We start from the raw sequence: 57,373 nt of genomic DNA, 5'->3' as shown, positions 1-57,373 counted from the left end.
GGGTGCCAGTCCTGTCATGATGGCGTGGCTCTGGGAGGACAGCAGTTCCGACGCTTCGGCGAGATGCAAGATTTCCGCAGCGTGGACAGCCGCATTCATGAGGACCCGGGCCTATATGCACTGAGCGGGAATCCTGGGGATCTGTTCAAGTTTAAGGTGCCTTCTCTACGAAATATCGCCGAAACCTATCCTTACTTCCATGATGGAAGTGTGCATGACCTAAAAGAAAGCGTTCAGATCATGGGAATTACCCAGCTGAACCGTAGCTTCAGCGAAGAAGAACTGGCGGATTTAAGTGCCTTCTTGAAAAGCCTGACAGGAGAACTCCCGCAGGTGCTGGCCGAAGCCCCCGTGCTACCCTGATCCTGAAGGCGAGCAGCCTGCTAAGCAGCCCCTGCTATTGTCAATAAAAAAATCCCCGGAAGCCAAAAGCTGGGGATTTTTTGTGCCCTGCACAAAAGTATGGAGCAAAAAAAAGCCGACCGAAGTCAGCTTTCTATTTTTAAGTGGAGGATAACGGATTCGAACCGATGACCTCTACACTGCCAGTGTAGCGCTCTAGCCAACTGAGCTAATCCCCCTAGAAATTTGGTGTTGCAAAGGTAAGCAATTTTTTCAATCTCCAAAAAATTACCCCCCAAAATCATATTTCACGCGCGCGAGAATACTTCTTCCCAGCGTCACTTCATCCGTATATTCGAGCTCTCCACCGATCGGGATGCCCCGCGCCACCGTGCTGATATTCACCCCGAAAGGCTTTAAAAGTTTCATCAGATAAAAGGAGGTCGTATCTCCATCCATGGTAGAAGGCAGCGCAAAAATAATTTCCATTTCCTCCCCCGCGCTCTTCACCCGCTCCAGTAAGCTCGCCACCTGCAGTTCCTCAGGTCCTATTCCATGCATCGGCGAGAGGATACCGCCCAGCACATGATACGTACCCCGATACTGCCCCGTGTTTTCGATCGCAATCAAATCCGGTACTTCTGCTACCACACAAATCACATTTTCCTGTCGCGAAGGCGAGGCACATACCGTGCACAGCGGCCCATCCGACAGGTTATGACAGCGCTCACAGTAACGTGTTTCCTTCTTGAGGCGACTCAGTGCACCAGTGAGGCCCTCCACGGTCTGCTCATTCTGTTTTAAAAGATGTAAAGCCAGACGCAAAGCCGTCTTCTTCCCGATTCCCGGTAGCTTACTGATTTCTAGAACGGCTTGCTCGATAAGCTTAGAAGGATAATTCACGTAAAAAACTTAAAGAATCGCGGCCTCTATTCCTGCATCTAAAATCGCCTGACACATCGGCTTCAGCTGTGTGCGCGTTCCCTTTTTCACCGCACACTTACCTTTATAGTGAATAATTAGGGTACACTGCTCGGCCTGCTCTCGGGTATGGCGACATACCTTTACGAGCACATTAATCACGTGATCGAAGGTATTCACGTCATCATTAAAAACGACGAGCTCACATTCCTCCGTATCGACCAGCTCCTCCACCAGCAATTCTGCCTCTTCGTACTCCGGAAATATTTGTGCTTCTATTTTCATTTTGCAAATTTAATTATAATCCTCAACTTCGCCATCGATATCCACCGGAAATTAACTCCATGAATACCACCCATGTACTCCTTATTATAACGGCTTACTTCCTGCTCTTGTTCCTCATCTCCCGATTAACCTCTCGTGGAGCTTCTGCGGACACTTTTTTTACAGGAGACCGTCAAAGCCCTGGTTTTTAGTGGCTTTCGGTATGATCGGGGCCTCCCTTTCTGGCGTCACCTTCATCTCTGTGCCCGGCGAGGTGGGCAGCTCGAACTTCCACTACTTCCAGGTGGTGCTCGGCTACACCCTGGGCTATCTGGTCATCGCCCGCGTCCTGCTTCCCCTCTACTATCGGCTAAATTTAGTCTCCATTTATAGCTATCTGGAGACGCGATTTGGCTTCTGGTCCTATAAAACTGGCGCCTTTTTCTTTATCCTCAGCCGCACCCTGGGCTCCTCCATCCGCGTTTTTCTCGTGGCCGGCGTCCTGCAGCTCATCCTTTTCGAACCCCTCGGCATCCCGTTTTGGGTGGCCGTCCTACTGACCGTGAGCCTGATCTGGATTTATACCCACCGTGGAGGCATAAAAACCGTGGTCTGGACAGACACCCTGCAGACCTTCTTTATGCTGGCCGCCGTAGTCTCCGCACTGGTTCTGCTGGCGCAAAGCCTCGGCATTCAAGGCCCCCTGGAACTCATCGACCGCGTAAGCAGCGACACCCGCTCCCAAATTTTCGACTGGAACTGGCAGTCGGCAAATAACTTCTGGAAACAGTTCGCCTCCGGTATGTTTATCACCATCGTCATGACCGGCCTGGATCAGGATATGATGCAGAAAAACCTGACCTGTAAGTCTTTGGGCGAAGCCCAAAAGAATATGTTCTGGTTTACGCTGATCCTGGTGTTCGTGAATCTCCTTTTCCTCTCACTCGGCATCTTACTCTATCAATATGCCGCCCAAGAGGAGATCTCTCTGCCCGCGCGGACTGACGACCTATACCCTTTCCTGGCGACGAACCACATGACGGCTTTCGCAGGAATCATCTTTATTTTAGGGATTACGGCTGCAGCTTACTCCAGCGCGGACTCCACGCTGACAGCGCTGACCACCTCGTTCTGCTATGATTTTCTGCAGATCGAAAGACGCTATCCTGCCGAAAAACGTACCCAAGTACGTAAACAGGTACACCTCGCCTTTACCCTGCTCATGTTTCTCTGCATCATGGCCTTTCGCTGGCTAAACGATCAAAGCGTCATCACCGCTGTATTTAAAATCGCGGGCTATACCTACGGACCACTGCTAGGACTTTACGCCTTCGGCTTGTTCACCCGCTGGCAGGTGCAGGATAAAAAGGTACCCTTGGCGGGCATCCTGGCACCTACGCTCACCTTTCTCATCACCCAAAATTCAGAAAGCTGGCTTTGGGGCTACCAGTTCGGATTCGAAGCACTTATTCTAAATGGAGCCCTGATGTTTTTACTCTTGTTCCTCTGGCGCGGTAAAGAAGTGGTTCCCCCTGCCGGCACGCCAGCTGCCAGCCTATAAAGCCAGCTCCTGCGCAGGATCCCAAAAGTAGCGCTGAAAATCCTGCACTTGATCCTCCTCCACGGGAATACCCTCAGCCAGCAGCCTCCTTGCCATCTCATCGGGAGCACCGAAGTGATGCTTGCCCGTCAGTAAACCCAAGCGATTTACAACCCGGTGCGCAGGCACATCCGGCTGACTATGTGCGGCATTCATGGCATAGCCCACCATCCGCGCACCGCTTTTCATGCCGAGGTAGTGCGCGATGGCCCCATAGGAAGTCACCCTCCCGCGAGGTATCAGCCGCACCACCTCATAGACCAAATCGAAATAATTTTCTTCTTTTCCCATCTTTTTATGTTAATTTTCGAATACTCTAATGCCAGAAGCCCGTATACAACGTGTATAACTGTTTTTTTGCTAACAGGGGTATGGCCACATCCAGAAAGAAACACCAAGAGCTAAATGCAAGAAGCTAACGGAATTTTATCTTGGTTTTCCCTCCATCTCAGGATCTACAGCACTTAAATATGCCGAAATCATGGGATGTACTCAAATATAATTTTAAATTAGTAGTTTAGATTTGTCATCAGTGTAATCATTTATATGGAGCGTAATATTATCGTCACCGGCGCGGCCGGAAATTTAGGTCAAGCAGTAGTCGAACAGTTTAAACGGGAAGGCTACTATGTCATCGCCATCACACAGCCTGGCGAGGAGCAAGAAATCGAAGAAGCAGACGACATCTACGAACTGGATGTGACAGACGAGGAGGCCGTGAAGGCTTCGCCCAAGAGTATAAGCTGCAGTATGGCCGCGTGGATGCTATCGCCCTACTTGTGGGCGGTTTCGCCATGGGCGCCATCGAAGATGTAAATGTAAAGGAAGTGGATCAGATGATGAAGCTCAACTTTTACTCCGCCTTTAACTTGGTTAAACACTTTTTACCGGGCTTAAAAGAAGCCAACCATGGACAGTTCCTTTTTATCGGCGCCCGCCCAGCAGTAGAAAACGAGGCCGGAAAGGACGTTGTGGCATACGCTTTGAGTAAAAAGCTTGTCATGACCCTAGCGGACTATGTAGCAGAAGAGTGCAAAGACACCAATGTACGCTCGCACATCTTCGTGCCGAGCATCATCGACACCCCGCAAAACCGCGAGGCCATGCCGGATGCAGACTTCAGCACCTGGGTAAGTCCAGGCGAAATCGCAGAGGCGATGCACTATGCTGTGAACAACAGTGCGCTACGGAACATGACCTTTAAGCTTTACGGAAGAGCCTAAGCAGCCCCCCTGCCCATAGGCTCCCACAGAATCTTTAATGAATTAAACCAATGAAAAAGTACCTTTTCACTACCCTAGTGGCTTGTCTAGCCCTCACGCACGTTCTCCTCGCGCAGACACGCACGGAGGAACGTTCTCTACGTAATTTCTCTAAGATTAAAGTGGCGAACAGCATCGAAGTGGAGCTGCGCAAAGGAGACAGCCCCTCCGCTTCCATCACCGCGAATGGCATCGACCTGGACAAAATCATCACCGAGGTTTCGAAGGAGACCTTAGATGTGAAGTTAGGGAGAGGAAATTTCCGCTCTAGCACCGTTAAAATGGTCATTACCTACACGGAGCTAGACGAAATAGCCGCCGCTACTAGCGCCTCTGTGGTCGTAAAAGATCTCTTAGATGCCAGCCAAGTGGTCCTCGCCGCAACCACTAGCGGCTACATCGAAGCCGAAGTCTCCACAGAAACACTGTTTTTAGACGCGACCAGCAGCTCGAAGATTTTCGTAGAGGGAAGTACCGATCTACTGAACCTAAAAGTATTTACCAGTGCGGAAGTAGATGCCGAAAAGCTGAAGGCGAACCGCGCCGAAGTACAGGGAAACACCGCTGGAAGAGCTACTTTCGAGGTGGCAAATGAGATCACCGGCTCAGCAGCTACGGGTGCTCGGATCCGTTACATCGGAAACCCTTCCCGCATCGAAGTCCGTACAGGAACAGGTGGAACCGTTGAGAAAAATGATTAAGGCCTGCGCATATAGCCTCCTTCTGCTTCTGTTCCTCGGCATTCCTGCGGTGCTTTTCGCCCAGCAGCAAGTCGATGCAGAGAAGGAGCGTGAGGAAAAAGCGGCCATCGAAGCACTACTCCAAGAGCTTTTCGCAGGCATGAAGGCCAAGGATGCGAAGCGTGTTGCCCCTCTCTTCCATGCCGAAGCGAGCATGCAGACGGTAGGACTGGACGAAATGGGCGCTCCTTACTTGGGCCCTGGAAATGTGGAAGCCTTCCTGAAGCGCATAGCGGAAACCCCTGAGGGTACTGTCTTGGACGAGCAGCTCACGGATGTGATGATCCGAATGGATGGCCCTTTGGCGCACGCCTGGACTCCCTATCGCTTCTACGTAAGCGGAAACTTTAGCCACTGCGGAGTTAATAGTTTTCAGCTCATAAAGGAAGCAGACCGCTGGCAGATCGTGCACGTACTCGACACCCGCAGAACAGAAAACTGTGAGGAAAAATAGATGGCATACGCCACTCTATACATACAAAATGGGTAGCCTCTTTAAGGAGCTACCCATTCTTTTTTCCAGGTATTGGAAGCCTGCTCGTAGCGAAAATTAGCCCGCAGATGCTCTAGGCCCTGAAGCTGCAGGAGCTCCATGGACTTTGGCCGGAAGGCCAAAAGGGTAAACCAATCGCGCTCCTCTTCCCAGCGATAGGCCTGCTCTGGCGTCTGAATCACGCGGCCGGGGGCCAAAGTGGGGCTATATGCCTTCATCGCCTCTCCCTGCACACGCCCACGATGCTCCTGCCAGAGGGACCCTTGGCGCAGTACCTCGAAGTGGCCGGGCATCCGCACCTGCACACGCTTACCCGGATGATACAGCAGCAGCGAGGCCAGGGGGTTTTGCTCCAGCTGGCGCACTTTCGGGGTGCGACCATCTGTATAGAAGAGGAAGCGCAACTCCTGCGTGACCTGACGCAGCACGATGTAGCGGGCCTCGGGCTGCCCTTCATCTACGGTGGCCAGCATCACGAAACGAAAAGGATGCCTCCGATCCAGCACTGCGCGGTGTAATTCATGTTTAAGGTCTTGAAAGACGGTTTCTAGGTCTGTACCAGGAGAGATGAGCATGTTACTGTTCGATATCGTTCGCTTCAAAATAGGTTAATTCGCCCTCCTCGAAGGCGACACGCAGCTCGATCGGGTTACAGCAGACTTCGCAGTCTTCGATGTAGACTTGTTCCTCCACAGAAGGGTCGAGCAGCATGGAAATCTCCGCCCAGCAGTAGGGGCACTGAAAGTAATGTTCCTCCATCATAAAGAAATTCCCCTTTAAATAGGTGCTCACTAAACTGCCGGTGGAAAGAAAAGTTCGTAAAAAAAGCGGCCCGAAGACCGCTTTTTACACCTTATATACACACTATTTTACAAAGCAGGCACATCCTGAATTTGCTTGAAGTAGACCTGCTGCTCTGCATCTAAATCCGCTAACACGGCGCTTTCCTCTCGAATATAGCCTGCTAAAAGCTGCTTCGAAAGCTCATTTAGCACCAGACGCTGGAAAGTGCGCTTCAGCGGACGGGCACCGAACTTCGGATCGAAGCCGACTTTACCGATATAGTTCAGTAGTTCCGGCGTGGCCTCGATCTCGATATGGCGCTCGGCTAGACGGCGCTGGATTTCTTTCCACTGAATGTCTACGATCTTGCGCGTTACCTGAGCGGACAAAGGCTCGAATAAGACCAGCTCGTCCACACGGTTCAGGAACTCCGGACGGAGGCTTTGTTTCATCAGCTCAAAGACGGCTTCTTTCGTGCCTTCCAACACCTCCTCTCGGTTCCACTCTTCTATTTCCGCGAAGCGCTCCTGAATCAAACTGGCCCCCATATTCGTGGTCATGATGATGATGGTGTTTTTAAAGTTGGCCACACGCCCCTTATTATCGGTTAGACGACCATCATCCAGTACCTGCAGCAGGATGTTAAACACATCCGGGTGGGCTTTTTCGATTTCGTCCAGCAAGATCACCGCATAGGCTTACGCCGAACGGCTTCTGTCAGCTGACCTCCCTCTTCATAGCCCACATATCCTGGAGGGGCTCCCACGAGGCGGGAAACCGCATGCCGCTCCTGATACTCGGACATATCGATGCGAACCATGGCCTGCTCATCGTTAAATAAATACTCCGCGAGTGCTTTCGCCAGTTCCGTTTTTCCGACACCCGTGCTACCCATAAAGATGAAGGAACCAATCGGCCGCTTGGGGTCTTGGAGCCCTGCTCGACTTCTGCGCACAGCGTCCGAAAGGGCTAAAATGGCTTCCTGCTGGCCCGCCACTCGCTTGGACAATTCCTTTTCGAGATGCAGAAGTTTTTCGCGTTCACCCTGCAGCATTTTGGCGAGCGGAATGCCCGTCCACTTGGCTACCACAGCGGCGATATCTTCGGCATCCACCTCTTCCTTCAGCAGCGCGCTGGACTCCTGCATGCTGCGTAATGTTTCCTTATGCCGCTCCAGCTCCTTCTCCGCTTCGGCGATTTTTCCGTAGCGAATCTCCGCCACTTTGCCGAAATCGCCGGCGCGCTCCGCCTGCTCGGCTTCCTGCTTGAGGCGATCGATACGCTCTTTCTGCTCACGGATACCGGTGATGACCCCCTTTTCTGACTCCCAGCGGCCTTTACCTCCTGGCGCTTTTCTTCCAGGGCGGCGATATCCTTCGAAAGCACTGCCTCTTTATCCTTATGCTGCTCACGCCGTATCGCCTCACGCTCGATTTCGAGCTGCATGATGCGCCGGTTCAGCTCATCGAGCTCCTGAGGGAGGGAGTCCATCTCCATACGCAGCTTGGCAGCGGCCTCGTCCATCAGGTCGATGGCCTTATCAGGTAGGAAACGGTCGGAAATGTAGCGCTGGGAAAGCTCCACAGCAGCGATCACCGCATCGTCTTTTACCCGCACCCCATGATGGAGCTCGTACTTGTCTTTTATCCCGCGCAAAATCGAGATCGCATCCGCCGCGTCAGGCTCATCGACCATAACGGCCTGAAAACGTCGCTCCAGTGCTTTATCTTTCTCGATGTATTTTTGATACTCTTTTAACGTGGTAGCGCCGATGGCATGGAGCTCACCGCGTGCCAAAGCAGGTTTTAGCAGGTTAGCCGCATCCATAGCACCTTCTCCGCCGCCACCTGCACCGATCAGGGTGTGAATTTCATCGATAAAGAGAATCAGCTCCCCATCCGAATCGGTCACCTCTTTGATGACAGCCTTCAGACGCTCCTCAAATTCCCCCTTATACTTAGCCCCAGCCACTAAGAGCCCCATGTCTAGGGACACCAGCGTCTTTGACTTTAAATTTTCCGGCACATCACCGCTCACGATGCGCTGCGCCAGCCCTTCCACGATCGCGGTCTTCCCGACACCGGGCTCTCCGAGAAGGATAGGATTGTTTTTCGTTCTCCTGGCTAAAATTTGGAGCACCCGACGGATCTCTTCATCCCTTCCGATGACTGGATCTATCTTGCCCTTCTTGGCCAGTTCATTCAGGTTTTTGGCATACTTCTCCAGCGACCTGTAATTTCCCTCTGCATGTTGATTCGTCACTTTATTTCCTTTTCTTAGTTGTTCTATTCCTTTTAACAGCCCCTCCGTTTTTAGTCCGAGCGCGCGAAGCTTTTGGCCTGTGGCCTCCTTACCCTGCACCAGGCCCAGAAACACGTGCTCCAGCGCCAGATACGCATCGCCGAGCTGCTGCTGAAAACGCTTGGCCTCCTGAAAAGCAGCCGACAGCGACTGTCCCATATACGGCTGATCCACGCCAGAAACCTTCGGGTAGCTCCTCATCAGCTGCTCCGCCTCCTTTTCTAATGCCCCTTTCTGCAGGCCAGCATGCTGTAGTAAAAAGCCCATGACGGCACTTTCATCCTGCAGCAGCGCACGGAGCATGTGCCCACTTTCGATTCCTTGATGTCCGGATTCCTGCGCGATGCCCGCGGCCCGCTGCAAGGCCTCCTGAACGCTAACGGTGAATTGTTTATAGTCCATGATTGTGCTGTTTATGCTGTTCGTTGAATTTCCCTAAGCAAAAGCTCTTCCAATCGCTTTCCCCATCATAATCAAGCCATTATGTCCGATTTATTTGGATTTATTTGGCTTTTTTCCGCAAATTCAAGCCGTTTTGGCAGCATTGGACTCCTGAACATTCGCCTGTAAAGCTAAAAGTAGCAGGAAGTCCCCCGGTTCCCCCTTTGGCCGGGGGCCAAAAAAAAGACCCCGAAGGGTCCTAATAGGTATGCTGAAGTGAAGGCTGCTTAGTAGCGCAGTTTTTCCACTGTCCTTCGCTGCTCCACGATATCGTTGTTTAAATTAACCAAGTCAAGCTCTAACTTTTTCAGGTCTACCTCCATTTTTAGCAGCTGTGCCTCGGAGGCTTTTCCACGGCGCTTGGCCTTATCGTATTTTGCCTGCTGACGGGCGCGTTTCGCATCCGTTTTAGAAGCCTTCTGCTCGAGCTTTGCCAGTTTCTTTTCGGCTTTTTCGAGGTTACGCGCCTGCTTTTCCATTTTCTTTACGTCGGCCAGCTCCTTTTTAGCAGCTTTCTTCTCCGCTTTGGCAGCTTTCTTTTCTGCCTTTATGGCCTCTTGTTCCTTTTTGACCTCTTCTTTTGTGCTTTGTGCAAAGGCCAAATCGGCACTTAAAAAGAAGAATCCTAAGGCGATGAAATAAATTAGCTTTTTCATAATTTTGTATTTTTCATGAGTAATGTAGTCAAATATAATGCCGCAGTCAAAAAATAGGCTTCCGAAAGTGAAAAACACTACTTTTTAATTAATCCTTAAGCAAGTGAAGGAAGGAATGAACGGTTACAGACCATTTATGAATGGTAGAAATTAACAATTTTTTTTCTACTTTAGTCGGTATATACCGAATATGAACCTCGAACTCAACATATTTTCGCTCATCATCTTTTTTTTAGCGGTGTTGAGTTTCGGCCTAGGGCTTACCATCTGGCGAAAACCCGCACAAGATAGCAAGCACTATTTTCTCGCCTTAGTGACACTTTGTTTCTTCTATGCCTTATTTTACGGCTTAGAGCTTATGGCCAAAGGGCTCGATAACACGGTATTCTTCTTCAAGCTAGAATATATTCCAGGGGCATTTTTGCCGATTTACCTCTTGGCTTTTGCGCTCAGCTACACGGAAAAGCCTGTTCCCAAAAGCCTTTTTTACGGCTACCATCTGGCGGCGCTTTTTTTTATCATTACTTTATTTACGAATGAGCAGCATCAGTGGTTTTATCTTAGCTTTAGCTTGAATACCCAGGCTGAAGTGCCCCTGATAGATTTTGAGCCCGGCCCCCTTTATTTTGTCTACGCCATCTTCGGTCTTGTGCCCGTACTGGTGGCGAATATCCTTTTTATACAGCACCTCCGCGAGGTGCTGCTAACTTTAAGCCTCAGCTCCGCATTTTACTTGCTGGCAGTTTTGTGCTTGGCTGGCACACCTCTCCGATCTACTCGAAATTACCCCCCAGGCATCGACCCCATTCCTTTTAGCCTGCTTTTTAGTGTGCTGCTGTTTTACTGGGGATTTAACCGCTTTCAAGTGTTGGAAGTCTTGCCGATCGCCTATAAGACCATTTTTGAGGCCACAGAAGAAGGGCTGATCCTGCTGGACGCAGACAAAAAGCTTATCGCTGCGAATCCCGCTGTCCGTAGGCTCCTCGGAATAGAAAGCACAGAGCTGAGGTCAGCGGAAAATGCGCTGAATTCCCTCTATCCCGAACTGCAGGAACAGCTAAAGCCAAAGGAAAACACATTCATCACCTTAGACCCTATCCGTGCGCGCCACCTGAAACTGACTATCGGCAATACACTCCGGCTGGATGGCAACATCGTCTATGTGGCTACGCTAAAAGATGTTACAAAGGAGCAGCTATCAGAAGCACTGGTGCAGGCGAATGGGCGTATGCTGGAAGAAGCCAATCAGACGCTTCGCAAAAATGAAAACATGTTGCAGGCCATCGCAAAGGCCACCAAGCAGCTCCTCTCCAACGTAGACTTTAAAGAAGCGGTACGGGAGGCAATCGTCACCGTGGGTAAGGCCTCCACAGCCGATCGTGCCTACCTCTTCCAAAACTCCACAGCTAAAGATGGTGAGGTCTTAAGCTCACAACTTTTCGAATGGACGCAGGCCGGAGTAGAGCCGGAGCTCAACAACCCAGACCTACAAAATATCCCCATGTCACTCTACGGGGAGGCTGTGGACTACTTAAATAGAAACGAACCCTTCTACTGTGTGGTGGAGGAACTCGAAAAAGGGGCCCCTTCAGGACCTGCTGCTGGCGCAAGACATTAAAAGTATCATCATCATTCCGATTTTCTTAGGACAAAAGTTCTGGGGCTATGCCGGCTTCGACGACTGTACGCGTGCCAGAAAATGGTCGGAAGCAGAAAAAGCCCTACTCATGAGCTTCGCTGACAGCATCGCGAATGCCTTAGCACGAAAAAACTTAGAAATCAGCCTCACCGAAAGCATGCACCGCGCGAAGGAGGCCAGCTTAGCTAAATCTGAGTTCCTGGCTAATATGAGCCATGAAATCCGAACCCCACTAAACGGCATCATCGGTTTTTCGGATTTACTCCTCCACACCCAGCTTGACTCCGAGCAAAAAACCTACACCGAAGCGATCATCCAATCCGGAGAGCTTCTGCTAGGCATTATAAACGATGTTTTGGATTTCTCTAAAATCGAAGCGGGCAAAGTGGAACTCGACCTAAAAGCCACACAGCCCGAAGCACTCCTACAAGAAACGCTGCGCATCGTCCAGCCGCTGGCACAAAAAAAAGGCCTTCGCATTCTTATAGATACCAGTCACTCCGGCTGCCCTCCCGAGGCGGAATATCGCTTAGACGAGACCCGCGTTCGACAGGTACTCTTGAATCTACTTAGTAATGCCATCAAATTCACGGAGCAGGGAGCGGTCACGTTACAGCTCCGCTGCAAACAGGTCGGGAAAAAAACCTCCCTCCAATTCGCTGTCATCGATACGGGAATCGGTATTCATCCCGACAACCAAAAACGCATTTTCGAGGCCTTCTCACAGGAAGATAACACCACCACCCGCAAGTTTGGTGGCACTGGACTGGGGCTAACAATCAGTAACAAATTACTGTTTCTTATGGGCAGTAAACTGAAACTGCACTCCTTACCCGGAGAGGGGAGCACCTTTTACTTCGATTTAGAAGTGGAAATGCTTCCCCATTCCGCCAAGCAAGCCGACTCGATTACTCACTTAGCACATACGCAAGCCATGGAAGAACCACAAGAAAAACTCACTATTTTGGTTGCGGACGATAATCCGATGAACATTCTACTCACCAAAACACTGCTGCGAAAAGACCTGCCACATGCGCAGGTCGTCGAGGTGGAAGACGGAATAGAGCTGGTTGAGAAATTCCCCTCCCTACAGCCCGACCTCGTGCTAATCGATGTCCACATGCCACGAATGAGCGGACTAGAGGCCGTAAAAATTCTCCGTAATTTTCCGGGCGGCCAGGTGCCTATGATCGCATTAACCGCCTCTGCCCTGGAAGGAGATCGGGAAAAATGCTTGGAAGCGGGCATGGATGACTACCTGAGCAAGCCATTTCGCATCGAAGAGTTACGCGCTATCTTAAAAAAACACCTGAAGGTATAATGCCTCCAGGTGCATGGTTAGCTACTTTTATCTGCTTAAATTTTCTTATCGCATCAGCCTGCCACAGCGGCGATGGCCTCCCACACGCGGAAGAAATTTCCTGAGCATATTTTTTCGATGTCCTCTTCGCTGTAGCCACGCTTTAACAGCTCCGCCAGAATATTCGGATACATGGAAGCGTCCTTAAGCCTTCGGGCAACGTATCTCCTACTCCATCGAAATCTGAGCCCAAGCCCACATAGTCGATGCCCACTAATTTCACTACGTGGTCGATGTGATCCACCACCTTGGTGACGGAAACCGAAGGCTTGTTTTCTGCCATGTACGTTTGGATATACGCTTGCGCAGCTTCATCGCGCATGGCGAGGTTATTTTCCTTCAGCCATTCCTGAATATGTGCACGGTTGGCGCTATTTTGTTTGGAATAGTTTTCGTCTAAGAAGCTACCGCCAAAGGTGATCATGACCATGCCCTCTTTTTCGGCGATTTTTTTAATGATTTCATCCGATACATTGCGCTCGAAGCCGGGCGTGAAATGCCGGGCACTGCTGTGCGTCGCCACGATGGGGGCCCGGCTGAGCTCTGCCACATCGAAAAATGTCTTGTCCGTGATGTGGGAAACATCGATGATCATGCCGAGGCGGTTCATCTCCCGAACTACTTCCTTCCCGAAATCACTCAGCCCTCCGTGCGTTTCGCTATCGTCATAAGAGGAGTCGCCCACGAGGTTATCCTTCCCATGCGTCAGCGTCATGTAGCGCACGCCCTTATCGAAAAAGTACTCCACCAGAGAAAGGTCATCCTCGATGGCTGCCGCATTTTCGATGCCTAAGGGCAAAGACAGCAGGCCTTTTTCATGATTTCTACGGATATCTGCTACCGAGGTGGCGCGGGCCAGTTTATCCGGCCAGGTGTCCACCAAGCGGTCCATCATCATGATCAGGGTATCGGCCAAGTCCTTCGCCCCTCCTCGCTCTTGATAACCCGCGGGGATGTAAATGGCCATAAACGGAGCATCCAGACCCCCTTCACGTGCGCGCACATAGTCGATATTCCCCGACTCCTGGCGCTCGATGAAGTTATACACCTCCCCTTCCATGGTATGCCCCAGGTTATACATGCGGAAAGGCAGGTCCATGTGCCCATCCACGATAATCAGACGCTGCGAGAGTGCACTGGCTGCCGCCAAAAGCTCTGCTTCATCTAGGGTACTATAGTCGATGGCTTCCTCCTGCGCGGGGCCTCCACCACAGGACCATAGCATGCCGCATAGCAGCAGCCCAGCAAGTATTTTCTTCCTCATAAGACTGTTTTTTTCTCCAAGATACGCGGCATGAGCACCACTCCACAGGAGCTATTGACAAGCGGCCAAATGCTTACATAAAATTTGGATAGTGGCGGTGGCCACCGCAAAAAAAGGCTTCTACCTTTCCTCACCGAAATCAGGGTGATAAAAAAAGCCTATCCCCGTCACATGTAAAGGTTTCCCGATTCATCCCTTTATTTTTTATCTTAGATCACCAGCAATAGCATTTTAACCTCGAGCACATGAAGACATTCACCACCTGGACTTTGGCCCTCGGCCTCCTCCTCTTTTACGGCTGCCAAGATAAGGCCACACAACTCCCTCCTCTCGACATTCTCATCGCGCCTGAACTTCAAGAGCAGGTTCGGGATGGCCGCCTCCTGCTACTTCTTCACCATCAGGAAGGTGTGGAACCGCGCTTTGCAGTTAGTGATGGCGTGGGCTCTGCGCAGGTGTTCGGCCAGGACTTTAGCGGGCACAGTGGCAGCAGCATGGCCTTTGACCTAAGCGTCTTCGGCTACCCCGTAGCAGACTGGCGCGAACTCCCCGATGGCGACTACTTTGCGCAAGCGTTTATCGTCCAGCACGAACGCTACGTCCGTGCCGATGGCCATGAGATCCTGCTCCCCGCGGATAAGGGCGAAGGACGGCAGTGGAACCGGACACCGGGCAATCTCTACAGCAGCGTGCAGCCCGTACAGGTGCGGAACGGGCAGCTGCATGGTGCCGACCTGCTTGTAGCCCATGCCATTCCTCCCGTGGAAAAGCCCGCAGACACGGAATTCGTCAAGCATATCGAGATAAAAAGTGAGTTGCTAAGTGCCTTTTGGGGTCGTGAGATGACCTTAGGCGCACACGTGCTGCTCCCGCGCGACTTCGAGCAGTCTCCCGAGGAGTACTATCCGCTCATGATCTTTCACGGGCACTTTCCATCCGACCTCAGCGGGTTTCGGACCGATCCTCCCGACAGTGACCTGCCTGACACCTATAATGCGCGCTTCGGCATCTATGGCTATGAGCGCATCGTGCAGGAAGAAGCCTACAACTTCTATCAGCAGTGGATTTCCGAGGATTTTCCGAAGTACATCGTCATCGAAATTCAGCATCCGAATCCTTTTTACGACGACAGCTATGCGGTAAACTCGGCGAACCTCGGCCCCTATGGAGATGCCATCACCTATGAGCTCATCCCCCACATCGAAAAAACTTTTCGGGGTATCGGAGAAGGCTGGGCCCGCTTTCTGTATGGGGGCTCCACGGGAGGCTGGGAAGCGCTGGCCGCGCAAGTTTTTTACCCGGATGCCTACAATGGCTGCTTCGCTGCCTGTCCCGACCCCATCGATTTTCGCGCCTACACGGTCGTGAACATCTACGAAGATGAAAACGCCTACTACGAGGAAGGCCCCTTTCGCCGCACGCAGCGGGTCGGGAGGCGTAATTACCTCGGGCATGTCTCTTCCATGCTAGTGGACATGAACCATAAAGAGCTGGCGCTGGGCGGGGATAAAAGCCGCTCGGGTGATCAGTGGGACATCTGGCAGGCCGTGTACTCGCCCGTAGGTGCTGATGGCTACCCGAAACCCATTTGGGATAAGTATAGCGGCGTGATCGACAAGGAGGTGGCTGCCCACTGGCAGGAAAACTATGATCTGCGCTACATCATGGAGCGGGACTGGGATAAGATAGGGTCCGCCCTGGCGGGCAAAATCCACATTTACTGCGGTGATATGGACAATTATTACCTGAATAATGCCGTTTATTTAACAGAGGAGTTCCTCGAAAGTACCGAAAATCCGTATTATGCGGGAGAGGTGGCCTACGGTGATCGCTTTGAACACTGCTGGAATGGGGATCCCGATAATCCGAATTACTTGACCCGCTTGCGGTATAATACTCTTTATTTGGAGAAAATTGCAGGACGTTTTCGCGAGACTGCACCGGCGGGATTTGACCAAAAACTTTGGGTTTTACGTCGCTGATTTAAAAAAGCCATAGCCGCACACGGTTCTTAAAAGCCGCTTTTCCTTAGGAAAGAAACTCAAATCACAAATCGAGTTTTTGCTCGGGTTATGCAAAAAATCCTGCTTACATTTGATAGAGAATTAGAATGTTAGGCGAATTTACCACTTGGTAAAAGGCTGGCATTCACAGTATGAAAGAGTAGCTATGGCTGAGAAGACAAAGATTAATAATGAATTAGAGAAAACCTGGAAGTAGTCAGTCAGTTGGACAGCTTCGTGGGTCAGGCGGTGGATAACGTGTTGGAGAACCCGGATGAGTGCTGGCAGCCCACAGACTTTCTTCCGGACATGAGTAAAGAAAATGCTTTGGACGAAGTCCGTCTTCTGCGCGAGCGTGCTTCGGGCATTCCGGATACGGTGATCACCTCTTTAGTGGGGAATATGATCACGGAGGAGGCGCTTCCATCTTACCAGACGTATTTCAACCTGTTAGAGGGCATAAACGTAGAGGGCTCTCTCCTGAGTAATCGGGGCTGGGTGCGCTGGTCGAGAGCCTGGACGGCGGAAGAAAATCGGCATGGAGATCTGCTGAATAAGTATTTATACTTAAGTGGTCGTGCGGATATGAAAAAGGTGGAGCAGACGATCCATCGCTTAATTTATAATGGTTTCGATCCTAAGTCGGAGAATGATCCGTACCAGGCGATGATATACACTTCTTTCCAGGAGCGTGCCACGAAGATTTCCCATGTGAACACGGGTAAGTTGGCCGATGCTGCAGGGGATAATGTCCTTTCGCGTATTTGTAAGACGATCGCCGGAGATGAGGCGCGTCATGAAAAGGCGTACAAGTCTTTTATGGCGGAGATTTTCAAGTTAGATCCTGCGGGAGCTGTTTTGGCTTTTGAGAAGATGATGCGGAAGCAGATCGTGATGCCGGCGGTGCTGATGGGCGAGGGCGGCAGTAACCCTACCCTTTTCGACCAGTTTTCAGCGATTACACAGAAGATCGGCATTTATACGAGTTGGGATTATGCGCGCATCATCGATCACTTGGTGAAGCTTTGGAAGGTAGAGTCCATCGGAGGCTTGACGGATGTAGCTGCGAAGGCGCAGGACTACCTGTCCACTTTAGCGGGCCGCTACATGCGTATCGCGGATCGGGCTAAGGTGCCGGATGAGGTTTCTTTGGTATGGTTAAAATAAGCTTGCTTAGAGAAGACATGGGAAAGCGCTCTATTTCGGTAGGGCGCTTTCTTTTTGTTTCGATTTTATGTTCGTTTGCTTTCGTTTTCTTTCTTTTTTGATCGTTTTGCTTTCGTTTGCTTTCTTTTTGGGTTTCTTTTACTTTCGTTTCGACTTTCGATTTGGAGACTAGAATTTTTTAACGTCCCCCACACATGAACTATCCCCGAAACTGTTCATTCAAAATCGGTTTCAGCTAATCTTATAGTCTGACTCTATTCAGATGACCAAACTGTATCAAACAGATTACCTGCAGGGCTGATTAATTGACCTCGTTCTCAAGCATCTGCCTGTGGGGATAAGAACAAATTTATTTTTTGAAGTTAAATCCAAGATCCAATTCAGTAAACTTGCTTAAGAGTTCAGGAAGGTTCAGTACCTTGATATCTAAAATTTGACAGATCGCCGGGATTTTCTTAAACAGCTTTAGATCGTTTTCTGAGATGCTTTCCTCTGTTACAATAAAAATATCTTTATTAGGAAAATCTTTTATCATGTACTGGCAGTGCATGATCATTTTTGCGTCGGCCGATTCCATAAATTCCTTTTTTTTTACCTCAAACTCTGCCGAATTCAATTTTCGAAATTGAAAATGATTTGATATGAATTGATTTTGAAGCATGCCTAAAAACTTTTTCGGTGCTAAAGGAATTAGCTCTTCCGTCTTCACAGGTAATTGAAAAGATTTCTGAAACTCTTTGTCAACCAAATAGGTGAGCTTATTGACCACAAGCTTTTTGGAAACAAATTTACACTCTTGTAGAACTGCATCGAGGATTACGATTTCGCCTGATTCAATTTTACTCTTAATCAAATTAAAAAGTACGCCATGATTATCAAAAGGCAGGTAATACCGAACCAAACTCAAAAGGGAACTGGTATCGATTATTGCCTTCATCTCAGGTATTTTTCAAGTTGGTTGGGCTTGAGATTTAGCGTTTTGCACAGTTCAAACTCGTTAATTACCCCGTCAAAAAACGCAGACTGAATAGTAGAAACAAACAAAGGGGATTGAATGGGTTTAGCTAGGCTTGCTGTGGAAGCTTTACCCATTTCTTTTTCTAGTTCCCGCTTCTTTTTTTCTTCTTCTTTCCTATTCTGAATTTCTTCCTCCTGATTTCTTCGCATTTTGGCATAAATCGCTCCACTGACTTTGTCCTTTTTAACCAAATAGGTTAGTATTGCTGAAAAGCTCAAATGGGTATGATCCGAAATGGTCTTGATTTCATTAAAGTTATAATCATTACGAGCAGTTAGGTTGGGTAGCTTATCCAAATTAAGAAGCTCGTTTCCTGCTAAAAAAGCGAAAGCAAAATGGTTACACCATGCCTCAACCTTACTAATCTTCCCAAAAGCCATTTGATCGTAATCCATGGATTCTATCTCTTCTTGATTCAGAAGATAATGACCAAGCTCATGCGCAAGGGTGAAAATTTCTCTTTTGAAATAATCCTGATTTCTCCTCAACACAATGACATTAGGCTGTAAAAAGAATCCATCAATATTGGTTTTTTCTTTTAAAGAGGGATGCTCTACATATTCAAAGACCAAAATGTTGTATTCAGCAAATGTATCAATTAAGGCATTCAGAAATTTCTTTGGATCTTTTTTGAAGCGAGGCATTAATAGTTCACGGACCGTATTCGCTACTGAAACTGGATTATCATGACTGTGGAACACAGGAAGTTTTCTTTCCAGATTGATGTCAGATAGTTTGGCCAATCCTGAAAGAGAAATCTTGAGATCTTCAAACTGACTGACGATTTTCTTTGAAGCAAGATTTAAGTTAGTTCCGAATTTTTCTTTCCGAAAAAAAATACTTGACTCCTTACTTGTTACAGGTGCAGTTGGATCTAGGTAATAAGAGAGCCCTTTTTTGAAAATCTTATCTATCCGCTTAAGATGATTGATCTGTATTTCTTCCTTGAAAACAGCCTCCCAAGTCAAAGGATGTTTTAACCCCTCACTTAATAATGTCAAAAACTCTTCCTTACCCAACTGGTATTGTTGGATCAAGTGATTGATTCTGTCGATATTATAGGTTGTTGTTTTCAAGAGTAGAACAATATTATGGCTTGTATTCTTTAACGTAAAATAATACAATATGCCTCAACAAGCCATGAAATTTCTTACTTTCTTTTTGCCAAGCCCGACCAGGTAAAAACACACCGCCCTGTTCCTAAGACTTCTGTTATCACTGCCGAGACGTATTTCCTTCTAGCCGCTTTTAGAAAACGAAGCGCCAAGTTAAATGCACAGGATTAAGAACCGGTAGAGACATCTGCTCGCGGAATAAAGGAGTGGCCTGTACATTTATCCCTAACACAGAGGAACTTAAAAGAGCTAGAACACTCGGAAATTCTCCCGTAAAACCTACGGCCAACTCGAACTGCAAGACCTGTGGGTTGATAAATTCCTGAATAGAATTGGCGCTGCGGGTGCTGCCCAACACAAAGCTATTTCGCGCAAACAAGGCTTGCGCCACGCGCGCACCCCCCTGAATGAAGACGCCTCGCCCGAAATCACAGGCATCCCGTGGCTCCCGCTGAAAAACATAGTAGCGACCGTAGAGTCCTAAAGCGGCATTGCCCTTTTGGATACGTGGGAAGGCTTCTCCCGCCAAGGGAGTTTGCAGCACTGCGCCCTCGTCCCCACCTACAGGCTGCACGAGCGCATTAATCGAGTAAGAAATCCCCTCATACTCTAGCATACTGACCAGCGAAAAGCGCTTGCTCAAGCGACGCTCCAGCTGCACGCCCAACTGGAAGTTTACACCGCCGTCTTGGTAGATGCCTTCAGGCAAATTACTTAGCTCGAGGAGCCAAAACCCACTACAGGACTCCAGCGCCAGTAAGGCAGCTCTTCTGCACCTGCCTCTTGCTGCGCAAAAAGAGCGGTGGACGTAAAAAAAAGTAAGAAAAGGGAGATGTATACCGGGAACAAAGTAGAATTTCGCATATTTTTCCTGCGGATAACGCTATGTTCCAGCGGGAAGTTCCGGCAGGCTTCCGTAATTATTTACTTCACTCTTTGCTCTCTTCACAGGAGCGAAAAAGCGGCTAGCAGCCAAGACCTTTGGCCGAAGGCCTGACAGCAGCAGGTATTCAGCCAAGGCTACTCCTTTTCCTCCCCACGTAAAAACGGCAACAAGGCCTCTACCGGAAGGGCCTCCACGCGACGCTGCTGCCGACCCTCCATCGGGGCCGCCATAAATAGGGAGTTGATGATGGCCTCCTCCGTGGCCTCTATGACTGCCAGAAATAGGGGGCTCATGCCATCATTCGGGAGGTCCTTTGGCGCAGCCGCACGGAAGGGCTCCGGCTGATGAGGAACCCGATTTTCAGGAGCAGTGCTGAAAGCGATCACATAGTCACCCGAGCCATTCGAGGCAATACCTCCCGTGCGCGCCAGCCCCAGCATCGCCCGCTTGGCAAGTCGCTCCAAATTGCGGGCACTTAGCGGGGCATCCGTAGCCACCACGATCATGCAGGAGCCATCAGCGGACTCCAGCTGCCGCCGAAAACTGTATTGGGACAGTTCGACCGACCTGCTTGCCATCGATGGCCAGGACACCACCAAAGTTGCTTTGGACCAGCACCCCGACGGTATAGCCACCCAAGCTCGCCGGCAGCTTCCGGGAAGAGGTACCGATGCCCCCTTTAAAGCCGAAGGCCATCGTACCTGTTCCTGCCCCTACATTGCCCTCTGCCACTGCTGTTCCCGCATTTTCGAGTGCTGCACGGAAATCAGCCACCGTTAAGGGCATCTGCTGAATGGCATTGAGGTAGCCGTCATTGGTCTCCCCGACCACCGCGTTTACGGACTGCACTGCTTCATTTCCCGGCTGGGCCAGGGTATAGCGCACCGCTGCCTCTATGCCCGCTCCTACTGCCAGCGTATTGGTAAGTAAAATCGGCGTCTCGATATTGCCCAGCTCCTGCACCTGACTAAGTCCGGCTAACTTTCCGAAACCATTCCCCACGTAAATCGCTGCGGGGACTTTTTCGCGGAAGATATTGCCCCCATGGGGCAAAATGGCCGTAATGCCAGTGCGAATACTGTCGCCTTCTATGCGGGTTAGGTGCCCGACGCGGACGCCTGCCACGTCTGTGATCCGATTCGCCGGACCGGGGGCCATCACCCCCATCGTTAAACCATAATCTCGATAGCGCTGCTGGCCCATAAGTAATGTCGGTAAGGAGAAGAAAACAAGGAGAAAAAGAATGCGGGATTTTAAGCAGAGGGAGCGTCGTAACATGGTAGTGGGCATTTTTCAGGAGGAAAATACTAGGAGCAGCTAGAAATTACAAGCTAATTGAGGTCTTTTATAAAATTTTTATGAAGAGAGGCCAACTTTCTCTTGTGAACGAACGTTATTTAAGCTCACCCTTAACTTAATAATCTATATGCAGTGGAGTATGGAACATTTGGCTTCCTCCACGACGCTGAAGGGAAGCCAGCGAATGAAACTTTTAATGGCTTATGTTAAAAGACTGAAAAAAGAACATTCGAAAAATAATGCAAAAGGAGCCTGAGGCTCCTTTTTTTATGAAATATCCTTAGATTAGCTTGAGTAAGTGCTCTGCGCCTGCCCTATTCCCGGGAGGCTAAGGTCGTTTCCCCTGCACTTGAGTCCGGCCCCAGCTGTATGGCTGCCATTTTCTCGAAGACTTCATTTTTCATCGCTTCGAAAGCCGCTCTATTTTCAGGCAAAATCGGGGTGGAAGGTGGAATTTTTTCTTTCAACCAGTCCACCTGCTTGCCATTTTTCCAAAAGCGAAAGCACAAGTGCGGACCGGTGGCTAAACCTGTAGCACCTACATAGCCGATGACCTGCCCCTGACGTACGCGGGCGCGGGTTTCATGCCGGCAGCAAATTTAGACATGTGCAAGTACTGGGTGGTGTAGGTGGCGTTATGCTTGATCTTGACATAATTTCCATTCGCAGAGGTAAAGCGGGCTTCTACTACGGTGCCATCTCCCACGGATCGAATTTCTGTGCCAGTAGGTGCTGCGTAATCCGTGCCTAAGTGCGGCTTGTACCGTTTTTGGACAGGGTGGTAGCGGTTGAGGTTATAGCGTGAACTGATCCGTGTATATTTCAGTGGATCGCGCAGAAAGGCCTTTTTTAGGCTATTGCCCTCGGCATCGAAAAAGTTGAGCTCCCCTTCCTGCTCGAAGGGGATGGCATGATACGGCTCGCCCATGTGTTCGAAATAAGCTGCCTGAATTTCACCGATGCCGACTGGCTGCCCGTCCACTACCTTTTCAGAATAGACGACTTTAAAGGCATCGCCCTTTTGTAGGCGCTGAAAGTCCACTACCCAGCCGTATAAGTCAGCGAACTGATCCACTAAATCCGGACCACCACCGAGGGCGGTCATGTTTACATAGAGGTTAGAAGAAATGCTGCCTCCGATTTCGCGGGTTTCATAGGCCACTGGCTTCTCTTCTTTGTACACGATCGCTTCTTCCAGGTCGAAAACCACATACTCTAAGGCATTCGGCTCGTAGATAAAGTAGCGTGGCTTAGCTGTATCGCGTGCAGAGAGCACGGTAAACTTTTTATTGTAAGCGATTTTACGTACATCGAAGGCCTCATTTTTCGCGAGTCGGTCGATCACTTCATAGGGAACCGCTAGGGGAGAAAGTAGCGCGCCGAGGGTCTGATTTTTGGCGACTGTTCCTTCCAGCACTTCGAATTCATCTGCGAGGAAGCCAAAAACCGTTTCGATAATTTCTTCTGTCTCTTCTTCGATTTCGTCTATAAGCGCCTCAGAATTTGGGCCGCAGGCCCTGTAAGCAAGATAAAAATAAAGAGCCCTGCCCACTGAGCAGGCGTTCGCAGGTAAACGTTCATAAGATTTGTTTGGTGGGTGGTTCTGAAACAAGCATGACTTACAAATCTAACGGTTAAAAAGGAAAATAGTACCTATTCGATTAAAATTTATCCCGAGTGGTGCAGGAGAAGCCGTGCATTTCCAGCATCTTAGCAGGTGGAAGCACGATAGAAAGTGTAAAGTTTACGTATATTTGCTGCCTCTATTGAAATAAAATTGACGCTACTATGTATAGAACGCATACTTGTGGAGCCCTTCGGCTCGAACATGTAGGACAGGAGGTTACGCTGGCCGGCTGGGTGCAGCGGGTACGGAATAAAGGGGGCTTGGTCTGGATCGACCTGCGAGACCGATATGGCCTGACGCAGCTGATCTTAGAGGAGACCAGCAGCAGTGAGGAGCTGCTCCGTCAAGCGACCAGCCTGGGGCGCGAGTTCGTGGTGCAGGCCCGCGGCCAAGTGATAGAAAGAGCGTCAAAAAACGATAAACTGCCGACAGGGGACATCGAAATCAGGGTGCAGGCTTTAGAGGTGTTAAATCCTGCCAAGCTTCCTCCATTTTTAATCGAAGACGAAACAGACGGCGGAGAGGATTTACGCATGAAATACCGCTACCTTGACTTGCGCCGGAATGTAGTACGCGAAAAGCTGCAGCTTCGGCATCGTATGATGCAGCAGGTACGCCGCTATTTAGATGAGAAAGCCTTTATAGAAGTGGAGACGCCCGTGCTCATCAAGTCCACGCCTGAGGGGGCGCGGGATTTCGTGGTACCGAGTCGTACGAATCCGGGCGAATTCTATGCCCTCCCACAGTCGCCTCAGACCTTTAAGCAGCTGCTGATGGTGAGTGGTTTCGACCGCTACTTTCAGATCGTCAAGTGTTTCCGGGATGAGGACTTACGCGCTGATCGGCAGCCAGAGTTTACGCAGATCGACTGCGAAATGGCCTTTGTGGAGCAGGAAGACATCCTGAACACCTTCGAAGGACTGGTGCGCCACCTGTTTCGCACGGTGAAAGGGGTGGAACTGGAAGAGGTGCAGCGCATGTCCTATGCTGAAGCCATGGAGCTGTATGGAAATGATAAACCGGACCTGCGCTTCGACATGAAAATTCACCGCCTCACCGCTCTGGCGCAGGGGAAAGGCTTTCCGATTTTCGACCAGGCAGAAGTCATCTTAGGGATTTGTGTCCCGGGAGCTGCCGGCTACACGCGGAAGCAGCTCGATGCCCTCACAGACTGGGTCAAGCGTCCTCAGATCGGGGCGAAGGGCATGGTCTATGTGAAGGTGAACAGCGAAAACGACCTAAAATCATCTGTAGATAAGTTCTACAGCAAAGAGGATTTGGCCCAGTGGGCCCAGCACCTTCAAGCGGGGCCGGGTGACCTTTTACTCCTCCTCAGCGGGGAAGAAGCGGCTACGCGCAAGCAGATGTCTGAGCTTCGTCTGAAGATGGGCGAGGAGTTAGGGCTTCGCGATCGCAATGTCTTTAAACCGCTTTGGGTACTGGACTTCCCGCTGCTAGAATGGGACGAGGAGAGCGGGCGCTACCACGCCATGCACCATCCTTTTACCTCTCCTAAGCAGGAGGATATTCCGCTGCTGGACACTGCGCCGGGCCAGGTGCGCGCGAATGCCTATGATCTGGTGATTAATGGGGTAGAAATCGGTGGTGGCTCTATCCGTATTCACGATCGCACGACGCAGCAGTTGATGTTTAAGCATCTAGGCTTCAGTGAAGAAGAGGCCCGTCAGCAGTTCGGGTTCTTGTTGGAGGCCTTCGAGTTTGGGGCGCCGCCACACGGAGGAATCGCCTTTGGTTTCGACCGGCTTTGTGCGATTTTCGGAGGTTCGGATTCGATCCGCGACTACATCGCCTTCCCGAAAAATAATGCTGGCCGTGATGTTATGATCGACTCGCCGAGCAAATTGGCAGCTGCACAGCTGGAGGAGCTCCACATCGCGCTGGCGCTGAAAAAATAAAGCTACTTTTACAGGATAAACTAAGCCCGGGCAGTGCGTTACGCTTGCCCGGGCTTTTTTCGCTTTAGCGGGCGGGGTTTCAGACCTATTGGAGGTTTCTTAAAAGGTCTTGGCCTTTGGCGCTCCCGCGCCAAAAATAAAATCCTGGACCGATTCCTTCTCCACTGAGCCTCTCTTAGAGTTCTCCGAGCCTTTTTCCTTTTCGGTCTTGGAGCGCTTATGTTTGGGGCTGCCGACACCTGTGCGTTATAGATGCCAGCATGTCCACTAAAGAGGTAGGCGACCACGCAGACGATGCCGATGGCGATACCGGCCTCCATTCCGAAAAGTTCGAGACCCATAAAGGTGCAGGCTAGCGGCGTATTCGTGGCGCCGGAGAAAACGCCGACGAAGCCCAGTCCGGCCAGAAGGCCCATGGGTAGGGGGATGAGCCCTGGCTGAGGGCATTTCCGAGGGTAGCGCCTGTGTAAAATAGGGGGGTCACCTCTCCCCTTTAAAGCCTGCACCGAGGGTAAGGGAGGTCATCCCGATTTTAGCGAGGAAGTCATACCAAGGGAGTGGCGTCTCGAAGGCTTCGACGATGGTCGGCACGCCCAGGCCGATGTATTTCGTGGTGCCGCTGACAAAAACGATGATGGCGACGAGGAGCCCTCCGATAACGGGGCGAAGTGGGGGGTAGCTGATGCGCTTAAAAAGGGCAGACCAAAAGTGCGTCGCCTTCGCAAAGAGCCGGCCTGCCAGTCCGAAGGCGATGCCTGCGGGAAGTAGCCAGAGCAGGACAGTCAGGTTCATGTCTGGAATTTCTCCCATGCTATAAGGTGTATGGTGGACGTGCCAAAATTCCGCACAGGTGTAATCTGCCACATAAGCGGCGACAAATGCGGGGAGGATAGCCTCATAGCGGATTCTACCGATAATCAGCCATTCTAAGGCGAAAACTGCGCCTGCCAGGGGAGTTCCGAATACAGAGGCGAAGCCTGCAGCCACCCCGATGGTGATCAGGATGCGTCGGTCTTCCGCCACCCAGGGAAACCATTTGGAGAACTGGTCGGAGAGCGCGCCACCCATTTGCACGGCAGTGCCTTCCCTACCTGCGGAGCCACCGAAAAGATGTGTGGCTAAGGTGCCGGCCAGCACCAGAGGCGCCATGCGGAGGGGAATGGTCTGGGCGGGGCGATAAAATTCATCGAGGAGCTGATTATTCCCTTTGACGACTTCCTGACCGTAACGGTGGTAGCTGTAGCCGATAAGCAGGCCGGCGAGGGGCAGGGCCCAAATGATCTGGGGATTGGCTTCGCGCACTTCACCTACCCAGTCGAGGGCAACCAGGAAGAATGCGGAGGCGGAGCCGGCCATAAAGGCGATGATAGAGGCTAAGAGACCCCATTTCAGGGTGAAGGCAAGCTGAGGAAACATTTCCTCTTTCAAAAATCGGAGCAAGGCATCGCGAGCCCCTGCGGTATTTTCCCACATAGGTATGGCAGTTAAGAAAGGGCATACTGTGTAGGAGTCATCAGCCGATACGGCGGTTTTTTTTAGGTGGAACCCCATCACCTGAAACAAAAGTAAGTCTTTTTGCATTAAATTGGTACTGCCCGGGGGGCAATTTACATCTTGCACCATGAAAAACATTTTGATAACAGGGGGCTCTGGTTTAGTGGGCCGTGTTTTAACGAAGCAGCTGGAAGCGAAAGGTTACACCGTGGCTTGGCTGGGGAGAAGTCCTGAAAAGCAGCGCCAGAAGACTTATTTTTGGGATCCTATGCAGGGGGAGCTGGATGTGGCGGCTTTACGCTGGGCGGATGGTCTTATTCATTTAGCGGGTGCCGGAGTGGCGGACTCCCGCTGGACTGCTGCGCGCAAGCGGCTGATTTTAGAGAGCCGGACGAAGAGCACGGCGCTTTTGGTAGAAAAAATGCGTGATTTACCAGAGCGGCCGACCGTTTTTATCGGCGCGAGTGCGATCGGATACTATGGCATGGATACAGGGGATCGGCTGTTGACGGAGACCGATAGCCCCGGACAGGATTTTTTAGCGGAAGTGGTGATCGCCTGGGAGCAGGCTTCGCTGGAAATGCGTGCCTTAGGCCTGCGCTGTGCGCTTTTACGTATCGGTATCGTACTGGAGAAAAATGGAGGCGCCCTTAAGGCGATGCTGCAACCTCCTGTAGCCGCACCGCTGGGTTCAGGGCAGCAGTGGATGAGTTGGATTCATGTAGAGGACTTGGCCGCCCTATTTGTCTATGCGCTGGAGCAAAATCTGGAAGGCATTTATAATGCTGTGGCTCCTACGGCCAGCACGAATGCGGAGCTTACGCAGCTGGCCGCCAAGGCAAAGGGCAAGCCGTACATAGGCATCGGTGTACCGGGTTTCGCGCTGCGCCTGGTTTTAGGCGAAATGGCCCAGATGGTAGTGGGAGGTAACAAAGTCTCCGCTGAGAAGACATTGGCCACGGGCTTCCAATTTCAGCATGCCGACCTCCAAAAAGCGCTGGTGGATTTATTTAAAGGAGGAGGATCTGCCCACTAAAAACCAAAGTATCGTTCCGAGCAGCGGCAAGAAGATCACGACCAGGAGCCAGATGATTTTGTCTGTTCCGTTTCTAAAATCGCGCGTAAGCACGTCGTAAAGCGTGTACACGTAAATAGCGAGACCGATTATTCCAAGTCCAAACATAGTTTGCTAGGTTTTTTTAGGTAAGATACGCAAGCTATGCCAAAAAACAAGCCAGAACGGGTGGGATGGGTGTAAAAAGTTCTGTTGGAGAGGGCCCTTAGGGCTAGTTCTCTTTGGTAATGTTTTAGCTCCAACTATTTGGGGGATACCCACTCGACTGCGCTTTTTAGAGCAAGGGCTTTCAAAGCTGGGAAATTCATCGTAATATTGCGATATAACAGATTAGTCACTTGCATCAGCTCACCTATGGGAATAAGTAAAACCATTCTTTTTACCGCAGAACAAAACACACTGGCACGCCTAGCCAAAGGTCTGGCGCATCCAGCCCGCATCGCTATTCTGGAATATCTTCTGGACAGTAACACCTGCTGTAACAGTAACCTGGTAGCCGAACTGGGGCTTGCGCAAGCGACCGTCAGCCAGCATTTACGTGAACTAAAAGACTTAGGCCTCATTCAAGGTACGATCAGCGGTAACACGATGAATTACTGCATTCACCCCGAGGGGTGGCGCGAAGCCAGTGACTTACTGATACATTTTCTCGGGCGAAGCCCTTTTCCTTCTACCTGTTCCACTACTTGTTAATCGTATGAACACCCAGCCTCTTTTTCCCGCTTTGCGCACACAGATCGAAGCGCTCCCCGCTTTGGAGATCTCGCATGAACGCCGAGAAGCCCTGCAGCCCTTTATCGCCTTTATGGTCGATAAAGTGCGAAAGGGAGCCGCTATTCACCTCAACTTTATCTGCACCCATAATTCCCGAAGAAGTCATTTGTCCCAAATTTGGGCACAGACCATGGCCGCCTACTGGGGCATTCCACAGGTGTACTGCTATTCTGGAGGCACCGAAGCCACCGCCTTATTTCCGATGGTGGCGAGCACCTTGCAGCAACAGGGATTTCATATTCATCCGCTTTCGGAGGGAGATAATCCCGTTTATGCAGTGAAGTATGGGGAAAACGCCCCCCCGCTCGTGGCATTCTCGAAGGCCTATGATGCTCCTTTTAATCCTAGCAGTAGCTTTGCAGCCATCATGACTTGCTCGCAAGCGGATGAAGGCTGCCCCTTTATCCCCGGCGCGGAGCAGCGCATTCCGGTTCGCTATGAAGACCCCAAGCTTTTCGATGGTACTGCCGAACAAGCGGCTAAATACCTCGAGCGCAGCCAGCAGATCGCTAATGAAATGGCCTATAGTTTCCAACAAGTCGCGGCAACATGGAAACAGTAAAAAAAGAAAATGCCCTTTTTCGAACGCTACCTTAGCCTTTGGGTAGCGCTCTGCATCGTGGCGGGCATCGGACTCGGGCAGCTGGCAGGAGAAAGTATGCAGACATGGGCAGAATTCTCCCTTTACGGAGTAAATATCCCCATTGCCATTCTGATCTGGTTGATGATTTATCCGATGATGGTACAGATTGATTTTAGAAGCATCCGACAGGTGGGGCGTAGCCCCAAAGGGCTGCTCCTAACCCTTACTATCAACTGGCTCATCAAACCTTTTACGATGGCTTTTTTTGCTTGGGTATTCTTTGAGCACCTTTACAGCGCAGTTATAGCGCCTGAAATGGCAGGAGAATATATCGCCGGAGCGATTTTACTAGGCGTCGCGCCCTGCACAGCGATGGTTTTTGTCTGGTCCTATCTGACGGATGGCGATCCTGCTTATACCTTAGTGCAGGTCTCCATTAATGACCTGATCATTCTCGTTGCATTCGTTCCGCTCGTCGGGCTCTTACTCGGCATAACGGATATCACGATACCTTATGAGACTTTAGCTGTTTCCGTCTTTGTATTTGTGGTGATACCTCTTTTGGCTGGACTTCTTACCCATCGCTTCTTCATGCAAAGAAAGGGGGAAGCATGGTTTAAATCGGTATTTCTTCCCCGCTTAAAACCTTTCAGCATTTTAGCCCTTTTAGCCACTCTCCTACTGCTTTTCGCCTTTCAAGGTGCCGCCTTAATCGAACAGCCTCTTATCATTCTATTAATTGCACTTCCTTTAACCTTACAGTCTTACTTTATCTTCTTTGTCACTTGGTTCGCTGGTCGCAAACTGCGTTTACCGCACGCGATATGTGCTCCAGCTTCAATGATCGGCACGAGTAATTTCTTCGAACTCGCCGTAGCCGTAGCTATCGCCTTGTTTGGGCTGCAGAGCCCCGCTGCTTTGGTAACCGTAGTTGGCGTGCTCGTAGAGGTTCCCGTAATGCTGAGCCTAGTTGCATTAGCCAACAAGTGGCGGTACTAACTAAATTAAAACACGATGTCATTAAAAACACAAGAATTCTTACAGGTCTTACGTGATAATCCGGATAAGACCCTCTATTTTGAATATCGTCCCGGTGCTTTTGTTCGGAGCGATGTCCACTTAACTGAAGTGAAAAATGTACATTTCGATACCGTAGACTGTGGTGGCCTGCGTAACGAGTGGCAGGAAGTGCACGTGCAACTTTGGGAAAATGAGGATCCTGAGCCAGACCATGCGGTAAATACTTCGAAGGCACTGGAAATACTCGAGGCGGTTCATCGGGTTCGACCTATCCTGCAAGATGCTGTGATCAAGTTTGAATACGGCAACTCGGGTTTTCCTACAGCCGTTTTGCCTATCCATACACTTCAGGTAGAAAACAATCACCTGCTCCTGCGTTTAATTCCTGATCAGACCACCTGCAAGGCGAAAGACCGCGCGACAAGCCCAGAGGAAAAAGCGGCGGCATGCTGTGGACCTGCCGGTCCAAAACCTAAGATTCGCCTTTCACTTCAAAACCTTGCCTCCTCTCCCACTTGCGAACCCAATTCCGGTTGCTGTTAATCCACTGTGAATAAAAGGCATCCAACTTCAATACGTCCATTTAAAAAAGCCCCCGCCAACGAAAATCTTGGCGGGGGCTTCTTTATACTACGCTTATTCAACACGGGTAAAAGTTAACTCACTTATTTCTTTCGGGAAAATATTTAGATCTGCTTCATTTCTAGGATCAGGAATAGACTTCATTATAATGGTAGAGTCATTCAAACTATTTAAACTTACAGAAAAAGCATATTTTCTATCCAGGAGCGAAAATGATCCAGCTATCATATCTGTTATAGAACTGTAGCTCACTACAAATTGTGGAATTTTATCCTTTGGGGTATTTATAAAACTTTGAAAATTAATATATTGATTTGATTCATACTTATCTATTTCATTTAAATAATTTAATACGGTAGTAGAAGCATCTTCGTACAAAATAAAACCATATAATGCGTTTCTTACTTCAGCATCTTCACTTGGTCCCATTTGCATTTGAACAGGGACAAATTTTACCGTCATTCTTCCATCTGGACTTGTATGTTGCCAGGTTCCTTCCAATGCTCCAACTAAATTCGCAGGATTCATGTCTTTGGACTGATCTTGTCCAAATAAGGGTGCTCTCATAATTAAAACGATAGCGCAAAACACTAATATATTTTTCATTTTATTTACAGTTTAAGTTTATAATTTGAGTACGATTACGGTTAGTCCCGATTCTATTCCAAGAATTAAACCCATTAACATCTCCTTTATATAAGGTGAGTCCCATATTCACGGTTTGTAAAAATGTTAAAAGCCCTAATTCATTTTGAAAATAACTATACCCGCTATCAACATAATTTTTATAAACAACTTCAATAATTGCTAAATTATCTTGATTCGCTGCATAATAAGCCAATAATGCATTTAGATCCGTTATACCTAAAAGATAGGTACCTCCACTAGTTACGACACCAAAAACAAAGTTGTCAATAGTACTAATCATCCCGGTAGATGCAAGCTGACCGATCACAAAAAGATCTGACAAAGAAGCATTTAAAAAGTGCCTCAGCTACCTTAGGTTTCAAATACCCACACCATGCAGCCTTCGGCTTACATGCGTATCGCGGGGGGGGGGGTAAAAATAATGTTTTCATATAGTTTAAAATGTTTCTACCAATATAGCACTATATTCAAAACAAACAAAAATATTCTGATGAATTTTGAATAAAATAATTTTATGAAATGTAGAAATAGCGGAATAAGCCTCAAAAAAGCAGAAAATAAGGTTTAGCAAAAAGCCACCGCTAGACGCGAAAGCGTCAAGCAGCGGCTATCCCAAAAATTTAATCGCTCGAAAAAAATAGTATTAATTGTCCTCTACCTCCAAAAAAATCGGGTCCAGCGTTTTGCGCTCTCCCTGCTCTAAACGAACATCCTCCAACTGGAAGGGGGAAAATGGCGCGTTAGGGATAACCTCTAATCGATACGTTCCCGAAGCTAAACCTCCGATAGTAAAAAAACCTTCTGTATTCGTGAATGTCCCGAGGGTATCTTGCTGCTGAATCAAGCGTACGGGTATAGGGCTCGCCTCCACTGGCAATACACGACCCTCTAACTGGGCCAATGCGTCCACAACCACACGTAGGACCGGACGCAGTAAAAACATCCCACTATTTCCTGCACGTACTATAGACCGGTCCACATCGAAATCCAAGACCAAATCGTAAGTACCTCCCGGTGAAAGAGGCATATCCAAATTCAACTTTAAACCGCTCTGCTGTGCGCTTGGCGTGGTAAGTGGTATCCGCTGTCCATCGCGCACAAGAAAGTTGTTGTCACCCAAAATCAGACGTATCTGTGCTAAATCCCCTGCGGGAACTTCCAGGCTGGCCAGCTGTTCAGCGCGTCCCCCTGTCAGCGTAAGCAAATTAAGCATCCCTGCTGCCTCATTTTCATAAGGGAAGCGAATCCAGCACGTTCATCATGCTCCGGCCCATTTTGGCGTGGCCGAAGCTCTACGGCCACAACCTCCACCCATACCTCATCGAACGCAGCTGGCGCATCCACCAAAAAAACATTTACTCGAGCTGCCCCCTGCGGATCTAGCTCCTGCTCACGCTCTTCTGAGCACCCTGTCCATAACCATAGGCCCAGCAGCAGGGCCGATACATGCCGAAAGCTTTTCATGTTTACATTGATTTTTTCAGCCTTGAACAAAGCCTATGCCAAAAAAAAAACTATTTTTTTCTGTTTAAAGCCAAAAATAAAGCGTCCCCCTCTCCGCAGATGCAGAGATAGGGACGCTTATTCCCTTTTGCCCAGCGGGCAAAACAGTTAAAAACGTGCTTTAACGCCTATCTGGGTACCCATAATAAAAACACGGAACGGCGTACGTTTAGGGCTAAATCACCCTCAGGACTATAAATTGCATCACGGCGCGTGAGGAAATCTAACTCTCCCAAAGTATTAAAATAGGTCATCGAAAGCTCTACCTTTACCGTGGACTGAGGGATGGCGTAATTAAGGCCGGCTCCTACCTCATAAAAGGCGGCCCAGTCGAACTGCTCTGTCCCGGAAGAAATGGGCTCTGCCAACCTATTTTCACGAATTCTGGAGCGGGTGTAAGTGTGTAGCGCCCCGAAGCGACCTTCTATGAAAGGGCTCAGTCCATACCCTACATCATGCATGAGACGGCCTATGATGGCACCTGTAATCATGTTGTTATTTCTTCGAATCCGGAACGATTGGGCCACGCCCCCGAGTACATCCTGCCTTCTGGTCATTTCGGTGCCAAAACGTGCGTATGTGAAGCCACCGCCAACATAAAATGGAGTTTTATTCACTTGGTACAGGTAGTCCAAGCCGATGCCAGGGACCACGAGCTCGCCCACCTCGTCGAAAAGCCCGCCACTCGAAAAGCCTGTAAAGAGTCGAATCCCTGCTAAGTGGGGCTCGTCTTGTGTGGTCTGCGCCTGTAGGCTTAGGATCCCCATAAAAAACAGTCCAAGAAAAATAAATTTTTTCATCCTTCGCATTTTTTAAAATTTTCTACATCTTTTTTACGGAGAGAGACTGGATTAGTTTGGGTTTATTTTTGAAAAATTAGAAAAAAAAAGTGTCCAGCGAGCGGTGGAGCTGATGCCAAGCCCTCCGGCCCGGCCGGTCTTTTTATGAATGGTTTTTCATTATGGCGATGAAGCCTTATTTTCACTTTTTCACCTATTTCGCATTTACATCTGAGCATCATGCGCTTTACGATCATTGGTTTTGGTTTTCTCCTGCTGGGGCTGAGTTTTTTCGGCTCTGGCGCCCTTTTGGCCCAGTTCGGGCCTGCGGAAACTGCAGACATTCCGCTAGACTATTATTTGCCGGAAGGCTACCGCTATGACCCGAATGTTCCCCGCCCAGAGGAAATTTTAGGCTTTCAGGTGGGAGAATGGCATGCAGACTATGGGCAAGCGCTGCGGTACCTGGAGGCCTTAGCCGCTTCCAGCGAGCGGGCGGAGTTACGGGTCATCGGACAGACCCATGAAAAGCGGCCACAAGTGGTTCTTTTTATAAGCAGTCCGGAGAATATTCGCAAGCTAGACTCGCTACAGAGCAGCCGTAAGGAGTTCCGTAACCCCAATGCCTCCATCCCCTATGCCGATACGCCTCTGGTGCTAGCTGCTGGCTACAGCGTGCATGGCAATGAAGCTTCCGCCCTAAATGCTTCCTTACTCAGTGCTTACTTTTTCACAGCTGCTGAAGAGGTTTTGCCCGACTTAGCGGGTACTATCTGGATGATAGATCCATCTATGAATCCGGATGGTAGTAATCGGTTTGCGACATGGGTCAACAGTCATCGGAGCTACACCCTAAACGGAGACCCTCAGCAGCGGGAGCTTAGCGAGGCCTGGCCAGGAGGGCGTGGCAATCATTACTGGTTTGACCTTAACCGGGACTGGATGCTCGTACAGCAGCCGGAGTCGCAGCATCGCGTGCGGCACTTTCAGGCTTGGCTTCCCACGGTTTTCTTAGACTACCACGAGATGGGGAAGAACAGCACCTATTTCTTTCAGCCCGGGATTCCCTCTCGGGACCACCCGCTGATCCCAAAAGAGAATATGGTACTGACCGAAAAAATCGCCCGATATCATGCCGAGGAACTGGATGCCATCGGCAGTTTGTATTATTCGCGCGAGAGTTTCGACGAGTATTTTTTCGGCTATGGTTCCACCTATCCCGACATTCAGGGCAGCATCGGCATTTTATTCGAACAGGCCAGCTCACGGGGCCACCTGCAGGAAAGCAGCTATGGGCCCTTGTCCTTTGCCTTTACGATTCGTAATCAATTCAGGACCTCGCTCAGTACCTTTCGGGCGGTAGTGGACATGCGCGAAGAGCTCCACCGCTACCAGCATCGTTTCTACCGAGAGGCCCTTCAGGAGGCGGAAGCGGACACGGATAAAGCCTATATTTTCGGCCAAAAAGAGGATCCCGCGCGTGCGCATGCCTTAGCCAAAATGATCCAGCAGCATGCCATCGACGTGTATCAGTTAAATGAAGACATCACCGTAAACAGTGTGTCCTTCGAGCAGGAGAAAGCTTATATCGTACCCTTAAACCAGCCCCAGTACCGGCTGATCAAAGCCTTTTTCGAGGTCCGAAATACGTTTACAGACAGCTTATTTTATGATGTTTCCGCCTGGACCATGCCGATGTCCTTTCACGTCGACCATATGGCGCTGAGTAGTCGGATCGTCAACTTGGCGAATGTGAGCTTACTCGAAGACAGTCCACTTTGCGCCTCGGGCGCTTCCATGAGGCCGAGGATCCAGTCGCATACGGTTTCGAATGGCATGCCTACTATGCGCCACGGCTGACCCATCGCCTGATGGAGGCCGGCTATCTGGTGCGCCTCAGCCATCAGCCTTTGCTCCTGGAGGAGGACCGTGCCCTTAAAGCAGGCGCTGTGGTGGTGAGCATTCCTCGGGGTGGCGCTGACGCGCAAAAAGAAACGCTGGAGAGGCTGCTGCGCGAGGAGGCGCTTCCACTGGGCATCGATGTGCATGCGATCAAAACGGGCTACACGATGGGGGTTAATTTAGGTTCTCCTCAGATCGATGTGCTCCAAAAACCCGAGGTGGCGTTACTGGTAGGGCCGGGTGTAAACAGCATCGAGGCGGGAGAAATTTGGCACCTTTTCGATCAGCGGATGCACATGCCGATCACCCTACTTTCCACTGAGCGACTAGGAAGTACAGACCTGAGCCGATACACCGTGATCGCACTTCCGAATGGCAGTTACGATGCCGTCTGGGGGGAGCGAGAAGCGGAAAAGTTGAAGGCCTGGACGGCCAAAGGCAACACCCTTATCGCACGGGCGCAGGCACTGACGTGGATCGATAAAATGGGCTGGCGAAGATTTCCTTTCGGGAGTTGGAGCAGCAAGATAAGCAAGGCGGCAAGGCGCGCGCTTATAAGGATTACGAAAAAAATCGCGGGGCGCGGCTGACGAGTGGGACCATCTTCCATGCGCAGCTGGACCTGAGCCACCCGCTCGGATATGGCTACACGCAGGAGGACATGTTCACCTTTCGCAATACCAATTTGATACTAGAGCTGCCTGAAAATCCCTATGCGAGCCCGCTCCGCTATCGGGCTAATCCGCTGGCGAGTGGTTATGTACATCCGGAAATCGAAAAAACACTCGCGGGGAGCGCGGCACTAGTGGTAAAGCGGCTTGGGTCGGGCCGCGTGGTAGGCTTCGCGGATAACCCTAACTTTAGAGCCGTCTGGTACGGCACCAATAAACTGTTTTTAAATGCCGTATTTTTCGGCCAAGTCATACAATCAGGAACAAGTGATGCAAATTAACATGTGGAAAAAGTATGCCCTCGGGGCTTTTACTGGCCTTTGTGCTACCCTTTTCGGGGCTTCGTCTTTCGCTCAGACGCTCGTCATGCGCGATGCAGAAGTCGCTAAAATGGTGCAGGCAGTGGACGCGGAGCGTCTGGAAGAATATGTGTACACCTTAGCGGGTTTTGGGACACGCCATAGCCTAAGTGAGCGGGCTGAAGGTCGCGGAATCGACGCTTCACAGGAATATGTGAAGGCATTTTTCGATGCCTTGCCTGCGGCAAAAGCAGGCCGTCTGGAGGTGGTCCTGGACCGGTTTACCGTTCCAGCAGATGGACGCAGAATCCCTGAGGATGTGGAGCTGGCCAATATCATGGCAACGCTGAAGGGCAGTGACCCGCAGGATGATCGGGTGTTTATCGTCAGTGCACACATCGACAGCAGGGCGCTTAATGTAATGGACCGCAGCGGAGAAGCGCCTGGCGCTAATGATGACGGCTCCGGAGTAGCGGGGGTTATGGAGATGGCCCGTATTTTAAGTGAGCACCGCTTTCCTGCTACTTTGGTATTTCTGATCGTAACCGGTGAGGAGCAGGGGCTCAAAGGGGCCGAGCATATGGCGAAACGCGCAAAAGCCGAAGAGTGGAACTTGGTCGCGATGCTGAATAATGACATGATCGGAAATAGCCGTTCTTCTGGTACGGAGCTGGCCGATAATACCCGCGTCCGTATCTTTTCAGAAGGTATTCCCGTGGCTGAGACAGAGCGTGGCGCCGCGATTCGACGCTACACAAACGCTGAAAACGATAGCCCCTCCCGACAGTTAGCGCGCTACATGAAAGAAGTGGTGAGCGCTATGTGGATCAGCTGGAGGTCAAACTGATCTACCGGTCGGATCGATTTTTACGCGGTGGTGATCAGACACCTTTTGCCCGAGAGGGCTTCACGGCCATACGGGTATGTGAGATGAATGAAAACTACTACTACCAGCATGAGGACGTGCGGGTAGAGGATGGCATTCAATACGGGGATCTGCCCGAGTTCGTGGATTATGCCTACATGCAGAAGGTGACGGCCTTAAATGTGGCCAGCTTAGCTGCTTTAGCCTCGGCTCCCTCGGCTCCTCGTCAGGTGGGCATCGACGTGCGTCGTCTGAGTAACTCGACCACGCTACAGTGGGAGGCGCCGGAAACGGGTCGGGCCGTTGGCTATTATGTCTTGATGCGCGAAACAGATCAGTCGATGTGGGAAAAGAAATATTTTACCACAGAGACACGCATGGAACTGCCTTATTCGAAGGACAACTACTTCTTCGCGGTGCAGGCGGTAGGTGAGAAGGGATTCGAAAGCCTGCCTGTTTTCCCGCAGCCGATCATGCGTTAGGGATGCTTTAGGTTAGTGCTTCTGAACGCCTTCATTCGTCTACTACCGAGCGAATGAAGGCGATCAAAGTGCCTATTTCCGGCCAAGATAGGCCGAGGTGTGCCTGAGAATGGGCCAGTGCGTCCCGCAGCTTTCCGATGGCATTCATCTGCTGCACCCAGCGGTCGCGGCTCAGGTTCTGATCGAAGGCACGGAAGCGCTGCTGTTTCGAGTAGATACTTCCGATGTCTCCGAACTGCAAGCACTGTACAAGGTCGATTTCTTCTTCCCGGGCCCGCTTGATGGCGTAAAGCTGCTGGGCCGCCGCTAAGCGCTCGGCAGAAATGGAGCCTTGCCAGTCGGCGATTTCTTGGCGGATTTTTTCTTTTAAATAGGTCTCGAATATGCTGATCATACCGAAAATCCCAAGACGCATGGGCATTTTATCCAAGTCGGTTCGGGTGACGATATACGCGGGGAGGCCTTCTTCATCACGAATAAAGTAGCGCCTTTTTTCCTGCAGCAGCCGAAAAACACTTAGCAGAGGGGTTTCTGGTGCCAGCCAGTCGGTCGACTCCACTAGGCGCGGTGCCGTGTCGCCGGCTTCGAAACACCAGAATATGCCCGCTTCATCTTGCATGAAGGCACTATGGAAGCCCTGCTGCGCCATTTTCTCTTTATAATCCGCTAAAGAAAAAATGAGGAGCGGTTCGGCTAAGGTTAGGACGCTGAGCTGTTCTTCGAAAATCAAGCGTAGACGGTCGAAGGGTCTCAGTCTTTTCGGTCGCTGCCCTGAAGTCGCTGGCGCTTTATCCATGAGGCTGTTTTTTTTCGATCATTTCAGAAACGATTCTTGCGGAAAGCAGGGCCAGCGGAATGCCGCCACCCGGATGCACAGAGCCTCCACAGAAGTACAGGTTCTTTATAGATGGGCTGTAGTTAGCATGCCGCAAGAACGCCGCGTAACGGTTATTCGAGCTATTTCCGTATAGGGCTCCCTGAGCGCTACTGGTTTTGCTTTCGATGGTTCTTGGGTCTAGAATTTCTTCCACCTCGATCAGCGGGCTGATAGCTGTTCCGAGGACGCGCTCCACTTTATCGAGAATATAGCGTCTCGCCTTTTGGATGTACACATCCCAATTTTGCCCCTGGTTATTCGGGACATTGATCATGGTAAACCAGTTCATCCCTCCCTCAGGCGCATCGTCCGGCTTATGGACAGAGGTAATATTAATGTAAACCGTAGGGTCCTTATAGATTTCTTTACGGTTAAAAATATAGTCGAATTCTTTCTGATAATCCTCAGAGAAGAGGATGTTATGGCAGTCTCCAGTTCAGGAAAATGCTTCCGGATGCCCCAGTAAAAATGAGTGCTGAGCTGGATTTCGGTTGGTTTAGCAGGCGTTTGGGTTGTTTTTGCTTGCGCAAAAGGGTTTTATAGGCATTGACCATGTCCATATTGTTCACCACGAGGTCGGCGAAGATCCTTTGGTCGGAGACCACCACACCGAGGGCCTTTCCCTTCTCCACGATGATTTCCTCCACCGGGCTATTCAGGTGAAACTGAACGCCGATGGCCTTCGCCAGCTTGTAAAGGGACTGGGTGATGTCATGCATGCCTTTTTTCGGGAAGAAGGCCCCCTTATTAAATTCCAGGTGGGGAATAATATTCAGGGTAGCTGGCGTTTCGTAGGGATTCGAGCCGTTATAGGTGGCGTAGCGGTTAAAGAGCTGCACCAGTTTCGGGTGCGTGAGGGCGCTGGCATTTGCCTCGTGCATGGTCGAAAAGAGTCCCAGTTTATGCAGCTGTCCATAGGCCTTTAGCGCGGCGCTATTCGTCCATGTTTTCAGGCTATGGAGGGAGCGGTACATGAATAGGGGCGCCAGGCGCTGGTACATAAAGGCGCTTTGGTTCAGGTGGGCGAGGATATTTTCGGTAGGCTCACCGAATTTATGGCCTGCTTCTGTGGCGAATAGATGCGGGTCGGCATAGGCCTTCAGGGTCTTGCCCCCTTCCCAAAAATAGTGGCAGGTGATGTCGAGTTTTTCGTAGGTAAAGAAGTCTTCGGGATTTCTTCCTGTGATGCGAAAGAGGTCTTCTACCTCCTCGGGCAGGGTAAAGAGGGAGGGGCCAGCATCGAAGCGATAGCCGCCGAGACGAATTTCAGATAGTTTACCACCGGGATAAGGATTGGCCTCGAAAACGTCCACTGCGTAACCCTGCTGACGCAGTCGAATGGAAGCTGCTAGGCCTGCTACTCCTGAGCCGATGACGAGCGCTCTTTTTTCTTTCATACCCCTAATTAACACATTTTTTTTGGGCCTGTTTTCGATCTAGCTCGGAATTCTTACGAACCTTTACGGTGGAAAGTACTGTCGGCGTCTAAGCGGCGGCATGCGCTCGAATTACTCGGAATACGAACGCCGCACTTCTTGTTTTGCCGGCTGCGGCTTTCTGAGCATACGGAAGGAGAGGAAGCCAGTAGCAGCCAGTAGCAGCGAAAGCTTGACATACCAGAGGGAGGTGTCCATAAAATTAATGGAATAGGCCCAGCCGGTAAAAGGGTTTAAAAGAAGATAAATAGTTGCACCCATAGCATTCGCTGAAATATTCAAGGTGGAAACGAGAAGCAGTGTCATTAAAAATAAGTTGGGAACATCCTTTCGGCCATGGGTCGCGATAAGGGCAAGAATAGCTAAAAAGCTGAGGTATTGGATGAAAATAGTTCCTGCGTCGAAGGCAAGGTATACGATGTCGAGTGAGGCTTCAGAGAGTGAAAAAATATGGATCAAGACATAAACGAGAAGGAATAAGGCAGGCATCGCTTGGTTAGAAAGCCGCTTGAAGTGATAGCGGAAGCCCTTCGACTGGGTGCCTGCATCGACTGCTTCTAATTCGGGTAAACGTTTTTGTTCTCGCTTATATAAACCGTAGAAATATAAACCTACGATGCAGAAGAAATAATTTCGGAAATACAGGATATCGTAATGATTAAAGGAGAAGGATGTCAGCAGGAAGAGCTTCACATAATACAGACAAACGATGGTGAAGAAGATGGCCCACGATAATTGGAAATGGCTTTTCATAAGGGTACTTGTTAATTGGTAAGATAATTCCGATAGGTCTTCGGAGGTGCTAGTAAATGGCAGGGCTGTGTGAGAAATTTAACTGCCTGTGGGCGGGAAAATCGATCGAGACAACCAATTAGTCTGTGGGTAAAGAAATGGGATAGCACCAATTAATACTTAAACGTGACTATAGGCACAAAAGGATACAACTTAAACTTCTTTAGATGCCAGCTATACAGCTGCTTTTGGGCTGTCTGTCCATGCCACATTTCGCCTGAAAACCACATAATATATGCTATAATGCTAAAAAACCTTATTAAAATCGGAAATGAGAAATTCTTCAAGCTGTAAACCAAAGACGCAAAAAGTCAGCTAAACGTATTTTTCTGACGTGTTCTCTTATTTCATTGATTAAAATTGTAAATCAAAAGCCTAAAAAAGTAAATATATTTTCTATTCAAACTATTAAAATAAGTAAAATATATTTTCCTATATAAAATTGTATTATGGGTTTCTATATATGCCTTATAGGGATATAATTTCCTGGGGGTTTTAGGGTAATACTTGGAAATGGTAGCCTTCTATGCCCTTACACTATTTCAGAATCTAAGCTGTAAAAAGCAAAAAAAGATCCCCGAAGGGATCTCTTATTTTTTAATCCAAAGCTAGCTAGAGCTGCTTGCATATCCGATTAAAGCGGATTAACACAGCTCGAAAATTCTGCGGAAACTGCAGGCGTTACTTAAACGCTCATGTAGAGAGGCGATCGGCACACGCTCCTGCTCGGTCGTGTCTCGGTGACGAATGGTCACCGTATCATCTTCTAAGGTCTGATGGTCCACGGCGATGCAGAATGGCGTTCCGATCAAGTCCTGACGCGTGTATCGCTTGCCGATGGAAGCCGCTTCTTCGTAAATGATATTAAAATCATATTTCAACGCTTGCACGATTTCATTTGCCTTCTCTGGAAGTCCATCTTTTTTTGTCAGCGGAAGAATCGCCGCTTTCACCGGAGCGATAGCTGGATGAAACTTCAGGTAGGTTCTGCTTTTCCCTTCTACTTCTTCCTGCACATACGCATTACATAGCGTCATCAAAAACAGACGATCTGCTCCGATAGAGGTCTCGATCACATACGGAATGTAGTTTTGATTGATTTCCGGGTCGAAGTACTGCTGCTTCTTTTTCGAAAAGGTCTGGTGACTCTTCAAGTCAAAATCTGTTCTCGAGTGGATACCCTCCACCTCTTTAAAGCCAAATGGAAACTTGTATTCGATATCCAATGCAGCATTCGCATAATGAGCCAGTTTCTCATGATCATGACGGCGCAGTTTTTCCTCTGGAATACCTAATGCGAGGTGCCATTTCATCCGCGTGCTGGCCCACTGCTGGTACCAATCTAATTCTGAACCGGGACGTACGAAAAACTGCATTTCCATCTGCTCAAACTCCCGCATACGGAAAATAAACTGTCGGGCTACGATCTCATTACGGAACGCCTTCCCTATCTGCGCGATACCGAATGGTACCTTCATACGCGCGGTTTTTTGCACATTTAAAAAATTGACGAAAATGCCTTGCGCTGTTTCCGGACGCAGGTAAATCGTGGAGGCATCTTCCGCCACCGAACCCACTTGAGTAGAAAACATCAGGTTGAACTGCCGCACTTCTGTCCAGTTCGTCGTTCCGCTCAGCGGGCAGGAAATCCCCTCACGGATAATAAGGTCACGCACTCCCGCCAGATCTTCCGCCTCTAGTAGGCGGCCCATCTCTGCCACCAGCGCCTGCGCCCGCGCCACCTCTCCTGCTTCCTCGAAACGGGCGGCATGCTCCTCGATCAAAACATCCGCGCGGTAACGCTTTTTAGAGTCCTTATTATCGATCATGGGATCGTTAAAGCTATCCACGTGCCTGAAGCCTTCCAGGTGGTCGGATGCATAAAAATGGCAGCATCGATGCCCACGATGTTTTCGTTCAGGCGCGTCATGGTTTCCCACCAGAGACGCTTTAAATTGTTTTTAAGCTCGACACCATAAGCGCCATAATCGTAAACAGCCTGTAAGCCATCGTAAATTTCTGAAGACGGGTAAACGAATCCATACTCCTTCGCGTGAGCGATTATATCTTTTAACTGTGCGTTTTCCGCTGTTTGTTCTTGTTTTGCCATAGCTGCAAAATTAAATAAAATGGTCGGATTGGTGGGCGACTGAGGATAAAGTTTTGCGCCGGGGCGCAAAAAAGCTTCGCTGCAGCGCACAGCAAAGGCTCAAGTTCGGTTTTCGGACTCCTCGGTACCCCTTACAAGAGGCCAAGGCTATCTTCCTGCACAGCAGAGCGCACCAGCCATCTACGGGCTTCTACATCGAAATACACCCGCTGATCGGGAAACTCGATGTACTCTTCATCACCGGAATACTGCGGCAGATAAGGGTCAAATCTTCACCACGAACCATTCGGTCGAAGAGAAAGAGACCTTTTTCGAGGAGCTCCTCTTCTTCAAACTTCCAAGTACGGAATACTTCCTCGTAGTGGAGAAGCTGGCCATCTGCATTTCGCTGAATTTTCACTCCTGTGGCGACTTTTTTTTACTTTTAGAGAGGGAGCAATGCGGCTGGCCAAGAAATACTCATAAGTATCGTCCTGAAAATAGGCTTCCACTGTGTAATCCAGTGCCAACTGGCTATAATAGGTGTCGTAAACAGGTTGAAATTTGGTGTCATGGTTGGCTTTTTTAGGCAAATGGCCCAAATAGCGGATGCTACTCAGCAGTAGGCTATGCTGCTCACGGGAACTAAGCTGCTCCGGGCTGTAGGGGCTGGATGGCTTACACTGGCTGAAAAGGCCTACAAGGCTTAAAAAAAGAACTAAGGTACGTACGTTCAACATATACAGCGGGGATATTAAAGGAAGGAAGGGGCTGCTGCCTACGCGCGCAGCCCTGATGATTAAAGCGTGTTCGGGGTTGAGAACAACTTACATCTTAGTGTAATCGATCTCAAGTGGGCTGAATTCTGCCCAGCCATCCGTCCAGTCTGTGCTACCGAAAGCACCGATGAATGGCACGTTTTTATCGAAGAAGTTGGTTCTTCCCGGCTCGTTAAACTTGGCGTTATCGAAAGATGCACCAGTAGCAAGGGTTCCGTTAGGAAGTAATGCGAAGTTTGGATTTGAAGGATAGGTACTTACGGTATAGCGCGCGAAGAAGTTTTCCGGTCGTAGACCTAATTCACGATAGAAATCTTCCCAAGGCCCATCGGCTGCAGGTAAAGAGAAGGTCTCATTCGAAGCGGTCCAGATTTCTTCTACGTCTTTCACATCAGCACCACCACCGGCAGCAAAGTGTGCATTTGGATTTACAATGATGTTATTGGCTAGAACTCCGGTGCCTGCGCGGTATTGTGTAGTTACGGAAGCTGTGTTAAAACGAACACCTGTAGGGAAACCTGTTAAGACGGTGTTGAAGATAGAAACTGCTGTTCTTCTTCTTAAATCGATCGCGTGGAAGTTATTTCCGGAGATAGAGCGACCTACGCGGTCACGTGGTCCGTACACGGTAACGTTAGAGAATGTACCTGTAGTGTAAGGCTGCACATCGTTATCGTTAGGTCCGTTATCACACTCGAAAGCATTTGACTGCGACTGATCGGCATAGAAAGGGTTTCTTACTACTAGTGCAAACTGTACGTTTCCGCTGTAACCGAAATCTACGTCTAAATCATCATCCCAGGTAGAATGTGAAATGAAGTAACGACCGTCCACGTTTCCGCCGAACCACTCGAAACCGTCATCACCACCGAAAGAAACCATCAGGTGCTCCATAAAGGTAGCTTTGCCCACACCAGCCATGGTGATGGAGTTGGTTTCGTTATTTGGTGTCAGCTCGATACCTGCATATTCCACGCGGATGTACTCGTATTCACCTGAGTTATCGTTATCGTTTTCTCCACCGAAGATCAAAATCGGGTCGATACCTTCCACGGCAGGGTCGATCTGGTTCGTTTTCGCACGACCGGCGATCACCAAACCACCCCAGTCGGAACGGTCACGCTCACCTGGACGCTGAGCGGAAGTCATGATAATCGGCTTCTCTTTAGTACCTCTCGCGATTAACTTACCCCCTCTGTCAACGATAAGTGTTCCTTTAGAGCGTTTTTCGCCGTAGATAACCGTTCCTGGCTCGATCGTTACCGTCTGCCCATCGCGAACGAATACTTGGCCTTTTAATAGGTACTGCTTGTCAGCAGTCAATGTCTGGGTAGCTAAATTGCCCTCTAGATCTACTAGTAGCTCCTGATCCGGCTCTCCCGGTTCATCTACGATCGGCGCTGGAGCATCATCGCTACACGCTGCTGTCACCGCGGTAAAGGCCGCTAATGCAAGGATTTTGAATAGATTTTTCATGGTACTAATCAATTGGTAGTAAAAATTTATTTGATTCTATAAGTAAGTGATGCGGAATACAGGGTTCCTCTTCTCCAGAGATACATCGGGTCGTCGATAGCCGTGTCGATGCGTCGATCGAAGTTAGAATCTTGGAAAAAGCGGTACTGGTAGTTGAGCAGGTCTTGGATACCTACCTTTAGCGTGGTGCGGTCGCGGAAAACCTTGCTTACTGTAAGGTCTACCTGATGACGGGGAAGCTCATAAATTTCAGGATTATTTGCATTTCCTGCCACGAAAATACGTGGGCCTGTTACGTTATAGGCTACACCTACATTCAGGTCACTAGCCAGGTTATTATAAAATAGGCCTGCGTTTAAGACATAAGGAGACTGACCTTGAAGGGCACGTCGCGCATCTTGGAAGCGGACATCATCGCCCAAGAAAACTTCTGACCAGATCAAGCTGGCATTCACATTAAAGGAGAGGTCCTTAATCACGGGTATGTCCGTGAGCGTGGAAAGGGCTTTTCTTCCCTCAAACTCGATTCCGTACACCGTGGCATCTACTGCATTCGCATAGGTGAACTGCAGCTGCTCCGTTACATTCTGCTGAACAGTTTCGATGGGGTTCTGGAAAAACTTATAGAAAGCGCCGATGCTGAACATCTCCCCTTCATTCGGATAAAATTCATAGCGCAGGTCGAAATTATCGATGGTCGCGATCTCTAAATCAGGATTCCCGAAGAAACCGGCTAAGAATTCAAAGCTGTAATAGAGGAAAGGTGCGAACTCACGAAACTCAGGACGGTTTAAGGTACGGCCGTATCCTGCGCGAATAAGCGATTTCTGAGTAAAGTTGTAATCCACGTTAAGGGAAGGAAGCGCAGCGAGTTTTCGGGTATCCACACGTACCGGGCCTAACTGATTTCGGCTATCTAACTGCTGCACACTGTATTCTGTACGTAAACCTCCACTTAAGTTAAACGCCCCGATAGGATATACCCCACCTACATAGCCAGCACCGATAAATGTCTGCGCCTCGTAGGCATCCGTAGCTCGAGTACCTTCTAATATGCTCCAGCCATCACCTGCACGGAAATTTTCTGGTGCGAAAATCTCTTCTAAAGGCAAACGAATCAGGCGCTCCCGGTTAGCGAAATCGTGTGTCCCCGGAAATACCGTACTGATGTAGCGGGCGTTAAAATCTCGTGCCTTATAGTCCGCTAAGTAGCCCGCACGGAAGATACGTGGCCGGTCTTTTTCTACGCCAGCGAATTTCTTTTCGAAATTAAGCCCCTGGCTTAAACCCCAGTCACTTAAATATCCAAAGTAACGGCCCATATCCTGGGGACTAGAAGCAGGCGGGTCAATGAATACAAACTGTCCCTCTGTACCTTCTGCATTAAACGTAGAGCGAAGTCTTCGGAAATCAGGCTCTTGATGCTGCACCCAGTTGCCTCCTAACACCCAGTTGACTTTCGTCATCTCATCGCGAGAAAGGTGGATTCCTTCGAGCTGCCCCGCATAAAGTGCACGGCTTTCATAGCGAAAAGCATAATCGCGCGCACCTTCTGTCCGCTGCACGAAATCGAATCCATTACGAATAATCGTCTCGTTCGTGCCCGTTACATTCAGCATGTTGCGGAAAGAGAACTTCGTGTAAGGACTCAGTCGAAGTTGCCAGTTGGAGAGCAGGGAGACCTCATGGCTTTTCGCATGATAGTCGTCGAGGTAGCTGTCCCGCTTTTCGGTAATTTCTCCAGGCACTGGAAAAAAGTATCGGTTACGTTCGGCTTGGAAAAACTGATAGTCTTGCGCCCAGCCAAGGCTATTTACTGTGGAAAGGGTGGCATTTCCACTGCGTAGGCGCCAGGTTTTTCCGTAGCCCAGTCCGAAGCTGGCATTTGGGGTGGCTGTTCTTTCTTGAATGGTATAATTATTATCCAGTAGGCGAGCCGCTTCGAATCGAGCTGGGCTCGTAGTAGAAGTACTGGTAAGCGTTTCTGTAGTCGGAAAGCCTGCTGGAAGCCTCGGGAACTATCAAAACCTAAAAAATCTGTTGGCGATGTCTCTGTGGTCTTATGTGTATTTAAGGTGGTTCCAGCACGATAGCCGAAGCCCATGCCGAAAGTTAAAAAATCCTCGTCAACCGTATTTTTGGTAAAAACTTTTACCATGCCTCCGGCAAAATCGCCCGGAACCTCTGGAGAGGGAGACTTGTAGATCATCATCCGATCGAGATAATCACTTGGAATCAGATCGAAAGAAAAAGTGCGCTTATCTACCTGTGTGCTCGGTGCCAGGGCATTGTTAATCATCACAACGTTATAGCGGTCATCCACACCGCGAACGCGCACAAATTTATTATCGACGATACTCACACCTGAAACACGCTTCATCACCTGCGCCGCATTACCGTCCTGGGACAGCTTAATCTGGTCAGAAGAGATGCCACTCACAACCTGGAGAGAATTTCGAATCTCCGAAACCACCGCGATGGCGGACCCTGTTTCTCTACTGGCCATCACCAGCACCTCGCCCAGGTCGCCTAAGTCTTCTTGCAGCTCTACCTGTACGGTCGTGGCTTTTTCTGAAAATACTTCGATGTTTTCGAAGCGCATCGTCTTATAGGAAATAAAAGATACGACCAGATTATAGCGACCGGGCTCGATTTTAGCCAACTCAAAATCACCGTCTAAGCCAGTAGCCACACCGATACCCGTGCCCTCGAGGAAGACATTCGCACCGATAATCGTTTCGCCAGTAGCAAAGTCCTTAACGACTCCACGTACACTGCCCGACTGCGCATAGAGCCAGCCGAGGCTTAAGAAATAAAAGGATAAAACTAGGGGTATAATTCGTACCATCGCACAGCATGTTAGATCGATGCAAAGGTGCGGAGGATTTCAACTGAAAGATGAAAAAGGGTTTTACGGATTCGTTACATTTTATCGTTCAAATAACCGAATAAAAGCAAAAAAATTAACATGAAACCGAAGATTATTAGGATTACTGCTAAATCCTAGCGAAAATACAGGTTTCTGTGTGAACAAAAAGTTACCAAATGAAAAAAAGGACTTAAAACCAAAGGCGTCTTAAGTCCTTTCAGCTAAGGGTACCAACAACAGATACCCCGGAAAGCGTACATTTTTAGTTCGCAAGCCGAAATAGGCATTAGTTATACGCCACGGATTTATTGATTGGAATTTTATCTAAAAGTGTTTTCACCAGATCACGACTATTAACATGATCTGCTTCCGCCTCATAATTCAAGATGATCCGATGGTTTAAGACATCTTCTGCGATTTCCTTAATGTCCTCCGGAAGCACATAATCCCTGCCGTCTAGAAGGGCCACTGCACGAGCGGCTAGATTTAAGTTGATACTAGCACGCGGAGAAACCCCAAACTGTATGTATTTCGCTTCTTCTTTTAAGCCGTACTGGCTCGGATAACGCGTAGCAAAAACCAGCTCGATTATGTATTTCTCTAAGGGCTCTGCTACCTTCACTTGGTTAATTTTATCCCGAATAGCGAAAATTTCTTCCTTGCCTAAGATCGGATTTATCTGTGCCGAAAACTGTAAGTTCGCCATACGACGCATCACTTCAAGTTCATCTTCTTTCGTCGGGTAGTCGATATGCACTTTCATCATAAAACGATCGACCTGTGCCTCTGGCAGTGGGTAAGTACCTTCCTGATCCACTGGGTTTTGGGTAGCTAAAACTAGGAAGGGTCTGTCTAAAAGAAACGTGGTCTCCCCTATCGTGACCTGCTTTTCCTGCATGGCTTCTAACAGCGCCGACTGCACCTTAGCGGGAGAACGGTTCACCTCATCGGCTAATATGATATTAGCGAAAATAGGTCCCTTTTTTACCTCAAAGTTGGACTCCTGCTGATTATAAATCATCGTTCCGATTAAGTCGGAAGGAAGAAGATCCGGGGTAAACTGTATCCGTTGGAAATCCAGCTTCAGCACTTTTGCCAGCGTATTTACCGTCAGGGTTTTCGCTAGACCCGGCACCCCTTCTAATAAAATATGTCCGTTCGTGAAGAGGCCGATTAACAGACGGTTTACCATTCTGTCTTGACCGACTACGACTTTTTTAACCTCCTGTAATACCTCTTGGATTTGCTCCTGATGCATGTTTAAGCGAATTATGAAATGCGATAGACTTCGGTCCGAAAGCCCATTAGACTCCGAAACGTAAGAAACGTCTAAAATTAGTATAAATTATGCCTTACGGCAAAAATCCGCCGACGATTTGTGATAAAAGGCTTTATCTCCCTCCTTTTCGCGGCTTTGTTCGGGTGAAATTACGAACTCCTCCTAACTTCTCGGAGCGCTTGGCCGCATACAAGCGCTTTTTATCAATTTTTAACAGTTGAAAAAGCGTTTCCTGCTCGAATTCGCGCACCTCTCCCACCTGATAACCCGCGATATCAAGCTCCTCCATACTCCAGCGCACCAGCCGGAGCGTAGGTAATCCGACTGCTGCTGTCATACGGCGTACCTGCCTGTTTTTCCCTTCCACCAGACGAAGCGAAAGCCAACTATCTGGCACAGATTTGCGAAAGCGAATAGGCGGATGGCGTTCTGGCAGCTCGGGTAGAGACGGGAGCAAGGCCGCTTCTGCGGGCAGTGTGAGGTGCTCTCTACCGTCCACACGAATAGTCACCCCATCTGCAAGGGCCTGCAGGGCCTCCTGCGAAGGAATACCCTCCACCTGCACATAATAAGTCCTGCTGTGCCCATGACTAGGGTGTAGGAGATATTCGTTCAGAGCCTTATCGTCTGTGAGGAGTAGCAAGCCTTCGCTGTCTTTATCCAGGCGTCCCACCGGATACACCTCTTTCGGAAAAGGAAAAAGCCACCCTAAGGTAGTCTCGGGCTCACCCGAAAACTGACTGAGGATGCCAAAAGGCTTGTACAAAACAAAATATCTGTAGGGAACCATGGATTTAGCTTCCACAACCGATACAGTCGATCGCGCTGTCCATCGGCTTCACTCCTTTTAACTGCATGTCGATGTTATGGATAGCATCTTTAGTATCCATATCCTGAAACATATCTCCTGTGAGGGTAGCCTCTAAACGGGCTTTTTCTGCCTCGAGGGCTTTGCGCTGCGCTTCGTTCATATTTCTTTTCTTTACCCTAAGGTAGCAAAATTCCAGCTAAAAAAATTCCAGCTACCTGCATTTTCGCCCTCCACCCTGGACTAAAGACCTGAAAAAACTGGAATTAGGTAAAAAAAATTAGGATATTGTAGTTTCGGCGTTTTTTTTGCGCCCAGCAAAACAGGATCCTAAACCTATAACAACCATGCATAAAGAGCAATTTAATCGCTTACGTTCCTTACGTCGCGCCCTCCATCAGCAGCCGGAAATAGCGGGGGAAGAGTCCCAAACCGCCGAACATATTCTTTCTTTTTCGAAAATTAGAGGCAGACCACACCGAAAAAGCGCTGGGTGGAAATGGCCTCGCCTTCGTGTTTAAAGGAGATGCTCCTGGCCCCAGAAGCCTGTTTCGTGCAGAGCTGGATGGTCTTCCGATCCAAGAAACCAATTCCTTCGCCCACGCCAGCAAAGACCCAAAAAAAGGCCACCTCTGCGGCCACGATGGCCACATGGCGATCTTATGTGGACTCGGTGAAGCGCTAGCAGCCCGGCGCCCGGATAAGGGTGAAGTGGTGCTCCTCTTCCAGCCTGCCGAAGAGACTGGAGAAGGCGCCCAAGCCATCCTGGCAGATAAAAAATTTGAGGCGCTTGGTGCCATAGACGCGGCATTTGCGCTACACAACTTACCTGGCTATCCTCTTCACGAAGTGGTGCTAAAAAAAAACAGTTTTGCGGCAGTCTCAGTAGGCATGATCATCGAATTATCTGGCAAAACCGCCCATGCCGCTCACCCCGAAGACGGCCTAAGTCCAGCGGAAGCCATGAGCAAAACCATCGTGGCACTCCAGTACTTGCCGGATGCCATGAAGAAATTTAGCCTCGTGACCGTGGTGCATGCACAGCTCGGCAGCAGGCTTTTGGCACTACTCCAGGGCTGCGACCATCATGCTCACCCTGCGTGCCTACGAAGATGAGACCCTGGAACAGCTCCGCGGCTACAGCGAGAAGTTGGCCCGCTCCATCGCAGAGAGCTATGGACTAGGATGTCAGGTGGACTGGTAGAGCATTTTGCGGCCACGCAAACCACCCCAAAGCCTGGGAACAGGTAAACGAGACGGCGAAGGCCCTCGAGCTGCAGACCAAACATATTCGGATTCCCTTTCGCTGGTCGGAGGATTTCGGCGTTTTTTCTGCAGAAATGCCCACGGTGCTCTTCGGCCTCGGTGCGGGGGAAAAACTGCCTCAACTGCATGCGCCTACCTACGATTTTCCGGATGCGCTAATCCCGACTGGGGTGGCACTTTTCGAGGGAATCGTACGCCGCATGCATGGAAATTGACCGAAGGCCTGCCGGCCAAAAGGCTAGCAGCGGTTTTTCCGCTTACCGGTTAGCAGATGCGCGCTGAATTCTATAGTTTTACAGCCGAAAACAGCGGGTATGGCGAAGGTAAAAACAACATTTTTCTGTCAGGAATGTGGGGCTCAGAGCCAAAATGGGTGGGTAAATGCCCTGCATGTGGGTCTTGGAACACTTATGTGGAAGAAATCGTCCAGAAAGATAGTCCAGGTAAAAGTGAGTGGCGGGACATTTCCTCAGGTGGCCTGAAGGCCAAAAAATCTGCCCCCATCCGTCTCCTCGATGTAGAAGAAAGACATGAAAGCCGCCTCCACACGGCTGATGAAGAGTTAAATCGTGTTCTGGGCGGGGGTATCGTACCGGGTGCACTGGTGCTCATCGGGGGAGAACCAGGCATCGGAAAATCTACTTTGATGCTACAAATCGCGCTCACACTTCGCCAAAAAGTACTCTATGTATCCGGAGAGGAAAGTGAGCAGCAGATCAAGATGCGCGCGCTGCGCATGCCGTTTCGGTCGGACCAGCTTTTTCTGCTGGCTGAGACGAATACGCAAGCCATTTTTCAGGCTGTGAAGCAGTTAGAGCCGGAGGTGCTGATCATCGATTCTATTCAGACCTTGGCCAGCCCGCAGGTGGAGTCGGCCGCAGGTTCTGTGAGCCAAGTGCGGGAATGTACCGCGCAGCTGATGAAGTTCGCGAAAGAAAGCCATACGCCCGTTTTTTTAATAGGTCACATCACGAAGGATGGTGCCATCGCTGGCCCGAAAGTGCTGGAGCACATGGTGGACACTGTGCTGCAGTTCGAAGGGGACCGCCACCTCTCCTACCGCATCCTGCGCACCAGCAAAAACCGTTTTGGTAGCACCCAAGAGTTAGGCATTTACGAAATGCGTGCCGAAGGGCTACGCCAAGTGCCCAACCCCTCCGAAATTCTGCTGACGCAGCGTGAGGAGCTTGCCCATGGTGTGGCGATCGGCGCATGATGGAAGGCAATCGCCCCTTGTTGATTGAAATTCAATCTTTAGTAAGCACGGCCACCTATGGAACTCCCCAGCGGAGTAGTACTGGGCATGATGCGAAGCGGCTCAACATGCTCTTAGCGGTCCTAGAAAAACGTGGTGGCATGCGCCTAGGAACCCAAGATGTCTTTTTAAATGTGGCTGGAGGCCTACGGGTGGACGATCCGGCACTCGATCTGGCCGTCTGCGCATCGCTGATTTCCTCCTATGATGACGTGCATGTACCGGAGACGCTTTGTTTCGCAGGAGAAGTGGGTCTAGGGGGCGAAATCCGAGCCGTGAACCGTATCGAAAGCCGCATTTCCGAGGCAGAAAAACTCGGTTTTAAGCAGATTATGCTGTCTAAATATGCAATTAAGGGCTTGGACTTAGGTAAATACCACCAGATCGAAGTACTTCCGATTACGAAATTGGCAGCACTCTATGAGTATCTGAAAACGGGAGCTTTGGCCGGTTAGGCCGTACGAAAAAACACGGAATACCTCAGCAGAAAGAAGACATTAAAAGGCTTCTCCAATGAAAAAATAGACGCCGCTGCCTTCTGGGGTGCGTGCATAATCTAGGCGGGTGTAAATGTCCTTTTTCGGAAACAAGAGAAAGCGCAGGCCAGCCCCTCCCGAGTAGGCCAGCTTCGTAAAAGCTTCTGGCCGCAGTCGGGGTGCCACGCTGCCCGCACCCGCGAAAACAGCTGCTCCGAGACGCTTCGTAAAGCCCAGTGGTAGGGGTAAAAAGCGGTATTCTACTTGTCCCGCTAAGTAATGCTTGTCCCGAAAGCGTCCCAAATAATAGCCGCGCATCAGGCTTTCTCCGCCGAGTAGCCCCAGCTGGTTAAAGGGCACTTCTCCTGCGTTAAAGACGCCAAGTGCCTGAATCGCCAGCACCTGATTCGGCCGAAGGGTTCTAAATATGCGGTTATCGCTGATCACCGTATGAAAGTCAAATGTGCTTAACGCCGGGTGATAGCGCAAGTAGGCGAGCTCATGGAAATTACCATGACGGACATTTAGCACATTATGCCGCTCATCCCAGACCAGTCCCCAGCCGATTCCAAAGTTCGTGCTTCCGGCATCCCCTTGTGGGCGTTCAAAGGCAGGAGCTTCTGGGCGATCTAAAAAGCGTACAGAAGAAAAGCGCTGAAAATCAAACTCAGGGCCGACAAAAAAATTCTCTGAAACTTTACGTAGAACACGCTCTTTAAACTGGATTTGATTCGCATCTACGATGGCTAAATGTTTATTTTCCGGGCCTAGCGGTACGTCCATTCCGATTCCAAAATACTTCAGCGGAAAGGTTTGTACGCGTAGACTGCCGAGGAAAAACCACTTGTTCTCGTGGGTGTAGTTCGCATGATCCAGCCACAGCCCGTACTGATTTTCGAGTGTCACGAAAGCGAAGCCGTTAATTTCAGATAGCCGGTTCGAAGTATCCCTGCGCGCATAGTAAACATAGAGCGGCGATACGCCGATTTCCCAAGAGGTTTCTGGGGCGAAGGCTAAGGTGGGATAAATGATAAACTGAGGCTGACGGATGTCGGTGGTATCATTAAAAATCCCATTCAGGTAACGCTTAGCAAAATTCGGCCGGCTGTCCTGCGCCTGAAGAGGGTTAGAAAAGGCCAGAAAAAGGGCTGTTTGTAACAGGAAAACCCCATAAAAAGATCGTTCTCCCTTCCCTGCAGGCGAAAAAGAGAGAAAATGAGGGTACGTCGAGTGTGGTGCGTGTGAAACCAGCCTTTCATGCCCGAATATACGTGGAAAAACCTTGCACCACGGCGTAAGGCTCAATATTTAAATTTCACCACCACGCCATGTGCCTTCGAGGTCATGGCTTGCGGCACGGAAGCCACGATTTCTTCATAAAGGAGCTCGACGAGTTTACGCTTTAAAAAGCTACGCGTGAGTACCATACTCACCTCCCGAATCGGCGGCGTGTCGGAAAACCCGCGTAGGCGCTGCTGCTCTTCCGCTTCCAGCTCCAACGTGGCCAGCTCAGGGAGCAGGGTGAGTCCCTGGTACTTGTTCACCATATTTTTCAAACCTTCCAGCGAGCCACTTTCGTAGTGAAAGTTCATGTGCTGAAACTTGGTCCTGTTACAGTAATTCAGCACCTGGTCGCGGAAACAGTGCCCCTGCTGTAGGATCCACATATCGTCTACTTCTAAATCTGCCGCTGTAAGGGACTCTTTTTTCAGGAGCGAATGGTCAGGCGAGAGGTAGGCATAGAATTTTTCGTAAAAAAGTGGCTTTTCCAGAATGCCCTGTTCCTCTAGTGGGGTGACCACGATGCCGATATCGAGGTCATCATTTCGCAGCTTACGCACGACCTCCTCCGTAATCAGCTCCTCCACCTGCAGCTGCACCTTCGGGTACTTAGAAAGAAAATTTTTCACAAAACGGTGCAACAGATAAGGTGCCAGCGTGGGGATGATGCCCAGCTTGACGACACCGCTGATGTCCCCCTTCATTTGGTTGACGATTTCGTAGATTCCTTTACTTTCTGCCACCACCTTTTTCGCCTGCTCGATCAGCTGGGAGCCGATTTCGGTGGGGATAACGGGCATTTTCGAGCGATCAAAAATGGTCACTTCCAGCTCTTTTTCGAGCTTGTGAATCTGAGCACTTAGGGTCGGCTGGGTGACAAAGCAGGATTCCGCGGCATGGCCGAAGTGGCGGTATTTGTCCACGGCTAAAATGTACTCTAACTGTTGGATCGTCATCGTTTAAGGTCTTGCTAAAAGGTTTTTGCGAACTGACGAAGCACGCTTTCTGCCTACAAAGATAAAATCTTTTTTTGTTTTATTTAGATTTGATTTAAATAGTGATTATTTTTGCCCTCAAATAAACGTAAGATGATGAAGAAATCCCTACTTCGCCTTTTCGGCATCGGCTTTATCGCCGGCAGTTTCTTTGCATGTAGCGGTGGTTCTAGCTCTGAAGAGGAGTCGGCCGGCGTCGTTAATGTGTACACCCATCGCCATTACGAGGCAGATCAGCAGTTGTTTGATCGCTTTACAGAGGAGACTGGCATTCGTGTGAATGTGGTCAGTGCCTCTGCAGATGAGCTTATCCAAAAACTCGAAATAGAAGGTGCCAGTTCCCCGGCTGATGTGCTCATTACAGTGGATGCAGGTCGTCTATACCGTGCTCAGGAGAAAGATCTCCTTCAACCTGTGAGCTCCAGCACCCTAGAGGCCGCCATCCCGGCGAAATTCCGTGAGCCAGCAGGTTACTGGTTTGGTCTTACTTACCGTGCCCGCATCTTAGCCTACCATAAGGAGCGCGTTTCTCCGGAGGAGCTCAGCAGCTACGAAGCCCTCGCCGATCCACAGTGGAAGGGCCGGATCCTAACCCGCTCTTCTGAAAATATCTACAACCAGTCCCTGATGGCCTCCATCATCGAGCATAACGGCGAGGAAGCAGCCTCAGCTTGGGCTTCTGCCGTTCTGGATAATTTGGCGCGCGCGCCAAAGGGTGGTGACCGTGACCAAGTAAAAGCGATCGCTTCTGGAGAGGGCGATGTGGCCATCGTAAATACGTACTACATCGGGCTGATGCTAAACGATGATAATGCGGAGGAGCGCAAGGCAGCCGAACAGATCGAAGTGTTCTTCCCGAACCAAGACGATCGTGGCACGCATGTGAACATCTCCGGTGCGGGTGTGACCAAATATGCGCCAAATAAGGAAAATGCGATTAAGTTCATCGAGTTTCTAGCCAATAAGGAGTCTCAGCAGTTTTTAGCGAATATCAACTATGAGTACCCTGTTCGTGAGGATGTAGCTTTCTCGGAGCAGTTAAAAAAGTGGGGTGCTTTCAAGTCTGACGATTTAAATCTTTCCATTTTAGGAGAAAATAACCAGCGCGCCGTCGTGATCTTCGATCAGGTAGGCTGGAAGTAAAAACAAGTAAAATGCGTACAGAAGTAGCAGAGCGTAGCAGCGGGAAAAAGCTGTATTGGTGGAACAAATGGACAGCTTATGCGCTGGCTATTTTGGCCTGGTGGCCACGCCTTTGCTGACGATTTTCGTCAAGCTTTTCGAGCGTCCGGGGGAAACGTGGACGCACATGGCTGAAAACCTACTTCCGCATTATTTTCAAAACACGCTACTCCTCTTAGTGGGGGTGGCGTGTTTTACCTTTTTACTGGGTGTAAGCAGCGCTTGGTTCGTCTCAACGTACGATTTTCCAGGGCGCAAGTGGTTCGAATGGCTACTGATTTTGCCTTAGCTTTTCCGGGCTATATCATGGCCTACACCTATGTGGGCCTATTAGATTATGCGGGGCCGATCCAAAGTTTCCTACGTAATAGCCTGGACATTCAGGTGAAGGGGAGCTTAGTTGACCTGATGAACCTGCCTGGCGCCATTTTTATTCTTTCCATCACCCTATTTCCTTACGTGTACCTAATCAGCAGGAGTTCCTTCATTCAGCAGTCCAAGACCCTGCAGGAGGCTTCCTATCTGCTGGGGATGAGCCGTACCAAAACCTTTTTCAAGGTAGCTTTGCCTATGGCGCGACCTGCTATCGTGGCGGGGATCGCACTGGCGGCCATGGAGGTACTGAATGATTATGGTACGGTAAAGTACTTTGGCGTCAGCACCTTCACGACCGGAATTTTTCGTAGCTGGTTTTCGATGGGCGATGCGAACACAGCCATTTATTTGGCGGCCTTGCTCA

At 49.7% G+C, this 57,373-nt stretch carries 51 protein-coding genes, 1 tRNA gene, 10 pseudogenes and 1 riboswitch (2 of these 63 only partly in view); of the genes and pseudogenes, 25 read left to right on the top strand and 37 right to left on the bottom strand.

The window, feature by feature from the left end:
* Positions 1-363 carry the 3' portion of a cytochrome-c peroxidase gene (locus tag A3SI_RS06100; RefSeq protein ID WP_009054391.1) on the top strand. It extends 693 nt beyond the left edge of the window, so 363 of the gene's 1,056 nt are visible here — the last part of the coding sequence; its start codon lies off the left edge, out of view; its stop codon occupies positions 361-363.
* Positions 364-507: 144 nt separating this feature from the next.
* On the opposite strand, the gene A3SI_RS06095 is transcribed toward A3SI_RS06100, so the two are convergent.
* From A3SI_RS06095 to A3SI_RS06085, 3 genes are all read right to left on the bottom strand, one after another.
* Positions 508-581: transfer RNA gene (locus tag A3SI_RS06095), tRNA-Ala, on the bottom strand.
* 49 nt (positions 582-630) lie between these two features.
* Positions 631-1,245: a recombination mediator RecR gene (gene recR / locus A3SI_RS06090; RefSeq protein WP_009054390.1), complete on the bottom strand. Its 615-nt coding sequence runs from the start codon at positions 1,243-1,245 to the stop codon at positions 631-633.
* A gap of 9 nt (positions 1,246-1,254) precedes the next feature.
* Positions 1,255-1,548, bottom strand: a complete 294-nt coding sequence (locus A3SI_RS06085; RefSeq protein WP_009054388.1) for an ATP-dependent Clp protease adaptor ClpS — start codon at positions 1,546-1,548, stop codon at positions 1,255-1,257.
* 59 nt (positions 1,549-1,607) lie between these two features.
* Here A3SI_RS06085 and A3SI_RS06080 point away from each other — a divergent pair.
* Positions 1,608-3,088, top strand: a pseudogene (locus tag A3SI_RS06080) (sodium:solute symporter).
* Here the strand turns inward: A3SI_RS06080 and A3SI_RS06075 are convergent.
* Positions 3,083-3,418: an MGMT family protein gene (locus tag A3SI_RS06075; RefSeq protein WP_009054383.1), complete on the bottom strand. Its 336-nt coding sequence runs from the start codon at positions 3,416-3,418 to the stop codon at positions 3,083-3,085. The pseudogene A3SI_RS06080 and the gene A3SI_RS06075 sit on opposite strands and share 6 nt — an antisense overlap.
* 255 nt (positions 3,419-3,673) lie before the next feature.
* Here A3SI_RS06075 and A3SI_RS06070 point away from each other — a divergent pair.
* The 3 genes and pseudogenes from A3SI_RS06070 (at position 3,674) to A3SI_RS06060 (ending at position 5,583) form a co-directional block, all read left to right on the top strand.
* A pseudogene (locus A3SI_RS06070) lies at positions 3,674-4,350 on the top strand (SDR family NAD(P)-dependent oxidoreductase).
* Between the two features lie 50 nt (positions 4,351-4,400).
* A complete protein-coding gene (locus tag A3SI_RS06065) occupies positions 4,401-5,090 on the top strand; it encodes a head GIN domain-containing protein (RefSeq protein ID WP_009054376.1) in 690 nt (229 codons plus the stop codon).
* A complete protein-coding gene (locus A3SI_RS06060) occupies positions 5,083-5,583 on the top strand; it encodes a YybH family protein (RefSeq protein WP_009054374.1) in 501 nt (166 codons plus the stop codon). The genes A3SI_RS06065 and A3SI_RS06060 overlap by 8 nt, the downstream gene beginning before the upstream one ends.
* Before the next feature lie 41 nt (positions 5,584-5,624).
* Here A3SI_RS06060 and A3SI_RS06055 read toward each other — a convergent pair whose 3' ends face one another.
* The 4 genes and pseudogenes from A3SI_RS06055 to A3SI_RS17215 form a co-directional block, all read right to left on the bottom strand.
* On the bottom strand, positions 5,625-6,224 hold the full coding sequence (locus tag A3SI_RS06055; RefSeq protein ID WP_156810192.1) for a pyridoxamine 5'-phosphate oxidase family protein: 600 nt from the start codon (positions 6,222-6,224) through the stop codon (positions 5,625-5,627).
* Positions 6,199-6,414, bottom strand: coding sequence for a CPXCG motif-containing cysteine-rich protein (locus A3SI_RS06050; RefSeq protein WP_238531625.1), 216 nt, complete (start codon positions 6,412-6,414; stop codon positions 6,199-6,201). The genes A3SI_RS06055 and A3SI_RS06050 overlap by 26 nt, the downstream gene beginning before the upstream one ends.
* Before the next feature lie 77 nt (positions 6,415-6,491).
* Positions 6,492-9,108: pseudogene (clpB, locus tag A3SI_RS22285) on the bottom strand (ATP-dependent chaperone ClpB).
* Positions 9,109-9,374: 266 nt separating this feature from the next.
* Positions 9,375-9,803 carry a hypothetical protein gene (locus A3SI_RS17215; protein ID WP_156810191.1) on the bottom strand — a complete coding sequence of 143 codons (429 nt, stop codon included), beginning with the start codon at positions 9,801-9,803 and terminating at the stop codon, positions 9,375-9,377.
* Between the two features lie 190 nt (positions 9,804-9,993).
* On the opposite strand from A3SI_RS17215, the gene A3SI_RS06035 reads away from it, so the two are divergent.
* Together A3SI_RS06035 and A3SI_RS06030 are read left to right on the top strand one after the other, a co-directional pair.
* Positions 9,994-11,421, top strand: coding sequence for a histidine kinase N-terminal 7TM domain-containing protein (locus tag A3SI_RS06035; RefSeq protein ID WP_009054361.1), 1,428 nt, complete (start codon positions 9,994-9,996; stop codon positions 11,419-11,421).
* Positions 11,360-12,763 carry an ATP-binding protein gene (locus tag A3SI_RS06030; protein WP_009054356.1) on the top strand — a complete coding sequence of 468 codons (1,404 nt, stop codon included), beginning with the start codon at positions 11,360-11,362 and terminating at the stop codon, positions 12,761-12,763. Before A3SI_RS06035 ends, A3SI_RS06030 begins: the two co-directional genes overlap by 62 nt.
* Positions 12,764-12,816: 53 nt before the next feature.
* On the opposite strand, the pseudogene A3SI_RS06025 reads toward A3SI_RS06030, so the two are convergent.
* A pseudogene (locus A3SI_RS06025) lies at positions 12,817-13,883 on the bottom strand (dipeptidase).
* A gap of 428 nt (positions 13,884-14,311) precedes the next feature.
* Here A3SI_RS06025 and A3SI_RS06020 point away from each other — a divergent pair.
* Both A3SI_RS06020 and A3SI_RS06015 read left to right on the top strand, forming a co-directional pair.
* Positions 14,312-16,048 (top strand): alpha/beta hydrolase-fold protein, encoded by a 1,737-nt coding sequence (locus tag A3SI_RS06020; protein WP_009054354.1) that lies wholly within the window; start codon positions 14,312-14,314, stop codon positions 16,046-16,048.
* A gap of 246 nt (positions 16,049-16,294) precedes the next feature.
* Positions 16,295-17,236 carry an acyl-ACP desaturase gene (locus tag A3SI_RS06015; protein ID WP_009054353.1) on the top strand — a complete coding sequence of 314 codons (942 nt, stop codon included), beginning with the start codon at positions 16,295-16,297 and terminating at the stop codon, positions 17,234-17,236.
* 349 nt (positions 17,237-17,585) lie between these two features.
* Here the strand turns inward: A3SI_RS06015 and A3SI_RS06010 are convergent, their stop codons facing one another.
* The 7 genes and pseudogenes from A3SI_RS06010 to A3SI_RS05990 form a co-directional block, all read right to left on the bottom strand.
* Positions 17,586-18,173, bottom strand: a complete 588-nt coding sequence (locus A3SI_RS06010) for a DUF4411 family protein (protein ID WP_009054352.1) — start codon at positions 18,171-18,173, stop codon at positions 17,586-17,588.
* Positions 18,170-19,330 carry an ImmA/IrrE family metallo-endopeptidase gene (locus A3SI_RS06005; protein WP_009054351.1) on the bottom strand — a complete coding sequence of 387 codons (1,161 nt, stop codon included), beginning with the start codon at positions 19,328-19,330 and terminating at the stop codon, positions 18,170-18,172. Before A3SI_RS06005 ends, A3SI_RS06010 begins: the two co-directional genes overlap by 4 nt.
* A gap of 172 nt (positions 19,331-19,502) precedes the next feature.
* A complete protein-coding gene (locus A3SI_RS06000) occupies positions 19,503-20,078 on the bottom strand; it encodes a hypothetical protein (RefSeq protein WP_009054350.1) in 576 nt (191 codons plus the stop codon).
* A 5-nt stretch (positions 20,079-20,083) separates the two neighbouring features.
* Positions 20,084-20,233 carry a hypothetical protein gene (locus A3SI_RS18820; protein ID WP_156810189.1) on the bottom strand — a complete coding sequence of 50 codons (150 nt, stop codon included), beginning with the start codon at positions 20,231-20,233 and terminating at the stop codon, positions 20,084-20,086.
* 156 nt (positions 20,234-20,389) lie between these two features.
* A pseudogene (locus tag A3SI_RS05995) lies at positions 20,390-21,458 on the bottom strand (DmpA family aminopeptidase).
* A gap of 410 nt (positions 21,459-21,868) precedes the next feature.
* A complete protein-coding gene (locus tag A3SI_RS23180) occupies positions 21,869-22,063 on the bottom strand; it encodes a hypothetical protein (RefSeq protein WP_394330356.1) in 195 nt (64 codons plus the stop codon).
* Between the two features lie 29 nt (positions 22,064-22,092).
* Entirely contained in the window at positions 22,093-23,106 is a 1,014-nt protein-coding gene (locus tag A3SI_RS05990) for a peptidoglycan DD-metalloendopeptidase family protein (protein ID WP_394330355.1), read from the bottom strand.
* 236 nt (positions 23,107-23,342) lie between these two features.
* On the opposite strand from A3SI_RS05990, the gene aspS reads away from it, so the two are divergent.
* Positions 23,343-25,097 carry an aspartate--tRNA ligase gene (gene aspS, locus A3SI_RS05985; RefSeq protein WP_009054349.1) on the top strand — a complete coding sequence of 585 codons (1,755 nt, stop codon included), beginning with the start codon at positions 23,343-23,345 and terminating at the stop codon, positions 25,095-25,097.
* Between the two features lie 38 nt (positions 25,098-25,135).
* On the opposite strand, the gene A3SI_RS23175 is transcribed toward aspS, so the two are convergent.
* Both A3SI_RS23175 and A3SI_RS05980 read right to left on the bottom strand, forming a co-directional pair.
* A complete protein-coding gene (locus A3SI_RS23175; protein WP_394330354.1) occupies positions 25,136-25,513 on the bottom strand; it encodes a hypothetical protein in 378 nt (125 codons plus the stop codon).
* 64 nt (positions 25,514-25,577) lie between these two features.
* Positions 25,578-26,570, bottom strand: coding sequence for a chloride channel protein (locus tag A3SI_RS05980; protein ID WP_394330353.1), 993 nt, complete (start codon positions 26,568-26,570; stop codon positions 25,578-25,580).
* 24 nt (positions 26,571-26,594) lie between these two features.
* Positions 26,595-26,661: riboswitch (Fluoride riboswitch) on the bottom strand.
* 57 nt (positions 26,662-26,718) lie between these two features.
* On the opposite strand from A3SI_RS05980, the gene A3SI_RS05975 reads away from it, so the two are divergent.
* Entirely contained in the window at positions 26,719-27,627 is a 909-nt protein-coding gene (locus A3SI_RS05975; protein ID WP_009054347.1) for a TIGR01777 family oxidoreductase, read from the top strand.
* Here A3SI_RS05975 and A3SI_RS18110 read toward each other — a convergent pair.
* Positions 27,598-27,774, bottom strand: a complete 177-nt coding sequence (locus A3SI_RS18110; protein WP_083836454.1) for a PLDc N-terminal domain-containing protein — start codon at positions 27,772-27,774, stop codon at positions 27,598-27,600. The two genes, A3SI_RS05975 and A3SI_RS18110, sit on opposite strands and share 30 nt — an antisense overlap.
* A gap of 246 nt (positions 27,775-28,020) precedes the next feature.
* On the opposite strand from A3SI_RS18110, the gene A3SI_RS05970 reads away from it, so the two are divergent.
* From A3SI_RS05970 to A3SI_RS05955, 4 genes are read left to right on the top strand one after another with little or no spacing between them, the layout of a single operon-like run.
* Entirely contained in the window at positions 28,021-28,359 is a 339-nt protein-coding gene (locus tag A3SI_RS05970; RefSeq protein WP_009054344.1) for an ArsR/SmtB family transcription factor, read from the top strand.
* 4 nt (positions 28,360-28,363) lie between these two features.
* Complete coding sequence (locus tag A3SI_RS05965; RefSeq protein WP_009054343.1) at positions 28,364-29,002, top strand: low molecular weight phosphatase family protein; 639 nt, start codon at positions 28,364-28,366, stop codon at positions 29,000-29,002.
* Between the two features lie 9 nt (positions 29,003-29,011).
* Positions 29,012-30,022: an ACR3 family arsenite efflux transporter gene (gene arsB / locus A3SI_RS05960; protein ID WP_009054342.1), complete on the top strand. Its 1,011-nt coding sequence runs from the start codon at positions 29,012-29,014 to the stop codon at positions 30,020-30,022.
* 15 nt (positions 30,023-30,037) lie between these two features.
* Positions 30,038-30,586 carry a DUF6428 family protein gene (locus tag A3SI_RS05955; protein ID WP_009054341.1) on the top strand — a complete coding sequence of 183 codons (549 nt, stop codon included), beginning with the start codon at positions 30,038-30,040 and terminating at the stop codon, positions 30,584-30,586.
* 93 nt (positions 30,587-30,679) lie between these two features.
* Here the strand turns inward: A3SI_RS05955 and A3SI_RS05950 are convergent, their stop codons facing one another.
* The 5 genes from A3SI_RS05950 to A3SI_RS05935 all read right to left on the bottom strand — a co-directional run bounded on the left by A3SI_RS05950 (position 30,680) and on the right by A3SI_RS05935 (position 33,576).
* On the bottom strand, positions 30,680-31,231 hold the full coding sequence (locus A3SI_RS05950; RefSeq protein ID WP_009054340.1) for a DUF6705 family protein: 552 nt from the start codon (positions 31,229-31,231) through the stop codon (positions 30,680-30,682).
* Position 31,232: 1 nt separating this feature from the next.
* Complete coding sequence (locus A3SI_RS05945; protein ID WP_009054339.1) at positions 31,233-31,580, bottom strand: hypothetical protein; 348 nt, start codon at positions 31,578-31,580, stop codon at positions 31,233-31,235.
* 336 nt (positions 31,581-31,916) lie between these two features.
* Positions 31,917-32,486 carry a DUF4382 domain-containing protein gene (locus A3SI_RS05940; protein ID WP_009054338.1) on the bottom strand — a complete coding sequence of 190 codons (570 nt, stop codon included), beginning with the start codon at positions 32,484-32,486 and terminating at the stop codon, positions 31,917-31,919.
* Positions 32,465-32,737: a DUF4382 domain-containing protein gene (locus A3SI_RS17210; protein ID WP_156810188.1), complete on the bottom strand. Its 273-nt coding sequence runs from the start codon at positions 32,735-32,737 to the stop codon at positions 32,465-32,467. Before A3SI_RS17210 ends, A3SI_RS05940 begins: the two co-directional genes overlap by 22 nt.
* A 167-nt stretch (positions 32,738-32,904) precedes the next feature.
* Positions 32,905-33,576, bottom strand: coding sequence for a hypothetical protein (locus tag A3SI_RS05935; protein WP_009054334.1), 672 nt, complete (start codon positions 33,574-33,576; stop codon positions 32,905-32,907).
* Between the two features lie 219 nt (positions 33,577-33,795).
* On the opposite strand from A3SI_RS05935, the gene A3SI_RS20320 reads away from it, so the two are divergent.
* The 4 genes and pseudogenes from A3SI_RS20320 to A3SI_RS05925 all read left to right on the top strand — a co-directional run bounded on the left by A3SI_RS20320 (position 33,796) and on the right by A3SI_RS05925 (position 37,774).
* Positions 33,796-35,415 (top strand): M14 family zinc carboxypeptidase, encoded by a 1,620-nt coding sequence (locus A3SI_RS20320; RefSeq protein WP_238531624.1) that lies wholly within the window; start codon positions 33,796-33,798, stop codon positions 35,413-35,415.
* Positions 35,334-36,047, top strand: a complete 714-nt coding sequence (locus A3SI_RS20315) for a hypothetical protein (protein ID WP_238531623.1) — start codon at positions 35,334-35,336, stop codon at positions 36,045-36,047. The genes A3SI_RS20320 and A3SI_RS20315 overlap by 82 nt, the downstream gene beginning before the upstream one ends.
* Positions 35,972-36,409, top strand: coding sequence for a hypothetical protein (locus tag A3SI_RS20310; RefSeq protein ID WP_238531622.1), 438 nt, complete (start codon positions 35,972-35,974; stop codon positions 36,407-36,409). The genes A3SI_RS20315 and A3SI_RS20310 overlap by 76 nt, the downstream gene beginning before the upstream one ends.
* Before the next feature lies 1 nt (position 36,410).
* Positions 36,411-37,774: pseudogene (locus tag A3SI_RS05925) on the top strand (M28 family metallopeptidase).
* Between the two features lie 31 nt (positions 37,775-37,805).
* Here the strand turns inward: A3SI_RS05925 and A3SI_RS05920 are convergent.
* The 11 genes and pseudogenes from A3SI_RS05920 to A3SI_RS19500 form a co-directional block, all read right to left on the bottom strand.
* Positions 37,806-38,570 carry a CBS domain-containing protein gene (locus A3SI_RS05920; RefSeq protein WP_009054333.1) on the bottom strand — a complete coding sequence of 255 codons (765 nt, stop codon included), beginning with the start codon at positions 38,568-38,570 and terminating at the stop codon, positions 37,806-37,808.
* Positions 38,563-40,048, bottom strand: a pseudogene (gene crtD / locus A3SI_RS05915) (1-hydroxycarotenoid 3,4-desaturase CrtD). The gene A3SI_RS05920 and the pseudogene crtD overlap by 8 nt, the downstream one beginning before the upstream one ends.
* A gap of 111 nt (positions 40,049-40,159) precedes the next feature.
* Positions 40,160-40,840 carry a hypothetical protein gene (locus A3SI_RS05910; RefSeq protein ID WP_009054331.1) on the bottom strand — a complete coding sequence of 227 codons (681 nt, stop codon included), beginning with the start codon at positions 40,838-40,840 and terminating at the stop codon, positions 40,160-40,162.
* Positions 40,841-41,523: 683 nt separating this feature from the next.
* A pseudogene (locus A3SI_RS05905) lies at positions 41,524-42,989 on the bottom strand (glycine--tRNA ligase).
* Between the two features lie 190 nt (positions 42,990-43,179).
* Entirely contained in the window at positions 43,180-43,389 is a 210-nt protein-coding gene (locus A3SI_RS20305) for a hypothetical protein (RefSeq protein WP_238531621.1), read from the bottom strand.
* A 406-nt stretch (positions 43,390-43,795) separates the two neighbouring features.
* Positions 43,796-45,223, bottom strand: a complete 1,428-nt coding sequence (locus tag A3SI_RS05895) for a hypothetical protein (RefSeq protein WP_009054326.1) — start codon at positions 45,221-45,223, stop codon at positions 43,796-43,798.
* 26 nt (positions 45,224-45,249) lie between these two features.
* Positions 45,250-46,971 carry a TonB-dependent receptor domain-containing protein gene (locus tag A3SI_RS20300; protein WP_238531620.1) on the bottom strand — a complete coding sequence of 574 codons (1,722 nt, stop codon included), beginning with the start codon at positions 46,969-46,971 and terminating at the stop codon, positions 45,250-45,252.
* 65 nt (positions 46,972-47,036) lie between these two features.
* On the bottom strand, positions 47,037-48,071 hold the full coding sequence (locus tag A3SI_RS20295; protein WP_238531619.1) for a TonB-dependent receptor: 1,035 nt from the start codon (positions 48,069-48,071) through the stop codon (positions 47,037-47,039).
* A 307-nt stretch (positions 48,072-48,378) separates the two neighbouring features.
* A complete protein-coding gene (locus tag A3SI_RS05885) occupies positions 48,379-49,350 on the bottom strand; it encodes an AAA family ATPase (protein ID WP_009054323.1) in 972 nt (323 codons plus the stop codon).
* Between the two features lie 133 nt (positions 49,351-49,483).
* Complete coding sequence (locus A3SI_RS05880; protein ID WP_009054321.1) at positions 49,484-50,161, bottom strand: pseudouridine synthase; 678 nt, start codon at positions 50,159-50,161, stop codon at positions 49,484-49,486.
* Positions 50,162-50,165: 4 nt separating this feature from the next.
* Complete coding sequence (locus A3SI_RS19500) at positions 50,166-50,342, bottom strand: hypothetical protein (protein ID WP_009054319.1); 177 nt, start codon at positions 50,340-50,342, stop codon at positions 50,166-50,168.
* A gap of 350 nt (positions 50,343-50,692) precedes the next feature.
* Between A3SI_RS19500 and A3SI_RS20290 the strand changes: the two genes are divergently transcribed.
* From A3SI_RS20290 to radA, 3 genes and pseudogenes are all read left to right on the top strand, one after another.
* On the top strand, positions 50,693-51,295 hold the full coding sequence (locus A3SI_RS20290; RefSeq protein WP_238531618.1) for a M20/M25/M40 family metallo-hydrolase: 603 nt from the start codon (positions 50,693-50,695) through the stop codon (positions 51,293-51,295).
* 137 nt (positions 51,296-51,432) lie between these two features.
* A pseudogene (locus A3SI_RS20285) lies at positions 51,433-51,660 on the top strand (amidohydrolase); the annotation flags it as partial.
* Between the two features lie 99 nt (positions 51,661-51,759).
* A pseudogene (gene radA / locus A3SI_RS05870) lies at positions 51,760-53,155 on the top strand (DNA repair protein RadA).
* 42 nt (positions 53,156-53,197) lie between these two features.
* Here radA and A3SI_RS05865 read toward each other — a convergent pair.
* Together A3SI_RS05865 and A3SI_RS05860 are read right to left on the bottom strand one after the other, a co-directional pair.
* Positions 53,198-54,481: a BamA/TamA family outer membrane protein gene (locus A3SI_RS05865; RefSeq protein ID WP_009054315.1), complete on the bottom strand. Its 1,284-nt coding sequence runs from the start codon at positions 54,479-54,481 to the stop codon at positions 53,198-53,200.
* Entirely contained in the window at positions 54,478-55,413 is a 936-nt protein-coding gene (locus A3SI_RS05860) for a hydrogen peroxide-inducible genes activator (protein ID WP_009054314.1), read from the bottom strand. Before A3SI_RS05860 ends, A3SI_RS05865 begins: the two co-directional genes overlap by 4 nt.
* A 132-nt stretch (positions 55,414-55,545) precedes the next feature.
* On the opposite strand from A3SI_RS05860, the gene A3SI_RS05855 reads away from it, so the two are divergent.
* The 3 genes in view from A3SI_RS05855 to A3SI_RS05850 are tightly spaced (at most 58 nt apart) and all read left to right on the top strand, a layout consistent with a single transcriptional unit that may run on beyond the window.
* A complete protein-coding gene (locus A3SI_RS05855) occupies positions 55,546-56,595 on the top strand; it encodes a Fe(3+) ABC transporter substrate-binding protein (RefSeq protein ID WP_009054313.1) in 1,050 nt (349 codons plus the stop codon).
* A gap of 58 nt (positions 56,596-56,653) precedes the next feature.
* Positions 56,654-56,923, top strand: a complete 270-nt coding sequence (locus tag A3SI_RS20280; protein WP_009054311.1) for a binding-protein-dependent transporter inner membrane component — start codon at positions 56,654-56,656, stop codon at positions 56,921-56,923.
* Positions 56,902-57,373, top strand: the beginning of a protein-coding gene (locus tag A3SI_RS05850) for an ABC transporter permease (RefSeq protein ID WP_009054310.1). Its footprint extends 884 nt past the window's final position; only the first 472 of its 1,356 coding nucleotides appear in the window; its start codon is at positions 56,902-56,904; its stop codon lies off the right edge, out of view. Before A3SI_RS20280 ends, A3SI_RS05850 begins: the two co-directional genes overlap by 22 nt.

This window comes from Nitritalea halalkaliphila LW7 (assembly GCF_000265075.1).
Lineage (GTDB): Bacteria > Bacteroidota > Bacteroidia > Cytophagales > Cyclobacteriaceae > Nitritalea > Nitritalea halalkaliphila.
Note: the sequence above shows the minus strand (reverse complement) of the source record. Positions and strands in the feature narration are given on the sequence as shown.

Coding starts and splice junctions, on each gene's coding strand:
- A3SI_RS06085 (WP_009054388.1), bottom strand. CDS start 1,548: ATGAAAATAGAAGCACAAATATTTCCGGAGTACGAAGAGGCAGAATTG.
- A3SI_RS06075 (WP_009054383.1), bottom strand. CDS start 3,418: ATGGGAAAAGAAGAAAATTATTTCGATTTGGTCTATGAGGTGGTGCGG.
- A3SI_RS06065 (WP_009054376.1), top strand. CDS start 4,401: ATGAAAAAGTACCTTTTCACTACCCTAGTGGCTTGTCTAGCCCTCACG.
- A3SI_RS06060 (WP_009054374.1), top strand. CDS start 5,083: ATGATTAAGGCCTGCGCATATAGCCTCCTTCTGCTTCTGTTCCTCGGC.
- A3SI_RS17215 (WP_156810191.1), bottom strand. CDS start 9,803: ATGAAAAAGCTAATTTATTTCATCGCCTTAGGATTCTTCTTTTTAAGT.
- A3SI_RS06035 (WP_009054361.1), top strand. CDS start 9,994: ATGAACCTCGAACTCAACATATTTTCGCTCATCATCTTTTTTTTAGCG.
- A3SI_RS06020 (WP_009054354.1), top strand. CDS start 14,312: ATGAAGACATTCACCACCTGGACTTTGGCCCTCGGCCTCCTCCTCTTT.
- A3SI_RS06010 (WP_009054352.1), bottom strand. CDS start 18,173: ATGAAGGCAATAATCGATACCAGTTCCCTTTTGAGTTTGGTTCGGTAT.
- A3SI_RS18820 (WP_156810189.1), bottom strand. CDS start 20,233: ATGCGAAATTCTACTTTGTTCCCGGTATACATCTCCCTTTTCTTACTT.
- aspS (WP_009054349.1), top strand. CDS start 23,343: ATGTATAGAACGCATACTTGTGGAGCCCTTCGGCTCGAACATGTAGGA.
- A3SI_RS23175 (WP_394330354.1), bottom strand. CDS start 25,513: ATGGGCCTTCTGGCCGGACTGGGCTTCGTCGGCGTTTTCTCCGGCGCC.
- A3SI_RS05980 (WP_394330353.1), bottom strand. CDS start 26,570: ATGTGGGAAAATACCGCAGGGGCTCGCGATGCCTTGCTCCGATTTTTG.
- A3SI_RS05975 (WP_009054347.1), top strand. CDS start 26,719: ATGAAAAACATTTTGATAACAGGGGGCTCTGGTTTAGTGGGCCGTGTT.
- A3SI_RS18110 (WP_083836454.1), bottom strand. CDS start 27,774: ATGTTTGGACTTGGAATAATCGGTCTCGCTATTTACGTGTACACGCTT.
- A3SI_RS05970 (WP_009054344.1), top strand. CDS start 28,021: ATGGGAATAAGTAAAACCATTCTTTTTACCGCAGAACAAAACACACTG.
- A3SI_RS05965 (WP_009054343.1), top strand. CDS start 28,364: ATGAACACCCAGCCTCTTTTTCCCGCTTTGCGCACACAGATCGAAGCG.
- arsB (WP_009054342.1), top strand. CDS start 29,012: ATGCCCTTTTTCGAACGCTACCTTAGCCTTTGGGTAGCGCTCTGCATC.
- A3SI_RS05955 (WP_009054341.1), top strand. CDS start 30,038: ATGTCATTAAAAACACAAGAATTCTTACAGGTCTTACGTGATAATCCG.
- A3SI_RS05950 (WP_009054340.1), bottom strand. CDS start 31,231: ATGAAAAATATATTAGTGTTTTGCGCTATCGTTTTAATTATGAGAGCA.
- A3SI_RS05940 (WP_009054338.1), bottom strand. CDS start 32,486: ATGCTTAATTTGCTTACGCTGACAGGGGGACGCGCTGAACAGCTGGCC.
- A3SI_RS17210 (WP_156810188.1), bottom strand. CDS start 32,737: ATGAAAAGCTTTCGGCATGTATCGGCCCTGCTGCTGGGCCTATGGTTA.
- A3SI_RS05935 (WP_009054334.1), bottom strand. CDS start 33,576: ATGAAAAAATTTATTTTTCTTGGACTGTTTTTTATGGGGATCCTAAGC.
- A3SI_RS20320 (WP_238531624.1), top strand. CDS start 33,796: ATGCGCTTTACGATCATTGGTTTTGGTTTTCTCCTGCTGGGGCTGAGT.
- A3SI_RS05920 (WP_009054333.1), bottom strand. CDS start 38,570: ATGGATAAAGCGCCAGCGACTTCAGGGCAGCGACCGAAAAGACTGAGA.
- A3SI_RS05910 (WP_009054331.1), bottom strand. CDS start 40,840: ATGAAAAGCCATTTCCAATTATCGTGGGCCATCTTCTTCACCATCGTT.
- A3SI_RS05895 (WP_009054326.1), bottom strand. CDS start 45,223: ATGAAAAATCTATTCAAAATCCTTGCATTAGCGGCCTTTACCGCGGTG.
- A3SI_RS20295 (WP_238531619.1), bottom strand. CDS start 48,071: ATGGTACGAATTATACCCCTAGTTTTATCCTTTTATTTCTTAAGCCTC.
- A3SI_RS05885 (WP_009054323.1), bottom strand. CDS start 49,350: ATGCATCAGGAGCAAATCCAAGAGGTATTACAGGAGGTTAAAAAAGTC.
- A3SI_RS05880 (WP_009054321.1), bottom strand. CDS start 50,161: ATGGTTCCCTACAGATATTTTGTTTTGTACAAGCCTTTTGGCATCCTC.
- A3SI_RS19500 (WP_009054319.1), bottom strand. CDS start 50,342: ATGAACGAAGCGCAGCGCAAAGCCCTCGAGGCAGAAAAAGCCCGTTTA.
- A3SI_RS05860 (WP_009054314.1), bottom strand. CDS start 55,413: ATGACGATCCAACAGTTAGAGTACATTTTAGCCGTGGACAAATACCGC.
- A3SI_RS05855 (WP_009054313.1), top strand. CDS start 55,546: ATGATGAAGAAATCCCTACTTCGCCTTTTCGGCATCGGCTTTATCGCC.